The following is a 57,671-nucleotide window of genomic DNA, read 5'->3' as shown; positions in this document are numbered from 1 at the left end:
TGGGACCACGCGCCCAGGGCCAGAGCGATCGCGGTGGCCGTGCCGACCACCCGTCCGGCCCGGCGCAGCTTGGCGCGGCCGTTCAGGTCCCGCCAGGCCGGGCCCTCCCACGGATCGTCCGGCCGCCACAGGTCACCGACCGACTCGCTGCCGGTGTCCCACCGCGACGCGGCGGCGCCGGCACGCGGCGGCCGGGGCGATGCGCCGCGCGTGCGCTGCCGCGCGGAGGGCTCCCTGGGGGCGGTGGCCCGGATCGCGTGCTCGTTGTCGGTGAGGAATCGCTGCCAGACGTCCTCGGGCAGGGACGGCGTGCCGTCCCGATCCTCCGGGGTCCTGCCGTCGTCCGGTCCCTGCGCGCTCACGTCCGTTCATTTCCTCTCGTGCCCGGGAACCCGCCGACGGCCTCTCGGGCCGCTCGCACCGGGGTCCCGCCAGGATCATTGCACAGCGCAAAAACCGTAGAACAGGGGGCCGGGTTCCGTACGCCGACCCGACGGGCCGGACCCGACGGGATGCCGGACTCGATTGGATAAAGGTCCATTGCGGAGGGTGCGGCGCCCGGCCGACCTTTGCATAGGCTAAAAGTGGGGGAGGGGCGTCCGCGGAGGACGAGGGCGGCTCTCGAGTGCCCCCGGACACCGCTGGAGCAGACCATGACCCACAAGACATCGCCACCGGGCCAGCGGGTCCTGGCGTGGACGCCGATCGCGGTGATGGCGGTGATCGCGGTCGTCGACGTCATGGCGGGCCCGATGATCGGTCTGCTGCCGCTCGTGTCGCTCGGCCCCGCCTTCGCCGGACTGGTCGGCGGCTGGCGCCGCACGGCGGTCATCGGCGTACTGGCGCTGCTGCTCTGCGTCGGCCTGGGCCTGTACAACGGGCTGTTCGTGAAACCCCGCGGCTACACCGCGATGGCGTCGGTGGCCGGAGTGACCGGTGTCGGCATCGCCGCCGCCGTGGCCCGGTCGCGCCGGGAGGCGGAGCTGGCCGGCGTGCGGTCGATCGCGGAGGTCGCGCAGCGGGTGCTGCTGCGGCCGGTGCCGCTGACGGCCGGGCCCGTGCAGGCCGCGGTGTCCTACACCTCCGCCGTCGCCGAGGCCCGTATCGGCGGAGACCTGTACGAGGTGGTGGCCTCGCCGCACGGTGTCCGGGTCATCGTGGGCGATGTGCAGGGCAAGGGGCTGGACGCGGTGGAGACGGCCGCAGTGGTGCTCGGCGCCTTCCGGGAGGCCGCCCACGACGAGCCGGACCTGCTCGGACTCGGCCGGCGCGTCGAACGCAGCGTGTCGCGGGAGCTGGAGGGCGAACGCTTCGTCACCGCGATCCTCGCCGAGATCCGCGACGACCAGGAGGTGGTCCTCCTCAACTACGGCCATCCGCCTCCGATGCTCGTCCGCCGTGACGGCACGGCGGACTTCCCCGAGCCGCCGTCGTACGCGCTGCCGCTGGGCCTGTCCGCGCACGGGGCCGACGGCCCGGAACCGTTCCGGGTGCCGTTCGCACCGGGTGAGCAACTGCTGCTCCACACCGACGGGGTCACCGAGGCGCGCGACCGGGACGGCCGTTTCTACCCGCTGGGCGAGCGCACCCACCTGCTGAAGGAACCCGATGCCCACCGCGCCCTGGAGGCGCTGCGCGAGGACCTGGTCCAGCACACCGGAGGGCCGCCCGGCGACGACGCCGCGATGCTGCTGCTGCGCTACCACCGGCACCACGACGGCACGGACGCGCCACCGGGTGCGTGAGCGGCGCACACCGCGAGGTACAAAGGAAACATGCCGGAACAGGAGGGTCCCGCCGGGGCCGTGGACGATGTCGAGGCGGTCACCCGTGCGGTGCTGACCGCCTCGCGGCTGCTGGTGGCGGTCTCCGCGCGGTCCCTGGCGGCGGTCGAGGACCGGGTGACGCTGCCTCAGTTCCGGATGCTGGTGATGCTCTCCACGCGCGGCGCCACCAAGCTGGTCGCCCTCGCCGAGCTGCTGCAGGTCGCGCCGTCCACGGCGATGCGCATGGTGGACCGTCTGATCGCGGCCGGGCTCGCCGACCGGCAGACCAATCCGGCCAACCGCCGCGAGACCCTGCTGCGGCTCACCGACGAGGGCCGGCGCACGGTCGAGTACGTCACCGCGCGGCGCCGCGCCGAGATCGCCGCGATCGTCGAGCGGCTGGCGCCGCGTCAGCGGGCCGCGCTGGTCAAGGCGCTCACCGCGTTCAACGAGGCAGGCGGCGAGCCCTCCGCCCGCGACCCGGAACCGCTCCCGCTCGGCTGGGCGGCGGACGACGTCGCGCCGCACGGCCGCTGAGCGCACCGGCCGGCCCGCCGGTGAGCAGGGCCTGTCCCGTGCGGCGGACACCGGTCCGACTCGCCGGAGGTCTGCGCGGGCTGCCCGCCGTCGGGCGCGCACACGTCCCGCCCGGCGCGGGCCGCCGGGCGCATCCCACTCCCGCTCCCCGCTCCGAGGGAGCCCCGCGTTTGCCGAACCGGCAACAACCCTCGTCCCGCCCCGGCCGCCCCGACCATGCTCGGCCCACGGCCCACGGCCCACGGCCCACGGCCCATGGCCCTCGGCTTACGACCCACGGCTCTCGCTCCTCGGTCTAGCTGTGCTGTCCCGGGACGTTGGTGACACGCGTGCTGGGTGCTTGAACAGGTGAGGGCCTTCTGGGTTCGGTGTGGATTGCGACATCTACGCCCGACCGCAGGAGGCCCTCGTGTCCCACCGTAACGCCCCGCTGACTCCGACCGGACGGCTTCGCCTGGCCCGGTGTGTCGTGGACGAAGGCTGGCCGCTGCGGCGGGCCGCGGAACGCTTCCAGGTCAGCCACACCACCGCCGCACGCTGGGCGGGCCGCTACCGGCAACTGGGCCCGGCCGGGATGCTCGACCGCTCCAGCCGCCCCCACCACAGCCCGCGCCAGACGCCCGCCCCGGTCGAACAGCAGGTGGTGCGGCTGCGACGCGAACACCGGATCGGTCCGGTGCGGCTGGCCGCCCGTTGCGGCATCGCCGCTTCCACCGCCCACCGCGTCCTCGTCCGGCACGGCCTGCCCGCGCTCGCCGCCTGCGACCGGGCCACCGGCGAACCCGTCCGCCGCTACGAGCGTGCCCGGCCCGGCGAACTGGTCCACATCGACGTCAAGAAGCTCGGCCGCATCCCCGACGGCGGCGGCCACAAGGTCCTCGGCCGGGCAGCCGGCCGGGCCAACCAGGACCGCCGCAACGGCACCGGATACGCCTACCTGCACACCGCCCTGGACGACCACACCCGCCTCGCCTACACCGAGGACCTGCCCGATGAGAAGGCCGCCACCTGCGCAGCCTTCCTGCGACGGGCAACTGCCTGGTTCGCCCAGCAAGGCGTCACCGTCGAGCGCGTGCTGACCGACAACGCCTGGGCCTACACCAAGAACACCTGGCGCCAGACCTGCCACGAGCTGGGCATCAGCCCCCGCTGGACGAGGCCCTGGCGGCCGCAGACCAACGGCAAAGTCGAACGCTTCCACCGCACCCTGCTCGAGGAGTGGGCCTACCAGCGGCCCTACACCTCAGACCGCGAACGCCAGGCCACGTTTCCCGACTGGCTGGACTGGTACAACTACCACCGACCCCACACCGGCATCGACGGCCAGACACCCGCCAGCCGCGTCACCAACCTGTCCGGACAGCACATCTAGCCCCGGCGACCAGCGGCCCGTGGCCCGCCGTGCCACGAAACCCGCACCACCGAGCCGCCGAGCATCCGCACTACCGAGCCACCGCACCACCGCCCGACCCGCACGCCCATGGAGGTCCCCATGTCACAGCACCCGGTGAGCGCACCCACGCACCGGCTCGTCCCCCCGCCCGCGGGCCGGCTCCACGTGGTGGAGCAGGGCAGCGGGCCGCTGGTGCTGCTCGTCCACGGCTTCCCGGAGTCCTGGTACTCCTGGCGCCACCAACTGCCCGTCCTCGCCGCGGCCGGTTACCGCGCGGTGGCCGTCGACGTGCGCGGCTACGGCCGTTCCTCCCGGCCGGCCGCCACGGACGCCTACCGCATGACGGAACTGGTGGCGGACAACGTCGCGGTGGTGCACGCCCTCGGCGAACGGACCGCCGTCGTCGTCGGCCACGACTGGGGTTCGAACGTCGCCGCCACCTCGGCCCTGCTCCGGCCCGACGTCTTCCGCGCGGTGGGCATGCTCAGCGTGCCGTACGCCCCGCCCGGCGGTCCGAGGCCGAGCACGGTCTTCGCGTCGATGGGCGGCGACGAGGAGTTCTACGTCTCCTACTTCCAGGAGCCGGGCCGCGCCGAGGCCGAGATCGAGCCCGACGTACGCGGCTGGCTCGCCGGGTTCTACACGGCGCTGTCGGGCGACACCGAACCGGCGGCCGACGCACCCGACCCCCATTTCGTCACCCCGGGCGGCACCCTCCGCGACCGCTTCCCCGCCCACCGGCTGCCCGGCTGGCTGAGCGAGGCCGATCTCGACGTCTACGCCGGGGAGTTCGAGCGCACCGGCCTGACCGGGGCGCTGGCCCGTTACCGGAACATGGACCGCGACTGGGAGGACCTCTCCGGCCACGAAGGGGCGCCCGTCACCCAGCCGTCGCTGTTCGTCGGCGGCGCCCTCGACGCGTCCACCACCTGGATGGCCGACGCCATCGACGCCTTCCCCGTCACGCTCCCCGCCCTCGGCGGCCTGCACATCCTCGACGGCTGCGGCCACTGGCTCCAGCAGGAGCGCCCCGCCGAGACCAACCGCATCCTGACGGACTGGCTGGAAGGACTGCCCGGACCCGCGTGCTAGGTTCCCTTGCGCAGGGCCACGGCGGACGCGGCGCGTCCCATTCCAGCGGGCGGTGACACCGGATGACGTCGGAGGACGGCGACACGCGCGACGACGGTGCCCCACTGCCCCGCATCCTGTACGACACGAGCGCGTCGGCCGCGCCCGAGGACCTGTCCGCGGGCGCCCTGTGGCGGCTCGCCGAGTCCGGCCGGCAACTCGACGCCAACGTCGTGCACCTCCCGGCCGGGCACCGGGTCGACACCCACCGCGAGCCCGACCTCGACGTCCTGCTGCTCGTCCTCTCGGGCACCGGCACCCTCACCGCCGACGACGGCACCCATCCGCTGCCCACGGGCGTGCTGACCTGGCTCCCGCACGGTTCCGCGCGGAGCCTGGCCGCGGGGCCCGACGGCATGACGTACCTCACCGTCCACCGCCGCCGCCCCGGGATGCGCATCCAGCGCCGGGACCCTTCGGTCCACCGCATCTGACCCTTCCCGGCCGCCCGGCGACGCCCGCGCGCACGGCTCCCGGCCGTCCGCGCGGCCCCCTTCCACCAGCCGCAGTCGCGTCACGGGTCCACCAGCCGCAGTCGCGTCACGGGCCCTTCTCCGGATGCTGCTCCGCTCCCCTGACGGCTGCCGCTCCCGGCACTCGAACGATCGTTATGATGCTCGTATCGCTCAAACGAACATCAGGCGCGGGGAGGGGCTCATGCGGGAGCCGGTCGAACTCAGGAGGCAGCGGATCCTGGCCGCCGTCGCGGCGCGCGGTTCGGCGCGGGTGAGTGACCTCGCCGCCGAACTCGAGGTGTCGGTGGTGACGGTGCGGCGGGACGTGGAGGACCTTGCCCGCGAGGGCCGGCTGCGGCGCGGCCACGGCGTGGTGCGCTCCGCCCTCGCCGCACAGGACGTGCCGGCCCGGCCCGCGCCGGAGGGGGACACGGTCGCCGTCGTCGTCCCGGAGCGCCACTCGTATCTGTACGAGTCCCTGCACGGGGCCCGCGAGGTGCTGGAAGCCGCCGGCAAGCGCATCGCCCTGCACATCGCGCCGCAGGTGGCGGGCGCCGAGCGGCCACTGGCCGAGCGGGCCCTCGCGGACGGCGCCGAGGGCCTGCTGCTGGCCCCGCGCTGGCGCACCCGGGCCGAAGAGGAGGCCGACTACGCCTGGCTCGCCGCGCTGGACGTGCCCGCGGTGCTGATGGAGCGGCGGCCCTCGCCGGGCAGCGCCCTGCACGCGATGGACTCGGTCTGCTCCGACCACGGATACGGCGCCCACCTCGCCGTGGAGCACCTGGTGGAGCTGGGCCACCGGCGGATCGTGTTCGCCACCCGCGACGACAGCCCCACCGCGCGCACCCTGCGCTCCGCCTTCGCCCGGATCGCCGACGCGCATCCGCTGGTGGAGGAGTGGGCGTGGACGCTGAGCGCCCCGGAGTCCGGCCAGGACGGGCCGTACACGGACCAGGAGACGGCGGAGCTGTCCGTCCTGCTGGGCAAGGTGGGGGCCACGGCGGCGGTGCTGCACGGCGACGTGGACGCGCTCATGCTGGTCCAGCAGCTGACGGAGAGCGGTGTGCGGGTGCCCGAGGACTGCTCGGTCGTGGCCTACGACGACGTGGTGGCCGGGCTCGGGACGACACCGCTGACGGCCGTCGCCCCGCCCAAGGCGGACGTGGGCCGGGCCGCCGCGGAGCTGCTGCTGCGGCGGCTCGGCGCACCGCGGCACGGTCAGGGGCCGGTGCGGCGGGTCGAACTGTTGCCGGCGCTGAGCGTGCGCGGGTCGACCCGCGCACGGCTCGGCGGGACCCGGGACACCGAATGAGCGTTTGAACGTTTCATTTTCTTCTGATCGGTCTATTGACCGTTTGCCGATCGGGCGTCGAGTATTCCCGTGTCCCGAACAGCCGTGTCCCCGGACACGCAGGAGCCGCGGGAGGCACCATGCCCGGTCGACACCCCCGTCGATCCGTGCTCGCCGCGATGGCCGCCGTGCCGCTGACAGGAGCCCTCGGCGCCTGCAGCGAAGGCGCGGACACACCGTCGCGCGGCACGACACGCGCGGGCAAGGCAACACGCATCACCTTCTGGTCCGCCCTGCGCGGCAGCCAGGAAGTGGTCGACGCCTTCAACCGCACCCACGACCGCATCCAGGTCGACTTCCAGCAGATCCCCTCCGGAGGCCAGGGCGGCTACGCCAAGCTCAGCAACGCCGCCCGGGCCGGCAACGCGCCCGACGTCGCCACGATCGAGTACCCGCAGGTGCCGGGCTTCGCCATCGACGGCGTCGCCCTCGACATCACCGACCTCGTCGACGCCTCGCTGCGCCGGAAACTGCTGCCGCAGGCCTTCGACCTGACCACCTTCCAGGGACGCACCTACAGCGTCCCGCTCGACGTCGAGCCCATGGTCATGCACTACCGCACCGACCTCTTCGAGAGGTACCGGCTCGACGTGCCGCGCACCTGGGAGGAGTTCGCCGACCTCGCCGCCGCCGTGCGCCGCAAGGCCCGCGACCGGCGGCTGGTGCTGTTCCCCACCGACGGCGCCACCCAGTTCGCCGCCTACTCCTGGCAGGCCGGCGCCCAGTGGTTCGACATCCACGACGGCGCCTGGAACGTCTCCCTCGCCGACGCCCCGACCCGGCGCGTGGCCGGCTACTGGCAGGACCTCATCGACCGCGACGACATCTTCGTCAACGCCGTCGAGAGCCGGCAGTCCGACGCCCAGATCGGCAACGGCCTGGTCCTCACCCGGCTCAGCGGCGCCTGGGACGCGGGCGCCCAGATGAACGCCCGCCCCGGCCAGCGCAACCAGTGGCGCATCGCCCCGCTGCCCCAGTGGGACCCGGCCCGCCCCGCCGTCGGCACCCACGGCGGCTCCACGTTCGCCGTCACCAAGGACAGCCGCCACCCCGAGGCCGCCATGGAGTTCATCGCCTGGCAGGTCTCCCACCCCGACGCCCTGCGCGCCCGCCTCTCCAGCGGCACCAGCAGCCAGTACCCGGCCGCCTCCGACCTCGTCGCCGTGGGCCGGGACGCCTTCGACCGGTCGTACTACGGCGGCCAGGACATCTACGCCCTCTTCCGGCAGGAGGCGGAGAAGATCCGCGACGGCTGGGTGTGGGGTCCGCGGATGACCGCCACCGGCAAGGTCATGCAGGACTCCTTCGCCCGGGCCGGCGCCGGCCGCGGCACCCTCATCGACTCCGTGCGCGCCGCCGAGGACGGCACCATGCCCGACCTGAAGGCCCTCGGCCTGTCGACCAGCCGGCACAGCACCTGAGCCGCCCGAAAGGCAGGTGACACCCTCATGACCACCACCACCGAGCAGCCCGTGCGGGCCCCCGCACCGCACACCGCCGCCCCCGCCGACCGGGCCCGCAGGACCGCCCGACGCCGCCGGCTGGCCGCCTGCGGCGTGCTGATGACACCGTTCTTCCTCCTGCTGACCGCCGTCTTCCTCATCCCCGTCGGCACCGCCACGTACCTCAGCTTCTTCAGCGACGACCAGCCCGGCCTCGGCTTCGGCCCCGAACGCACCGTCTTCGTCGGCCTGCGCAGCTACGCCGCCGTACTCACCGACCCGACGTTCCTCGGCGGCCTCGGCACCGTCGCCCTGTACTGCCTGATCTACATCCCCCTCATGGTCACCGGCGCCCTCGTGCTCGCCCTGCTGCTGGACTCCGGAGTCGTCCGGCTGCGCGCCTGGGCCCAGCTCGGGCTGTTCCTGCCGCACGCGGTGCCCGGCATCATCGCCGCCCTGATCTGGCTGTACCTCTACACGCCCGGCATCAGCCCCGTCATCGACCTGTTCGCCCGCGCCGACATCACCATCGACTTCCTGGGCGTGCACACCGTCCTGCCGTCCATCGTGAACATCGCCCTGTGGAGCAACCTCGGCTACAACATGGTGGTCTTCTACGCCGCGCTCCAGGCCGTGCCCCGCGAGGTGATCGAGGCCGCCGTCGTCGACGGCGCCGGCCCCGTGCGCACCGCCCTGCGGGTCAAGACCCCGCTGGTGCGGGCCTCGATCGTGATGGTCGCGATGTTCACCCTGATCTGGGCGCTGCAACTGTTCACCGAGCCGATGCTGCTGAGCCAGTCCTCCCCGATGATCAACTCGCGGTTCTCGCCCAGCATGTACATCTACGACGCGGCCTTCACCCGCAACAACTACAGCCTGGCCGCGGCCGCCTCGGTCGTCCTGCTGCTGTTCACCATCGCCCTGTCCTACGGCGTCACCCGCTTCACCAGCCGCAACGCCGCCGCCGAGGAGACCCGATGAGCGCCACCGACAGCACCCTGCCGCGCCCCCGGACGCTGGGCCGCGCCACCGTCAACGCCGTCGTCGGCCTGTCCGTCCTCTACACCCTGCTGCCCGTGCTGTGGCTGCTGCTCGCCGCCGCCAAGAACCGGGACGCGCTGTTCGGCAGCGCCCTGCTGTCCCTGAGCGACTTCTCCTTCCTCACCAACCTCGGCGACCTGTTCGCCATGGAGGGCGGCCAGTACGGACGCTGGTACGTCAACAGCCTGCTGTACGCCGTGCTCGGCGCCGCCGTCGGCTCCCTGGTGAGCGTCGCCTGCGGCTACGCCTTCGACAAGTACCGCTTCCGGCACAAGGAGAAGCTGTTCGGCCTGGTCCTCGCCGCCGTCATGGTGCCGCAGACCGTCCTCGCCCTGCCGCTGTACCTGATGGCCTCCGAGGCCGGGATCGTCAACACCTTCTGGGCGGTGTTCGTCCCCGTCCTGTTCAACCCCTTCGGCGTCTACCTCGGCCGCATCTTCAGCCAGGGCTACGTGCCCGACGAGGTGCTGGAGGCCGCCCGCATCGACGGCGCGGGAGAGCTGACCATGTACGCCCGGGTGGCGCTGCGGATGCTCGGGCCCGGCCTGGTCACCGTCTTCCTGTTCCAGCTCACCGCCATCTGGAACAACTTCTTCCTGCCCATGGTGATGCTGTCCGACCAGGACCTGTATCCCGTCAGCCTCGGCCTGTACACGTGGAACAGCTCCGCGTCGGTCTCGCCGGAGTACTACCCGGTGGTGATCATGGGGTCACTGCTGGCCGTGCTGCCCCTCATCCTCGCCTTCGCCCTGCTCCAGCGCTTCTGGCGCAGCGGTCTGACCGCCGGCGCCGTGAAGTGACCCCGCTCGCACAAGGAGTTCCCCCACCACCATGACCGAGCTCACGCCCGGCCCCCGCCCCCGCGCCGCACTGGCGATGTCCCCGGACGTCGCCTCGGCCGTCCTCGACGACGAGTCGCTCGCCGCCCTCGCCGCCCTGTGCGACCTCGCACCCCTGCCGGTGCTGGACGACCTGACCACGGCCCGCGCCCGCACCGTGCTCGCCGGCGTCGACCTGCTGGTCACCGGCTGGGGCTGCCCGCCCCTGGACGCGGACGTGCTGCGGTCGGCACCGCGACTGCGGGCCGTCGTGCACACCGCGGGCAGCGTACGCGGCCATGTCACCGACGCCTGCTGGGACCGCGGCATCGAGGTCTCCTCCGCCGCCGCGGCCAACGCCCTGCCCGTCGCCGAATACACCCTCGCCATGATCCTGCTCACCGGGAAGCGGGCACTGGAGTCCGCACGCGACTACCGCGCCTCCCGCGTCCGCCCCGACTGGCTGCGCACGCCCCGCTCGGTCGGCAACCACCGCCGCACCGTCGGCATCCTGTCGGCGTCGCTCATCGGCCGCCGGGTCATCGACCTGCTCCGCCCGCACGACGTGGACGTCCTGCTGTACGACCCGTACGTCGACGACGCCGGGGCGAAGGAACTCGGCGTAAAACGCGTGCAGTTGCCCGAGCTGTTCCGGCGCAGCGACACCGTGAGCGTCCACACCCCGCTGCTGCCCGGCACCCGCGGACTGGTCGGCCGCGCACTCATCGACTCGATGCGCCCCGACGCCGTCCTCATCAACACCGCGCGCGGCGCGGTCGTCAACCAGGACGCGCTCACCGACGCCGCGCTGGCCGGACGCATCCGCGCCGTGCTCGACGTGACCGACCCCGAAGTCCTGCCGCCCGCACACCCGTTGTGGAGCTGCGACAACGTCCTGCTCACCCCGCACCTCGCCGGCTCCCAGGGCAACGAATGGCGCCGGCTGGCCGACCTCGCCGTCGCCGAGACCGCGCGCTGGGTCTCCGGCGAGGGCTTCCTCCACCCCGTACGACGCGAAAGGCTGGCCTTCCTGGCATGAGCATCCCGTTCGAACTGCCCGCCGACGACCACGACCTGAGCCCGTCCACCGGTTACACCCGGGCCCACTGGGAGGCCGTGGCCGACGGACTCCTGACGGCCACCCGGCGCTGGAGCACCCCCGGCTGCGCCCTGCTGGACCTGCCGGGCCGGCCCTCCCGTTCGGGAGTGCGCTCCGACGGCCTCGAAGGGTACGCCCGCACGTTCCTCGCCGCCGCCTTCCGGGTCGCGGGCGCGGGCGGCGACGACCCGCACGGCCACCTGGAGCGGTACGCGAGCGGACTCGCCGCCGGCACCCGCACCCCCGGCCGCGACGACACCGAGTCCTGGCCGCTGATCCTCGACCACGACGTGCAGGGCCAGCCCATGGTCGAGTCGGCGTCCGTGGCGCTCGGGCTGCGGCTGACCGCGCCCTGGCTGTGGAAGCACCTCGACGCCGGCGTGCAGGACCGCGCGGAGGAGTGGCTGCGGGGCGCGCTGCGCCACACTCCGGCACCCAACAACTGGTACCTCTTCCCGTACACGGTCGCCGGGTTCCTGGAGTCCGTCGGCCGCGGCGACGCCGAGACGGCGGCGGCCCGGCAGCGGGCGCTGGAACTGCTGGAGGGCTGGTACCGGGGCGAGGGCTGGTACGCCGACGGCGACGGGCGCGCCTTCGACCACTACAACGGCTGGGCGCTGCACCTGTACCCCGTGCTCGACGCCCATCTCGCGGGCGACGGCGAGGCACTGGCGCACCACGGCGCCCGGCTGCGCGCCCACCTCGAAGGGTTCTCGCTGATGTTCGGCGCGGACGGCGCGCCGCTGCACTTCGGCCGGTCGCTGACCTACCGCTTCGCCGCCACGGCCGCCCCCGCCCCCCCCGCGGCCCCCCCCCCCCGCCCCCCCCCCCCCCCCCCCCGCCCCCCCCCGCCGCATCGCCAGCGGCGGGCTGCGCCACTTCCTGGACCGGGGCGCGCTCACCGCCGACGGACTGCTGTCCCTGGGCTGGTACGGCCCGCACGAGGCGAGCCTGCAGAGCTACTCGGGCCCGGCGTCGCCGTACTGGGCGTCCAAGGCGTTCGTCGCCCTGCTCGCCCCACCCGGCCACGCCCTGTGGACCGACCGCGAGGAGCCGGCCCCGGTGGAGGAGGCCGACCGGGTGCTGGCGCTGCCCGCACCGGGACTGCTCCTCCAGGCCACCCGCGCCGACGGGATCGTACGGCTCCACAACCACGGCAGCGACCATGTGCGCCCGCACGAGGGCGAGACGGCGGCCGAGGACGACCCGCACTACGGACGCCAGGCCTACTCCACGCGCACCGGTCCCACCGCACCGGGCAACACCGCCGACAACCACCTGTCGGTGCACACCGGCGGCCGGCGCAGTGTGCGCCGCCGGGTGCACCCGCTGGGCGCCGGGCACGGCGACGGCTGGGGCTGGGCGGCCTCCTGGCACCGGCCCGTCTTCACCGGCGGCCCGCCGATGGTGCCGGGCCTGCGGGGGGAGAGCGTGACGGTGGTCCACGGACGGTACGAGCTGCGGGCGCACCGGGTCGTCGGAGCACCGGCGGGCGCCCGGCTCGGTCTCACCGGCTGGGCCACCGGCCCCGAGGAGTCCCTGACCTCCGCCCTGTACGGCCTGCACGGCTGGGACGACGCCTGTCCGGAGCTGGTCCGCGCCCCCCAGGGCACCGCCTGGACCCCGTGGGCCCGGCTGCCGCGCCTCACCGGCGGCTGCGGCGGCACCTCCGTGCACGTCGCGCTGGCGTCCCTCACCGCGGAGCCCGGCGCCGCGCCCCTGTCGGAAGCGGTGGCGGAGGTACTGGTGGACGGTGCGACCGTCGAGGTCACCTGGGCGGACACGGGCACCCGCACCCGGATCGCCTTCGACCCGGTGGGGGTGCGTCACACGGAACGGTGAGCTGATGGGCCGGCGTCAGGACGCCGCGCCGGCCTCACCGTCCGCGGTCCTCGGGGCGGCGTCGGGCGCGGTGTAGAAGACCGACGTGCCCTGCTTGGTGCGCTGGGCCTGGTTGCGGGCGACCAGGCCCTCCAGGGTGCTGCGCACCACCGTGGTCCTGATGGTGCGGTCGGGGTGCGCCTGGCCGAGGGCGGTGGCGACCTCCGCGGCGGAGCGGGGTTCGCGGTGCTCGGCGAGGTGCCCGCGCACGAGTTCCACCAGCTTGGGGCCCTCGGCCTTGGCCGGCTTGGCCGCCTTGGCCGCACGGGACGTCGGCCCGTCCGCCTTGACGACCCGCGACGTGGGCGCTTCCGCCTCCGCCTGAGTCTGCTGCTTCGTCTGCTTCTTCGTCTTCACCGCGGACGCCTTGGTCCCGGCCGACTTCGCCGAAGGCGCCTTCGCCGTCGGCGACTTGACCGCTGACGGCTTGGCCGCGGACTTGCCCGACGCGGTGCGCGGGCCCGTCGTCCTGCCCCGCTTCGGCTTGTCCGCGCCGGACTTGGCGCCGCGCCTCCGGCGCGGTGCCGGGACGGTCGCACCGCCCGCCGGAGCCTCGGACCCGGTCGTTGCCGCCGGCTCCGCCGCCTCCGACTCCTGTGCCGCCGCCGGTCGGGACGCCGCAGCCGGTTCGGACGGCGCCGCCGGTTCGGCGGGCGCCGCGGTGAGGCCCAGCGCCTGCTGCATGCTCACCAGAATGGCGTGGTCGTGCTGAAGCACGGTCAACTGCTCCCGCAGCGCCGCGATCTCCGCGGTGATCCGCTCCTGCTCCTTGACGTTGCGCTCCAGGTCGCCTGCGACCTGAGCGGTGTACTGCGACGTGAGGTCCGTGGCCGCGGTCGAGTTCTCGGACATGGCGGTGCCCCTTTCTTCCTCGTGGTTCCCCTGGTGGCCAGCCATGGTACGGCCGCGGGCGGTTGACCGTTTCTTCTGAGGGGCCCTCGGTTGACGTCCCGGCGCCGCACGGGAGACCCGGCCGCCTTCACGGGCGTTGTGTGCACGCCATTGACAAGTGAGGCGAGAGCCGGAAACTTCAATGCCGGAGCCGCAAGAAGCGAACGGAGCAACGCAAAACACGTACTGATGCCTGTTCAATCCATGGCAGAGATCTCGACGCTGCTCTGGTCCCGGCCACACCGCCCGCGCCCGCGAGCACTCCGCACCGCTCCGCCGCACGTCCCGCACACCGCCCCACCACGCCCCAGCACCCGCCGTGGAACGAGGACTTCATGAGACGGAAGCGATTCGGCCCGCGGACGATCACCGGCCTGCTCCTGGCCGCACTGATCGCCGTCGGTCTCCAGCCCGGCACCGCCCGAGCCGCCGCGGCAGCGGCACCCGGCCCCAACCTGGCGCTCGGCAGGAGCGTCACCGCCGGCGGCTCCCACGCCGGCCATCCCGCGACCAACGTGACCGACGGAAGCCAGCTGAGTTACTGGGAGGGCCCCGCCGGGGCCTTCCCGCAGTGGATCCGCGTCGACCTCGGCACCACCGTCGAGGCCGGCCGGGTCGTCCTGAAGCTGCCCACCGGCTGGGAGGCCCGCACCCAGACCCTCGCCGTCGAGGGCAGCACCGACGGCTCCGCCTTCACCGGCCTGTCCGGCTCCGCCACCCGCCGCTTCGATCCCGCCGGCGGCAACACCGTCACCGTGGACTTCACCGCCCGCCAGGTGCGCCACATCCAGGTCCGGGTGACCGCCAACTCCGGATGGAACGCCGCCCAGTTGTCGGAGATCGAGGTCTACGGCAACGACGACGGCGGCACCCCGCAACAACCCCCGGCCGACGGCGGCAATCTGTCACTCGGCAAGCCGATCGAGGCCTCCTCCACAATTCACTCGTTCGTGGCCACCCACGCCAACGACGGGAAGCGGGACACCTACTGGGAGTCCGGCGGCCACCCCGCCACCCTCACCGTCGACCTGGGCGCCGACGCCGACCTCACCGCCGTCGTCGTCCGGCTCAGTCCCGACCCCGCCTGGGCGAAGCGGACGCAGAGCATCGAGATCCTCGGCCGCGACCGGACGGGCGGCACCTTCACCTCGCTCAAGGCCCGCGCCGACTACACCTTCGACCCCGCCTCCCACGACAACACGGTCACCGTCCCGGTCTCCGGCCGCTACGCCGAGGTGCAGTTGCGGTTCACCCACAACTCCAGCGGATACGGCGCCCAGGTCGCCGAGTTGGAGGTGACCGGCACCGCGGCACCCAACCCGGACCTGGTCGTCCCGGACCTCACCTGGACCCCCGCGGCCCCCACCGAGTCGGACGCCGTCACCGTCCGCGCGACCGTCCGCAACGCCGGCACGGCCCCCTCCGCCGCCGCCACGGTCGACGTCAGCCTGGAGGGAACCGTCGCGGGCAGCGCGCCCGTCGGCGCCCTCGCCGCCGGTGCCTCGACGACCGTCGCCGTGGACGTAGGCCGGCGCGCCGCGGGCAGCTACACGGTGACCGCCGCGGTCGACCCCACGGACACCGTGCCCGAACAGGACGACACCAACAACAGCCGCACCGCGACCGGCAAACTGACCGTCGCCCGAGCCCCCGGACCCGACCTCGAGATCCGGAGCATCGGCACCGACCCGGACAGCCCCGCCACCGGTGCCTCGGTGAACTTCACCGTGTCCGTGCACAACCGGGGCACCTCGCCCGTCCCCGCCCGCACCGTGACCCGCCTCGCCGTGGGCGGCCGGACCCTCGACGGGACCACCGCCACCGTCGCCGCGGGCGCCACCGCGCAGGTCCGGGTGAGCGGCACCTGGACCGCCACCACCGGCCCCCACGTCCTCACCGCGACCGCGGACGCCATGGACACCGTCGAGGAGACCGACGAGAACAACAACGTCCTCACCCGCTCGATCGTGGTCGGACGCGGCGCCGCCGTGCCGTACACCGAGTACGAGGCGGAGGACGGCACGTACCGGGGCACGCTCCTGACCGCCGACGCCGAGCGGACCTTCGGGCACACCAACTTCGCCACCGAGTCCTCCGGACGGAAGTCGGTCCGCCTCGACTCCACCGGCCAGTACGTCCAGTTCACCTCCACCAACCCGACGAACTCGATCGTCGTCCGCAACTCCGTCCCGGACGCCCCGGGCGGCGGCGGCACCGAGGCCACGCTCAGCCTGTACGCGGACGGCGCGTTCGTGCAGAAGATCCGGCTCAGCTCCAAGCACAGCTGGCTGTACGGCGACACCGACGACCCCGAAGGGCTCACCAACACCCCGCAGGCGGACGCCCGCCGTCTCTTCGACGAGTCCCACGCGCTGCTCGCCAGGTCCTACCCGGCGGGCACCGTCTTCCGGCTCCAGCGCGACACCGACGACACCGCCGCCTTCCACGTCGTGGACCTGATCGACCTGGAACAGGTGGCCCCGCCCGCCGACAGGCCCGCCGGGTGCGTCTCCATCACCGAGTACGGAGCGGTCCCCAACGACGGCATCGACGACACCGACGCCCTCCAGCGCGCCGTGACCGCCGACCAGAACGGGCAGATCGACTGCGTGTGGATCCCTCCGGGCCAGTGGCGCCAGGAGCAGAAGATCCTCACCGACGACCCGCTGAACCGCGGCCAGTACAACCAGGTCGGCATCCGGGACGTCACCATCCGCGGCGCCGGCATGTGGCACTCGCAGCTCCACACGCTGACACCGCCGCACCAGGCGGGCGGCATCAACCATCCGCACGAGGGCAACTTCGGCTTCGACATCGACGACAACACCCGGATCTCCGACATCGCGATCTTCGGCTCGGGCACGATCCGCGGCGGCGACGGGGGAGCCGAGGGAGGGGTCGGCCTCAACGGCCGGTTCGGCAAGAACACCAGGATCAGCAATGTGTGGATCGAGCACGCCAACGTCGGCGTCTGGGTGGGCCGCGACTACAGCAACATTCCCGAACTCTGGGGCCCGGCCGACGGACTGGAGTTCAGCGGCATGCGCATCCGCGACACCTATGCGGACGGCATCAACTTCGCCAACGGAACACGCAACTCCGTGGTGCAGAACTCGTCGTTCCGCAACACCGGCGACGACGCGCTCGCGGTGTGGGCCAGCAAGTACGTCAAGGACCCCGCCGTCGACATCGGCCACGACAACCACTTCCGCAACAACACCGTCCAACTGCCCTGGCGCGCCAACGGCATCGCCATCTACGGCGGCCACGGCAACACGATCGAGAGCAACCTGATCCACGACACGATGAACTACCCGGGCATCATGCTGGCGACCGACCACGATCCCCTGCCCTTCTCCGGACAGACCCTCGTCGCCGACAACGGCCTGTACCGCACCGGCGGTGCCTTCTGGAACGAGGACCAGGAGTTCGGCGCCATCACCGTGTTCGCCCAGGGCCCGGACATCCCGGGCGTGGTGATCCGTGACACCGACATCCACGACTCGACCTACGACGGCATCCAGTTCAAGTCGGGCGGGGGAGCGGTGCCGGACGCCCGGATCACCGGTGTCACCATCAGCAGGTCGAACAACGGCGCGGGCATCCTCGCCATGGGCGGCGCCCGCGGCAGCGCCACCCTGACGGACGTCACCATCACCGGTTCGGCCGAAGGGGACGTGGTGATCGAACCCGGCTCGCAGTTCGTGATCAACCGGTAGGCGTCACCCGCGCGCGGTACTCCGTCCGGCGGGCCCGTACTCCACCCGGAGTGCGGGCCCGTCACCCGAAAGGGCGCCGGGCAGCGGCGCGCCGGGCCCGCACGGAACCGTTCCGGGGTGGGCAGATGGGGGGACTTGGCCGGACTCGCGCGGTGCGCCGAGGCGAATTCCGGAAGTCGAAGTCAGGCTGAGGGCATGGCTTCATCGATCGACTGCCCGCACCGTCCGTGTCCCCGCACCCCGTCCCGGGACGGCGCGCGGACCGCCGCTGCCGTGCGGGGGCACGGCCGCGTGGCGGCGTACGCCGTCGTTCTCGTCGTGCTGGCGGCACTGACCGGCTGCGGAGCGGTCACCGGCACCGCACCGCGTAACGCCCCATCGGCCACCACGCCGACCCCCGGCGACCCCGCCACCGCGGCGGCGCCGGGCCCGCCCGGCGGCGCGGACACCGCCCGCCCGGCCGGTCCGCCCGGCGGCGGGCAGACCGCGCAGGGCCGGGCGGGCGCCGAACCCCGGCCGCCCGCCCTCATTCCGGGCCTCGGGCCGCGCACCCTGGCGTGGATCCCGGACAACGCCCGCCAGGTCCTCGTCGTCACCGGCAGGGGCAGGGACGCCAACCGTTCCGAGGCCGTACTCCACACGCACACCGGCTCCGGCTGGCAGGCGGGCCCCAGCTGGCCCGCCCGCAACGCCCTCAAGGGCTGGACCGACGACCACCGCGCCGGTGACCTGCGCTCACCCGTCGGCGTGTTCACCCTCGGAGACGCCGGGGGCCTGCTGCCCGACCCCGGCACCGAGCTGCCGTACGACCGCTCGGACGGGTTCGCCGTCAGCGGCACGGGCTTCGCGGGAGAGCCGCTGGCCGGGTCCTTCGACTACGTCGTCGCCATCGACTACAACCGTGTGCCGGGCACCTCCCCGCTGGACCTGACCCGCCCCCTCGGTGCCGACAAGGGCGGCGGCATCTGGCTGCACGTCGACCACGACGGGCCCACCCAGGGCTGCGTGAGCCTGGCGGAACGCCACATGCGAGACCTCCTGCGGGCCCTCGACCCCGACCTGCACCCGGTGATCGTCATGGGTGACGCCGGATCACTGAGCAGGTGAGGTGCCGAGGGACCGCCCGCCGGTCAGGGCGCGATGCCCACGCCCTCCACACGGCTCCAGGACCTCTCCTGCACCGCCGTCATGGCCGGCCAGTCCGTACCGCCCGGACGCGGCCTGACGCGTGAGGCGTACGAGGACGGCCGGTAGCCGGGCTCGTAGAAGCACCCGGTGCCGTAGGTGCGGTCGAAGGCGGCGCAGGACGCGGCGACCGAGCGCGGCGTGGGCCTGTCCCCGGTGCGCGCCCAACGGTCCAGCGCCGCCAGGGAGGTGGCGTACTCGGCATCGCTGAGCGCGCTGTGCTCGTGCTCGCGGGTGAACGTCTGCACCAGGTGCCGGTCCCGGTGGGCGCCCTCCAGCGTGTCGCGGTAGGCAGCCTCGTGCTCGACGAACGCCGTGGGATCGCCGACGGCGTGCAGCGTCAGGACCGGGATGCTCACCTTGCCGGTGAGGTCGCTGTCGTAGGACAGGTCGCGCACGGCCGTCGGATCGGCGGTGAACCGCTCCACGCCGGCGTTGAGCGCCTGGTCGTCGTGCGAACCGGTGTAGCGCACCCCCTCGTTGGTGAACGGGTTCCGGCCGCCCAGCCGCTCGTGCACGATGTCGCGGAACGTGAAGACCGAGAACCGCAGGTGCGACTCCAGGGTGCGCTCCGGGATTCCGGTGACGGCGAGGATGTCGTCCAGGTTGCGCTGCTGCGGCGCGGTGCGCTCCTCGGCGGGGGAGGCGTAGCCCGTGCACTCCTGGAGCCGGGCGCGCAGCCCGGCCGTGGTCAGTGTCGAGGTGGCCCGCAGGCCCTGCCACAGCGGGTACTGCGGCTCGTCGGGACGCGGCAGGTTCCGGCAGTAGTACTGGTAGACCACGCGCAGGTCGACCCGGTGGTCGTAGCCGCGGGAGCCGCCGCCGAGGACTCCGTTGGTGAGCAGCGCGCCGTCGTAGGGTCCGCTCGGACCGCCGTACGCCTCCACGACCTTGGCGGCCACGTTGCCGCCCCAGGACTGGCCGTGGACGTAGGTGCGCTGCGGCCGGCCGAACTCCTCGGTGAACAGGCGGCGCAGGTTCTCGGTGTCGGCGGCCGCCATCCGGGTGCCGTAGCCGCCCCGGCGGTAGGACGAGCCGGCCCAGGCGTACCCCTGGTCCACCACGACCTGCCACCGCTCCAGGTCGCCGGTGCTGCGTTCCGGGTCGGAGACCTCGCCCAGGTCGGGGCCGCCGTGCGCGTGGACGACGAGCGACCGGTTCCAGTCGTCGGGGACCGCGATCGCGTAGTGGGCGCCGTTGTCGTCCCGGCCGGTGTAGCAGGTGGCCTTGTCCGCCAGGCCGGCGGGACAGGCGGCGGGCGCCGGCTCGGTACCCTCGGCGCCCACGGCCGGCGCCTGGGTCAGCGCGCCGACGGCGGCACCGGCGAGACACAGCCCCACCGCGCGCCGGCGGTCCCGGCGGGAACGGAAGAAGCGGGGGAGGCGGGGGACGTGACGGGATCTGTTCAAGGCACGGCTCCTGGTGTCGGCGGCGCGTTCTCGCGCATGCGCCGGGATGCTAGGAAGGCCGGACCGTGAGGGCCATGGGATCGGCGGTTGCGTTCATACTGTTCGGCCGCGGTCGCCGGCCCGCCGTTCCGGCAGGCGGGGGTGCGGGGCGTCCGCGCGGATACCGCGGCCGGGGACGCCGGTCCCGCGACCCGCCCGCCTCTCGACGGTCCGGCCGGTGCGCTGCCGGGCCCAGGTCACCCGCGCGTGTCCCGGCGTCCGCCGCCCTCCTCCCTCGACGGCCGGCCGGGCGGGGGTTCACCGGCCGTCAGATGCTCCAGGACCTCCACCAGTTCCTGACAGGCGCGCTCCACGGAGCGTCTGGTGTTGTGCTGTTCGGTGATCACCGCGGACAGCAGCAGGGCGGTCAGGGCCATCGCCCCGTTGAACGCCTGCAGGTTGATCATGATCTCCACGTCGGACAGGTGCTCGAACGGCCCGACGCGGTCGGTCGCCGCGAGCGTGGCCAGCACGGAGGCGTACAGCGCGCAGACCATGCTTCCGGCGAGCTCGAACCGCAGCGCCGACCAGATCAGCAGCGGATAGACGGAGAACAGCACACTGGCCGGGCTGTGCGTGGCCAGGGGCACCAGGACGGCCGTGGTCACCGTCAGCCCCAGTACCTCCTTCCACCGCGACAAGCGCACCGGGGCACGGACGGTGCGCAGCACGAGCAGCAGCGGCGTGACCAGCAGGACCCCCATCGCGTCACCCACCCACCAGGCCAGCCACACCCCCCAGAAGTCCTCGCCCGGCAGGTCACCGGTGGCGACGAGGAGGCCCGCGCCGATGGACGAGCTGATCAGCATGGCCGCGAAGGCGCCGAGGAACACCAGGGCCAGGCAGTCCCGTAATCGGCCGAGGTCGGTGCGGAAACCCACCCTGCGCAGCAGCAGGTATCCGCACACGGGCGCGGCGGTGTTGCCCACCAGGACGCCCAGCGAGGACAGCCGCAGCGTGGTGAGGTGCACCAGGACGAACAGCGCGCCCAGCGCGATCCCGGCCCAGCAGCGCAGCCCGAGGATCAGCAGGCAGGCGACGGCCACTCCCGTGGGCGGCCAGACGGGGGAGACCACCGCACCGCCGACGCTCATATGGCGCAGCAGGCCCAGCCGGCCGCCCGCGTAGTAGCACGCGGCGACCGCCAGCGTCTCCAGGGCGAAGACGGCCGGCGTGCGCAGATCCCGGCTGGCCACCACACACGCCATCAGACACCGCGGCCGCGGTGTCGGCGAGGCGGGACGGGTGCGCCCTCGGCCCTATGGCTGAGTGCGCAGCCCGTCGTGACCGATCACCAGAACCGCCGCGTCGTCCTCGTGCCCCACCCGCTCCGCCACCTTGATGACCGCGGCGGCGAGCGAGTCGGTGTCCATGCGCGCCACCGCGGCGACGCCGGCGAGCCGCACCACCTGGTCCAGTCCCTCGTCGAGCGACATGGACGGGCCTTCCACGACCCCGTCGGTGAGCAGCACGAACACCCCGCCGGTGTCGAGCCGGTACCGGGTGACGGGGTAGTGCACCCCGGACTGGATGCCCAGCGGAGGTCCTCCCTCGTCCTCGGTCACGCCGGCCCGTCCGTCGGCCGTGGCCCACACGCACGGCAGATGCCCGGCCCGTGCGCTCTCCAGCAGCCGGGTGGCCGGGTCGAGCCGCATGAACGTGCAGGTGGCGAAGAGGTCCGGGCTCAGCGACAGCAGCAGTTCGTTGGTGCGGGCGAGCAGTTCCCCCGGGTCGCTGTCGACGGAGGCGAGCGCCCTCAGCCCCACCCGCACCTGCCCCATGAAGGCGGCCGCCTCGATGTTGTGCCCCTGCACGTCGCCGATGGACAGGCCTATGCGGCCGTCGGGCATGGTGAACGCGTCGTACCAGTCGCCGCCCACGTTGAGTCCCTGGTAGGCGGGCGCGTACCGCACGGCCAGCCGCACTCCGTCGCCGACCGGAAGTCCCCTCGGCAGCATGCCCCGTTGCAGGGCGACGGCCAGTTCGACCCGGGAGCGCTGCACCTCCGCCTGGGCGCGCGCCTGGGCCGTCAGCGTCCCGAGCCTGACCAGAAGCTCGTCGCCGTCGTCCGTGGAACCGGTGCGGGACATGGATCACTCACTCGGGCGAGGCCGCGCACGGTCGGTGCCCGCCCTCAGGGACAAAACGCTCATTCATATATGAAAAGGATGATAGGCGGAACGGGGACGGCCGGGCCAGTCGCGGTCCGCGGTCCCGGCCCCGGCCCGCGCGCCCGGGACGGTGCGGCCCGGAGGCGTCTACGCTGTCCGCATGGAGCAGCGGGAGATCATGCAGCGGAGCGTCGGCATCCTCACCGAGGCCCTCGAGATGCGGCGCCGGCTCCGGGAGGACCCGGACGCCGACGTCACCCGCAACGGTGCCGTCGCCACGCTCCTGGAGGAAATGCTGCCGCACATCCAGCTGCCCGCCGACGCGAGCGTGCGGGAGGTGGCGGACATCGTCACCGCGGAGCTGGGGCCCGCCATCGTGCAGATCACCTCCGCGCTCACCTACGCCTTCGTCCAGCTCGCCGAGATCCACGACGAGGGCCGTACCGACGTCTCCTCCGCCGACGTCCTGCGCTCCATCTCCCTGCACTACGAGAGCGGCGGCCGGCGCTAGGGGCGGAGGCCGACTCCGGGTAACGGCGCCTTCCTGCCGAGTGGTCCCGGCAGGATCCGAACGGGCGCCCCCGGCGGTACTCCCGGGCTCCTGCGGCGGCCGACGCCTGCCCTCTTTTCGCGCCCGGCACCGTCCCGCGCGCGGACGGACGGACGGGCAGGCGGCTTTCCGCCGGATCCGGTCCGGGGTCTCCCACGCCCTTGACGGCGTGCGTGCCAGTGGCGATCCTCGGCCCAGAACTTGCGCCGGTCATGACAATTTCGTACCGCTTCGTACCACTCCGTCGACGGAGGGACGTGCGCAATGGCCCCCACGTACCGCGGACGGCGTCGACTCGCCGTTCTGTCCCTGCTGCTCCTCGTGCTCGCCGCGGCCCTCGGCCCCACGCCCAGTTCGGCGGCCGGCAGCGCATGGTGGGAGCCGTCCGCCCGGCCCGAGCCGGACTCCCGGATCGGCGTCACCGGTGAGCCGTTCACCGGCACGAACGCCGCCGGCGAGGTGCGCGGGTTCGTCGACGCGCACAACCACGTCCTGTCCAACGAGGCCTTCGGCGGCCGGCTCATCTGCGGCAAGGCGTTCTCCCACCAGGGCATCGCCGACGCGCTGAAGGACTGCCCGGAGCACTACCCCGACGGCTCGCTCGCCGTGTTCGACTTCATCACCAACGGCGGCGACGGCCGGCACGACCCGGTCGGCTGGCCCACGTTCCGGGACTGGCCCGCCCACGACTCGCTCACCCACCAGCAGAACTACTACGCCTGGATCGAACGGGCCTGGCGCGGCGGCCAGCGCGTGCTGGTCAACGACCTCGTCACCAACGGCGTGATCTGCTCCGTCTACTTCTTCAAGGACCGCGGCTGCGACGAGATGACGTCCATCCGGCTCCAGGCGAGGCTGACGTACGAGATGCAGGCCTACGTCGACGCCATGTACGGCGGGCCGGGCAGGGGCTGGTTCCGGATCGTCACCGACAGCGCGCAGGCCCGCGAGGTGATCGAGCAGGGCAGGCTCGCGGTCGTCCTCGGCGTCGAGACCTCCGAACCGTTCGGGTGCAAGCAGATCCTCGGCATCCCGCAGTGCGACCGGACCGACATCGACGCCGGACTGGACGAGCTGTACGCGCTGGGCGTGCGCAGCATGTTCCTGTGCCACAAGTTCGACAACGCGCTGTGCGGGGTGCGCTTCGACGAGGGTGCGCTCGGCACCGCGATCAACGTCGGGCAGTTCCTGTCCACCGGCACCTTCTGGCGCACGGAGAAGTGCTCCGGCCCGCAGCACGACAACCCCATCGGCCTCGCCTCCGCGTCCGGCGCGGAGCGCCTGCTGCCGAAGGGCGTCGCGCTCCCCTCCTACGACGCGGACGCGCGCTGCAACGTACGGGGGCTGACCGGTCTCGGTGAGTACGCGGTGCGCGGCATGATGCGCCGCGGCATGATGCTGGAGATCGACCACATGAGCGTCAAGGCCACCGGCCGGGTGCTCGACGTCTTCGAGTCCGAGGCGTACCCCGGCGTGCTGTCCTCGCACAGCTGGATGGACCTGAACTGGACCGAACGCGTCTACGGGCTCGGCGGGTTCGTCGCCCAGTACATGCACGGCTCGAAGGACTTCGTCGCCGAGGCGGAGCGCACCGAGGCGCTGCGCGACGCCCACGGTGCGGGCTACGGCTACGGCACGGACATGAACGGCGTCGGCGGCTGGCCGGCCCCGCGCGGCGCGGACGCCCCGGACCCGGTCACCTACCCCTTCCGCAGCGCCGACGGCGGCTCCGTCCTCGACCGGCAGACCACCGGCGAGCGCACCTGGGACCTGAACACCGACGGCGCCGCGCACTACGGCCTCGTCCCCGACTGGATCGAGGACATCCGGCGCGTCGGCGGGCAGGACGTGGTCGACGACCTGTTCCGGGGCGCCGAGTCCTACCTCGACACCTGGGGCGCGACCGAACGGCACCGGCAGGGGTGACTCAGACGCCCCGGGGCAGTGCCCCGTCGAGGAGGGCGCGGACCGCGTCCAGCGCCGCCGCCCGGTCGGCGGGGACGAGTCCGATGCGGGTGCGGCGGTCCAGCAGGTCCGCCTCGTCCAGTGCGCCCTCGTGGCGCAGCGACCACAGCAGTTCGGCGCCGGTGACCGGATGGCCGGGCAGCACCGGCTCGGCGAGCCGGGGGTCCCGCGCGGCGAGCGCCAGCACCGCCGGTGCCTCCGTGCCGTGGCGCCGCACCAGGCGGCGCGGTGCGGGCAGGCCGTCCAGCACGTGCGGCGGCGCGGCACCGACGAGGGGGAGCGCGGCCGTGGGCGAGGGGCCGGCTGGCAGCCGGCGCAGGCGCACGGCGGTGTCCACGGCGTCCTCGGCCATGCGCCGGTAGGTGGTGAGCTTGCCGCCGACGACGGTGACGACGCCCTCGCCGGAGGTGAGGACCGCGTGCCGCCGCGACAGGTCGGCGGTCCTGGGCGCCGTGCCCGGGCCCTCCGGTGCGGTGTCCAGCAGGGGGCGCAGTCCGGCGAAGGCGCCGACGACGTCCGCACGGCGCACCGGCGCCCCGAGGACGGAGCACAGCACGTCGAGGAGGAAACCGATGTCGGTCTCCGGCGCCTGCGGGACGTCGGGGATGTCGCCGTCCACGGGTTCGTCGGTGAGGCCGACGTAGACCCGGCCGTCGTCCTGGGGGAGGACCAGGACGAAACGGTTGGTCTCCCCGGGGATCGGGATGTGCATGCCCGCCGGCAGCGGGCCGAGGCTCTCGGGGCGCAGGACCAGGTGGGTGCCACGGGAGGGGCGTATGCGGACGCCGTCGACGAGCCCGCCCGCCCAGACACCGGCGGCGTTGATCACCGCGCGGGACCGGATCTCGCCCTCCTCGCCGGTGACCTCGTCCCGGACCCGGGCGCCGGCCGGGCCGAGGGACAGGGCCCTGACCCGGGTCAGGACACGCGCGCCGCGGCCGGCGGCCGTACGGGCGAGGGCGGTCACCAGGCGGGCGTCGTCGCTGAGTTGTCCGTCCCAGGACAGCAGTCCGCCGCGCAGTCCGTCGCCGCGCAGGGCGGGCGCGAGACGGCGCGTCTCCACCGCAGTGAGCCGGCGCGGCGGGGGCAGGGTGGCGCGGGCCGTGCGGGCGGCCAGGCGCAGCGTGTCCCCGGCCCGGAACCCGGCACGGGCCAGGGCGGCCTGGCTCCGGGAGACCAGCGGGGTGAGGGGCAGCACGAACGGCTGGGCGTGCACGAGGTGCGGTGCGGTGCGCTCCATCAGCACGCCCCGCTCCACCGCGCTCTCGTGGGCGACGCCGAGTGCACCGGAGGCGAGGTAGCGCAGCCCGCCGTGGACGAGCTTGCTGCTGAAGCGGGAGGTGCCGAACGCCAGGTCGTGGGCGTCGACGGCGACCACGCTCAGTCCGCGCGCCGCGGCGTCCAGGGCCACGCCCGCGCCGGTGACGCCGAGGCCGACGACCAGCACGTCGACGGTGCGGCCGCCCACGGAGTCGGTCAGTTCACGCGCCCGCCGGGCGGCGGACAGGGAGGAGCCGGGGGCGGGGCCGCTGGAGGCGTTCATGGCGTGAGGGTCCTTTCCAGGATGTCGCGCAGCTCGCCGAGGAAGGCCTCCGGGGCGAGTTCGGGGTCGTCCTCGTCGGTCATGGTCTGCAGGGACAGGGTGAAGGACTGCACGATCAGCAGGACCGAACGGGCCTGCCGCACGGGATGGCCGCGCCGCACCGAGCCGTCGGCGTGGCCCTCGCGCAGGGCGTCGGCCAGCAGCTCCAGCAGGGCGTCCTGGCTCGCTCCGCGGCGGTCCAGCACGTAGGGCAGGAGCAGTTCGGGATCGACGTCGAGGATCTTGCGGAAGAGCGGATGGGCGCCGAAGGCGCGGACGGCGGCCACCAGCCCCTCGGTGAGCGTGTCGCGTCCCGTCGTCCCGGGCCGGCGCTCGGGAATGGCGCCGGTGGCCACGGCGATCCACTCCCGGGTCATCAAGTCGCCCACCAGGGAGCGGACATCGGGCCAGCGTCGGTACAGCGTCATCCGGGACAGCCCGGCGCGGCGGGCCACGTCGGTGAGCGTGGTGCGGCGCACGCCGACGGCCAGGACGCAGTCCCGGACCGCGTCCAGCACCGCGTCGTTGTCCGAACCGCCGGAGGAACCGCCGGAGCCGCCGGGCGTGCCCGACGGGGAACCGCTGGCGGAGGAACCGTTGTGACGAATAGGCGTCATGTGTCACAGTGTAACGCCCGTGAGGCCGTCGGACGACGGCATCCCCGTTTCCGACCCGTGAGGACGTCAGCCATGGACATGCTGTGGAACGGCTGGGGCGACCCGGCCCGGGCCACGTCGCTGCCCGACACGGTGACCGGCCTGTTGCGCGACCTGCTCGGCGTCAGGCCGCCCGAGGCCGAGCCGCTCGCCCTGGAGGACATCGACGTCCCCGCCCACCCGCTGGCGCCCGCCGCGCACCGCGCCCTCGCCGCGGCCCTGGGCGACGCGGCCCATGTGCGCACCGACGCCGAGACCCGCGTCCGGCACACCCGCGGCAAGTCCACCCCCGACCTGCTGCGCATCCGCGAGGGCGACGTCAGCGCCGTACCGGCCGCCGTGCTCCTGCCCGCCGGGCACGACGAGGTGCTCGCCGTGCTCCGGGTGTGCGCCGAGCACGGCCTGCCCGTGGTGCCGTTCGGCGGCGGCACCTCCGTCGTCGGCGGCCTCGCGCCCGCACGGCACGGTGCCTTCGTCGCGCTGGACCTGCGCCGCATGGACCGCCTGCTCGACCTCGACCCCGTCTCCCGCACCGCCACCCTGCAGCCCGGCCTGCGCGCCCCGCGTGCGGAGGCGCTGCTCGCCGAACACGGCTTCACCCTCGGCCACTTCCCGCAGTCCTACGAATGGGCCACCATCGGCGGCTTCGCCGCCACCCGCTCCAGCGGCCAGGCGTCGGCCGGTTACGGCCGCTTCGACGAGATGGTGCTGTCCCTCACGCTCGCCACCCCCGAGGGCACCCTCGACACCGGGCGCGCCCCGCGCTCGGCCGCCGGGCCCGACCTGCGCCAGCTCGTCCTCGGCTCGGAGGGCGCCTTCGGCGTCATCACGTCCGTGACCGTGCGCGTGCGCCCCGTCCCGTGCACCCGCGTCTACGAGGGATGGAACTTCCCCTCCTTCGCGCAGGGCGCCACCGCGCTGCGCCGGCTGGCCCAGGACGGGCCCCGGCCGACCGTGCTGCGCCTGTCCGACGAGACCGAGACGCTGATCGGGCTGGCGCAGCCCGACGCGATCGGCTCCGGAACGCCGCAGTCGGCGGGCTGCACGGCCGTCGCCGGGTACGAGGGCACGGAGGAGGACACCGCGTACCGCAGGGAACACGCCGCGGCCGTGCTGCGCGAGTGCGGCGGCACGCCCCTGGGCGAGGAGCCGGGCCGGCGCTGGGCCGACGGCCGCTACTCGGCGCCGTACCTGCGCGACGCGCTGCTCGACGCCGGGGCCTTCGTGGAGACGCTGGAGACGGCGACCTTCTGGTCCCGCGTGCCCGAGCTGTACGCCGCCGTCCGTGACGCGCTCACCGCCACCCTCACCGAAGCCGGCACCCCGCCCCTGGTCATGTGCCACATCTCGCACGTCTACGAGAACGGCGCCTCGCTGTACTTCACCGTCGTCTCCGCGCAGGGCGAGGACGCCGTGGCGCACTGGACGCGCGCCAAGCACGCCGCCAACGAGGCGATCCTGGCGGCCGGCGGCACCATCAGCCACCACCACGGGGTGGGCACCGACCACCGCGACTGGTACGTCCGCGAGGCCGGCCCGCTGGGCATCGACGCCCTGCGCGCCGTGAAGCGGCGGCTGGACCCGGCGGGCCTGCTCAACCCAGGCGTCCTGCTGCCCGCCGACTGACCCCGCGCCCCGTCCGTCACCGACCCTTCCCGTCCCCTCGGCCGTACCGGAGGCACCCATGCGCCAGTTCACCGCCGTCGTCAACCCCACGGCCGGCGCGGCCGGCGCGGCCGCCGCGCTGCTCGCCCTGGCCCGGCACCTGCGCGTGGCGGGGGCCGACCTGCGGACCGAGTACAGCCGCAGCCTGGACCACGCCCGCGAACTGGCCCGTGAGGCGGGCCGGGACGGACGGGTCGTCCTCGCCGTCGGCGGGGACGGCATCGCGGGCGGCATCGGCGGCGCCCTCAGCGGAACCGGCGCCACGCTCGGCCTGGTCCCGGCCGGCCGCGGCAACGACTTCGCCCGCGCCCTGGGGCTGCCCCGGGACCCGGCGGCCCTGGCCCGCGTCCTGCTGCACGGCGAACCGCGGCCGGTCGACACCATCGAGGTCCGTTCCGCCGTCCACGACCGCACCGTCGTCCTGGGCAGCGTGTACGCCGGGGTGGACGCGCTCGCCAACCGGCACGCCAACCGCTCCCGGCTGCTCAAGGGCTCCGCGTCCTACTACGCGGGCGGCCTGCGCGCCGTCACCACCTGGCGCCCGGCCCGCTTCCGGGTCACCGTCGACGGCGAGGAGTACCCGCACACCGGCTACACGGTGGTGGCCGCCAACTCCGGCTTCTACGGCTCGGGACGGAACATCGCCCCCGGCGCCCGGGTGGACGACGGCCTGCTGGACGTCGTCATGATCCGGCACGCGCCCCGGCGGCTGTTCTTCGCCCTGATGAACGAACTCGGGACCGGTGCGCACGTCGACCGGCCCCAGGTGCGGATCCTGCGCGGCGCGCAGGTCCGCATCGAGGCCGACCGGGAGGTCCCCTACGGCGCCGACGGGGAGGTCGACGCGGTCCTCCCGGTGACCGCCCGCGTCCTGCCGGGGGCGCTGCGCGTGCTGTACTGACCGGCGGTCAGGAGCGCGCGTCGCCGTGCCGGCCGCGGGCCAGCAGGGCCAGCGCCACCGCGGCGAGCAGCAGCCCGAAGTCGCGCAGCGCGATGTCGTAGTACCCGGGGATCGTGAGCAGGTTGACGATGATGCCCGCGAGCCAGCCGGCGACCAGCCAGCCGCCGAAGCGCGGGGCGACGGCCACGACGACACCGGCCACGATCTCGATCACTCCGACCGCGTACATGGCCGCCTGGGCGCTGCCCGGGACGACGTCGTCGATCCACGGTGCGAGGTAGCCGGGCCAGTCGACGAGGACGTTGGCGAACTTGTCGAGGCCGAACAGGACCGGCGCCACGGTGAACGCCGTGCGCAGGACGAGGAACGCCTGGTACCCCGGGTCGGAGAGCCGGGCCCGCCGAGGGGGCGCCGAGGTGTCACCGGTGGTTGTGGAGGTCATGACTGTGCCCTTTCCGCTGGAGCCGCTCTAAAAACAACTTCCATTAACGATAGAATCTCGGTTCCGCTCTTTAGTCAATGGCTGCTGCTTTTACACTGGTGTTCGTGGACGACACGGAAGACGTACGCGACCAGGACATCTCCGCCATCGCCGCGCTCGACGAGCCCACGCGCCGACGGCTGTACGACTACGTGGTGGCCCGCCGGCAGCCGGTCGGCCGCGACGAGGCGGCCGAGGCCCTCGGACTGGCCCGGCAGACGGCCGCCTTCCACCTGGACCGGCTGGCCGCGGAGAACCTGCTCGACGTGCTCCACGTACGGCGCAGCGGCCGCACCGGCCCCGGCGCCGGCCGGCCCGCCAAGCTCTACCGCCGCTCGGCGGCACAGATCGCCGTCAGCCTCCCGGACCGGCGCTACGAACTCGCCGGCCGGCTGCTCGCCCAGGCCGTGGAGGAGTCCGACGCCACCGGCGAAGGCGTCCGCGAGGTACTGCACCGCAGGTCGCGGGAGTTGGGCGTACGACTGGCCGAGGAGAGCGGCGCCGAGGAGGTCGGACGCCTGCTGGAACGCCACGGCTTCGAGCCGCGGCCCGACGGCGAGTCCGTCGTCCTGGGCAACTGCCCCTTCCACGCGCTGGCCCGCACCCACACACGAACGGTGTGCGGCATGAACCTCCACCTGATGCGCGGAGTGCTCGAAGGGCTCGGCGAGCACCGACTCCAGGCCCACCTCGACCCCGAACCGGGCCGCTGCTGCGTCCGCCTGGACCCGGCGGCCTGAACCGGCGACGAGGAGACGTCCCGTGACCCCGCCCGAGCTGTCGACCTTCGGTCACGGCACCGCGGGCCGGGACGCGCTGGCCGCACTGCTGCACGACGCCGGGATCACCGCCGTCGTGGACATCCGGACCGCGCCGGGCAGCCGCCGCGACCCCGACCTGGCGCGGCACCGCCTCGCCCAGTGGCTGCCCGAGAAGCGCATCGCCTACCGCTGGGAACGGGACCTGGGCGGCTTCCGCACCCTGCCGCCCGACTCGCCCGACACGGTCTGGCGCAACGCCTCCTTCCGCGGCTACGCCGCCCACGCCCGCACACCCGAGTTCGTCACCGCCATGGACGCCCTGCTGGAGCAGGCCGCCCGGGAGCCGACCGCGGTGATGTGCGGCGAGTCCGTGTGGTGGCGGTGCCACCGGCGGATCGTCGCCGACTTCGCCGTCCTGGCCCGCGGCGTGCCCGTACGCCACCTGATGCACGACGGACGGCACACGCTCCACACCCCCACGCCGGGCGCCCGGCTGCGCGACGACGGACTGATCGTCTACGACGACACCGCCGCCGCGTCGCGCTAGCGGACCGGGCGGGACCGCCGCGACGCCCCGACTGCCGGAGCCGCGAAACCACCGACGGCGGTGCGCAACGCGGGAGTCACCCCCTGTTATCGGACACGGCCCAAGACTGGACCGGTTCGTTCTCTGGAATTATTCGTGTCTGGAGTTATAGGTTCGCCCCATGACCGCATCCCGGATCCCGACCGCGGCCGAGGAGCTGCGAGGTGCCGGCCTGCGCGTGACCGCCGCGCGCGTCGCGCTGCTCGAAACCGTCCGGGCCGGCGACCACCTCGGCGTCGAGGCCATCGCCGGCGGGGTGCGCGAGCGCGTCGGCCATGTCTCGCTGCAGGCGGTGTACGAGGGCCTGCACGCCCTCACCGCGGCGGGGCTGGTACGCCGTATCGAACCGGCCGGCAGTCCGGCCCGGTACGAGGGGCGTGTCGGCGACAACCACCACCACGTCGTGTGCCGCTCGTGCGGATTCGTCGCGGACGTCGACTGCGGGGCCGGCGAGGCGCCCTGCCTGACCGCGTCCGACGACCACGGCTTCACCCTCGACGAGGCCGAGGTCATCTACTGGGGCCTGTGCCCCGGCTGTTCCACCGCCCGCAGTGCCCGAGCACTGTGATCCACCTAGTTCCGGAAGGTTTCCCATGGCTGAGAACCCCGATGCGATCGTCACCGACGCGAAGACCGAGGGCACGGGTGGCTGCCCCGTCGCGCACGATCGCGCCGCGCACCCCACGCAGGGCGGCGGCAACCGTCAGTGGTGGCCGGAACGGCTCAACCTGAAGATCCTCGCCAAGAACCCCGTCGTGGCGAACCCGCTCGGCGAGGAGTTCGACTACGCCGAGGCGTTCAAGGCCCTCGACCTGGACGCCGTGAAGCGGGACATCGCCGAGGTGCTGACCACCTCGCAGGACTGGTGGCCCGCCGACTTCGGCCACTACGGACCGCTGATGATCCGCATGGCCTGGCACAGCGCGGGCACCTACCGCATCAGCGACGGCCGCGGCGGCGCCGGCGCCGGCCAGCAGCGCTTCGCCCCGCTCAACAGCTGGCCGGACAACGGCAACCTCGACAAGGCGCGCCGCCTGCTGTGGCCGGTCAAGAAGAAGTACGGCCAGAGCATCTCCTGGGCCGACCTACTGATCCTCACCGGCAACGTCGCCCTGGAGCAGATGGGCTTCGAGACCTTCGGCTTCGGCGGCGGCCGCGAGGACGTCTGGGAGGCCGAGGAGGACGTCTACTGGGGTCCCGAGACCACCTGGCTGGACGACCGGCGCTACTCCGGCGACCGCGAGCTGGAGAACCCGCTCGGCGCCGTCCAGATGGGCCTGATCTACGTCAACCCGGAGGGCCCCAACGGCAACCCGGACCCGGTCGCCGCCGCCCGCGACATCCGTGAGACGTTCCGTCGCATGGCGATGAACGACGAGGAGACCGTCGCCCTCATCGCCGGCGGCCACACCTTCGGCAAGACCCACGGCGCGGGCCCGGCGGACGCCGTCGGCGAGGCCCCGGAGGGCGCCCCGATGGAGCAGATGGGCCTCGGCTGGAAGAGCACCCACGGCACCGGCACCGGCAAGGACGCCATCACCAGCGGCCTCGAGGTCACCTGGACCAGCACCCCGACCCGCTGGAGCAACGGGTTCTTCAAGAACCTCCTCGAGTACGAGTACGAGCTCACCAAGAGCCCGGCCGGCGCCCACCAGTGGGTGGCCAAGGACGCCCCGGAGATCATCCCCGACGCGCACGACCCGTCGAAGAAGCACCGCCCGACGATGCTCACCACCGACCTGTCGCTGCGCTTCGACCCGGTCTACGAGCAGATCTCCCGCCGCTTCTACGAGAACCCGGAGGAGTTCGCGGACGCCTTCGCCCGCGCCTGGTACAAGCTGACCCACCGCGACATGGGCCCGAAGTCGCTGTACCTCGGCCCGGAGGTCCCGGAGGAGACCATGCTGTGGCAGGACCCGCTGCCCGAGGCCGAGGGCGAGGCCATCGACGCCGCCGACGTCACGGCGCTGAAGGCGAAGATCCTCGACTCCGGCCTGACCGTCCCGCAGCTGGTCTCCACCGCCTGGGCGTCCGCCGCCACCTTCCGCGGCAGCGACAAGCGCGGTGGCGCCAACGGCGCCCGGATCCGCCTGCAGCCGCAGAGCGGCTGGGAGGTCAACAACCCCGACCAGCTCGCGCAGGTCCTGCGCACCCTGGAGGCCGTCCGGGCCGAGTTCAACACCGGCGCCAAGAAGGTCTCCCTGGCCGACCTCATCGTCCTCGGCGGCGTGGCGGCCGTGGAGAAGGCCGCCAGGGACGCCGGTGTCGACGTCGAGGTGCCCTTCACGCCGGGACGTGTCGACGCGACGGACGAGCACACCGACGCCGAGTCGTTCGCGGCGCTGGAGCCGACGTACGACGGCTTCCGCAACTACGTCGGCAAGGGCAACCGGCTGCCGGCCGAGTACCTGCTGCTGGACCGCGCCAACCTGCTCACCCTGAGCGCCCCCGAGATGACCGTCCTGGTCGGCGGCCTGCGGGTGCTGGACGCCAACCACAACGGCTCCCGGCACGGTGTCCTGACCGAGACGCCGGGCACGCTGACGAACGACTTCTTCGTCAACCTGCTCGACCTGGGCACGACCTGGACGTCCACGTCGGAGGACCAGACCACGTTCGAGGGCCGTGACGCGGCCACCGGCGAGGTCAAGTGGACCGGCACGCGCGCCGACCTCGTCTTCGGCTCGAACTCCGAGCTGCGCGCGCTCGCGGAGGTCTACGCGAGCGACGACGCCAAGGAGAAGTTCGTGCAGGACTTCGTCAAGGCGTGGGACAAGGTCATGAACCTCGACCGGTTCGACCTCGTCTGATCCGTCCGCACCACTGAGCACCGTCCGGGCCGGCCCTCTTCGGGGCCGGCCCGGACGCGTCCTTCGCCCCCGGGATGCGCATCGGCCGCCCACCCGCGAGGGTGGAAGCGAGCCGATCGCGGACCGGAGGAGGTGCCTGGGATGAGCAAGGGAAAACGCCGCGGCAAGGACTTCCGCAAGGGCGACGAGGTCGCGTGGAGCAGCCACGGCAGCGAGACGACGGGCAAGGTCGAGAAGAAGATCACCGAGCGCACCGAGGCGGCCGGACGCACGGTCGCCGCCTCGCCGGAGGAGCCGCAGTACGAGGTGCGCAGCGACAGCTCCGGCAGGTCCGCGGTCCACAAGCCCTCCGCGCTCGAGCGGAAGAAGAAGTGAGCGCCGTGGACCGCGAACGCGAGGACGAGACCTGGAAGGAGTTCCAGGAACTGGTGAACATGAAGCCGGCCGAACTCCAGCAGTGGCTCCAGACGCCGGAGTCCGAAAGCGCCGGCCAGCACCCCGACGGCGGCGAGTCGACCGGCCACGCGTCCGGCCGCCGCATCGTCGGCATCCTCCGCACCCGGCGCGCGGACCTCTCCGACGACGACTACGCCCACATGCGCAAGGTCGTCGGCTATATCCGCCGCCACCTCGCCCAGCGCCCGTCCGGCGACGTACGCGACACCCGCTGGCGCCACTCCCTCATGAACTGGGGCCACGACCCGGTCGCCGACGGACACCGGGACGAGCCGAACGACCGGCCCTAGGAGGACCTCCGGGAGCGACCGTCGGTGTCCTTCACGCACGCGGGCGTTCCGGTGCGGCGCGAACGGCCGCCCCTGGGCCCGAGACGCCCGGGGACGGCCGTGGGGCAGGGACGCCAGCCGTCGGGGACGGCCGTGCGGGTCAGGGACGCCAGCCGTCGGGGACGGTGCCCTGCCGCACCTGGTAGGTGCCACTGCACCGCCCGTTGTCGGGATCGCCCCGGATCTTGATGGTGTCGACGTCGTTCGCCCAGGTGGTGCCGTTGGGGTGGGCGTAGTTGCCGAGGTTCACGGCGGTGTTCCGCGGGATGCAGAGGTACGCGTCGGGCGAGTGAGTGGTGTCGACGGGAAGCGGCGCACACGCACACGCGCGGGTACGAGCAGCCGTGCAAACGCGGGCGTGCGCGCCACTGCGGCCTCCCGGACCCGCCGCCTCCGCCCACGCCCGGTCCGGCCGGCCTTGCCGCAGCCGATCACACACGCTTCAATGCACCTCACCCCCACAGGAGGAACGCCCCACCCACACCCAGCAAAGGGGTTCTTCTTGACCGCCATACGCGCCACCGCCGTCGCCGCCGCGGCCTGCGCCACCGTCCTCGCCGTCGCGACCCACTCGTCGGCGATCAACTCCTACAACGCGACACCCGCCCCGGAACGCACCGAGGTCGGCGCCCTCGTGGCCACCTGGGACAACGACGGGGATCCGGCGACCCCGGACCGGGTCGACTGGGTCTGCTCCGGCACCATGATCGACGCGGACACCTTCCTCACGGCGGCCCACTGCACCACCGACTGGCCGGACAACGTGCGTTTCCACGTCTCGCTCGACCAGGACGTGCAGGCCGGACTGGACGCCGCCGCGAAGAAGTACCCCGGCGACCCCGCAGCCCAGGCACGCGCCGTCGCCGTCGAGGGCACCGCCCACAGCCACCCCGGCTACCCGGGCCCCGCCGCCGACACCCACGACATCGCCGTCGTCGAAGTGCCCGCGCGGAAGATGGCCTCCCGCTGGTCCTTCACCCCCGCCACCCTGCCGACCGCCGGCCTGCTCGGCGAGCTCGGGACGCGGCAGCTCGACTCCGCCGACTGGGTCGTGGCCGGATACGGCACCCAGGAGGCCGTGAACGGCCCCGGCGGCCAGACCCACCCGGGCGGTGGCGTCCGCATGAAGGCGCCGGTGACCTTCGACGCCCTCAACGACGCCTGGGTGCGCCTCGCGATGACCGCTCCGCAGGGCAACGGCGGGGCCTGCTACGGCGACTCCGGCGGCCCCAACTTCGCCGTCCTGGACGGCCGCAGGGTCCTCGCGGCGACGACCATCACCGGCGACAGCCCCTGCTACGCCACGAACGTCACCTACCGGCTGGACACTCCGGGGGCGCGCTCCTTCCTGTCCCCGTTCGTCGACCTGCCGTAGGCGGCGGTCCACGGCGGCTTCCGGCCGCCGCGCCCGGTGCGTGTGCCCGGGCGCGGCCGCCCGGCCGACGGGTTCAGGATCCGGTGCAGGTGAAGGTGTGCGGTGCCGTCGGGGAACCGCCGGTGACCGTGAAGCCGAAGGACGCCGAGGCGCCCGGTGGCACGGCACCGTTCCACGACGCGTTGCGCACCGTAACCGTCTGGCCGGTCCCGGTCGCCACGCCGTTCCAGACGCTGCCGAGGGACTGGCCCGCCGCGAGCGTCATGCCGACCGACCAGCCGTCCAGGGCGCCGGTGCCGTCGTTGCGCACGGTCACCTCGCCCTGGAGACCGCCGGACCAGCTGTTGACCGTGCGGTAGGAGGCCGTGCATCCGTCGCCCGGCGTGCCGGGACCGCCGCCCGTCGCACCACCGCTGTCCCCGCCCGTGGAGCCACCGGTGCCACCCGTGGAGCCACCGGTGCCACCCGTGGTCGTGCCGGTGCCGGTGAGGTCCGGGGTCTGCCAGTCCCTCCAGGCCGACAGGTCACCGGACTTGGCCGGTGAGACCCGGAACACCCCGGACGAACCGCCGGACCGCAGCAGGAACTTCTGGATGTTCTGCTGCAACGGCGTCCGCCATTCCGGGCGGGCCGCGCAGTGCGTGCCGTCCCGTACGTCGGACCAGTAGCTGATGTTCCCGCCCGCGCCGAGCGCCTTGTACACCTCCGCCCCGCCCAGTGCGGCCACGCTGCCCGAGCGGGCGCCCAGCCAGTCGATGTGCGGGTTCTCCATGACCAACAGCCCGCGCGGGGCGACCATGCCGACGATCTCGTGGGTGTCCACGGGCAGCGCGGCGGGATTGCCGGTGAAGGAGCCGAACGCGTCGCCCAGCCACGGCTGTTCGGAGTAGGCGCTGCTCAGCGGCTGGGCACCGCTCTCGCCGGGGATCCCGCGGAAGATGCCGGTTCCGCCGCTGCCCGACTCGATCGGCATGGTCAGCGCGATGCGCTGGTCGAACGCGCCGGCCACGAACGCGCCCTTGCCGAACCGCGAGCATCCGGTGACCCCGGTGGCGTCCGCCCGGAGCACACCGCCGTCGGACTGTTCGATGACGTCGATGACCCGGCTCACCCCCCAGGACCAGGCCATGAGCAGACCGGTGCTGCTGGAGGAACCGTAGAGGCTGTAGAACGCGCCCTGCTTGGTGCCGCGCGGCGCGCCCTCCTTCCCCAGCGCGTAGGGGTCGAGGGAGATGACGGCCGCGCCGGAGTTCTTGATGGTGGCGGTGTCCGCTCCCATCCCGCCCAACACCACCACGGCCGGGAACGGCCCGGTGCCGGCGGGCAGTTCGAGGCCCGCGGAAAAGCTCGCGCTCCGTCCCTGGTGCGTCACCCGCACCGTGATGCCGGTGCGCGACACGGAGCCCGTGACGCTGTCGGGCCTGGCCGGCTTCTGCCCGTAGACGTGCCGCTCCGCCAGCTCCCGGATCTCCGCCCGGCGGCAGCGCCAGTCGGCGGCGGTGGAGATCCGCGTGCCGTCCAGCTTCCTGAAGGGGTCGGGGAGCCGGGATTCGGATGCCGGGGAGCCGGTGTCGGCCACGGCGCAGTCGGCGCCGTCGTCCTCCACGCCGGGCCCCGCCTCGGCCGCGGGGACGAGGGTGTCGGACGGGCCGGCGTGGGGCAGTTGGGCGGCGGCGAGCGGGACGGCGGCGAGCGCGAGGACCGCCGCTGCCCAGGCCCGGGCCCGGTGTCGGAAGCGCATCAGTACCTCCAGAGGGGTCGGAGCGCTCCCAGGCTAGGAATGGCATCAGGAACATGACAACAACAAGGACGCGTGCGCCTGAGGTTGGCGCTTTCGGTCCCCTGTCGAAAACCCGAAACCACCCATGATCTGCCCGGACTTGGAAGTCATGGGTGCCGAAACCCCACGTGGGGACGGGGGATGGAGCCGAAACTTTCGAGCGTGCGGTGACGCGTTCCGGCTCGCAGGCGGGATCGGGGTGCGAATCCGGTCAGGCCACGCGCGCGCGTTGCCGCGCCGGGCTCACCGGCTCGGGCCGGGTGCGTGCGGCCGGAGCGGTCCCCTGGGCCGGCGCGGCGAGCGGGGCCGACTGGGCGCGGGGCGCCGACTGGGCACGGGCGGCCGGGCGGACGCGGTACGTCGTCCGGTTCGGGTCGACCACCGGCTCACCCAGCGTGATGCGCCCGGCCGCGTGCAGCTCGTCGCAGGCGGCGGTCGGCAGCGCGGCGTAGCAGCCGCCGGTGCCGGTGGTGGAGTCCAGCGGGCGCCAGTAGCTGTATCTGCGGCGGCCGTCCGCGTACACGGTGACGTACGTGGGACTGCGGGGGTCGGATATGACGCGCAGCACCTCGGCGTGGGTGCCGCCCGGGCCCGGCGGGCGTGGCCGGGAGCGGTCGGCCGGGAACTCGGTCGTCACCGGGCGTCCGCGGCGCGCGGTCGGCAGGACGGCGACGGTGTTGGTGCGGTTGACGGTGAAGAGCATCTGCATGACCTTTCCGGTGCCGGGATACGAGACCGTCTACCCAGCTCGGCGCCGGAGTTGATCTCCTTTTAAGATCATTGTGCAGCCTCCCACCGACAACGCGGGAGCAGTACACGCCATTCCCGCACCGGTTTCCTTTCCGATATCCCACCGTCACACCCCTTGTAGCGCCTCGCGCGGCGTCCATAGGATCGCTGAAGAGCGCCAATGAAACGTTTCAACCGTCGTGATCGAGACGAGTGAGGGACGCACATGATGGCCGAAAATTGGAAGCGCAGATCCTTCCTGAGGGGAACCGCCGCCGCCGGAGCGGGACTTGGCGGGTTCGCCGCCGCCGCGCCGGCGGATGCCGCGCCCGCGTCCGGACCCGGGGAGAGCGGTCTGCGCATCGTGCGCACCCGTGTGGAGTACGCCGAGACGCTGCTCGGCACGGACGTCGAACGCCCGCGGCTGTCCTGGGAGTTGGCGGCGCCCGGGCAGGGTGTCCGGCAGAGCGCCTACCGGGTCCAGGTGGTCCGGGACCGGGCCCGCTGGGACGGGCGGACGGTGTGGGACTCCGGGAAGGTCGCCTCGGACCGGACGGTGGGCGTCGCCTACGACGGCCCTGCCCTGCGCCCTCGCACCCGCTACTTCTGGCGCGTCCGGGTCTGGGACGGCGACGGCCGGGCGTCCCGCTGGAGCGAGCCCCGCTGGTGGGAGACAACGTTGTCCGACCAGGACTGGCGGGCCGGCTGGATCGGCGCCGACGCACCGCCGCAGCCACCGTCCCTCGACGGCGCCTCCTGGATCTGGTCGCCGGGCGCCACCTCCTCCGACGCGCCCGAGGGCAGCCGCTGGTTCCGGGCACGGCTGGAACTGCCGGCGACGGCCGGAATCCGGCGCGCCGTACTGGTCGCCACCGCGGACGACGACTTCACGCTGTACGCGGACGGGGAACGCGCGCTGCACGCACCGCGGGAGCAGGACGGCTGGCGCACCGGGCAGGTCGCGGACGTCACCGCCATCCTCCGCGCCGGGCGACCGGACGGCGGCGGAGGGGAGGTGGTCATCGCCGCCGTCGCCACCAACCGGGGCGGCGCCGCCGTCAATCCGGGCGGACTGCTGGTCCGGCTGCTCGTGGACACCGCCGACGGACGGCAGCACGAACTGGTCACCGGCGCCGGGTGGCGCAGCGCGGAGACGGAACAGACCGGCTGGCAGCGGCCGGACTTCGACGACGCCGGCTGGGCAGAGGCCGCCGTCCTCGCACCGTACGGCCAGGGGCCCTGGGGTGCGGGGGTGTCGGTCGCCGCGCCGGAGCAGCCCGCACCGCTGCTGCGCAGGGCCTTCACCGTGCGCAAGGAGATCTCCGCGGCGCGCCTGTACATCAGCGGACTCGCCTACTACGAGGCGCACCTCAACGGCCGCCGCGTCGGACGGCAGGTCCTCGACCCCGGGTTCACCGACTACGACGAGACCGTGCTGTACGCCGTGCACGACGTGACCGGCCTGCTGGAACGCGGCGAGAACGCCCTCGGCGTCACCCTCGGCCGCGGCTTCTACGGCATGACCACCCCGAACGTGTGGAACTGGCACCGCCCGCCCTGGCACGGCGAGCCCCGGCTCCTCGCCCAGCTGGAGATCGACCACCCCGACGGGTCGCGCACCACCGTCGTCACGGACGGCGACTGGCGGCTCACCGAGGGCCCGACCCGCTCCAACTCCCTGTACGCCGGCGAGACCTTCGACGCCCGTCTGGTGCCCGCCGGCTGGACCCGCCCCGGATTCGACGACAGCGCGTGGCGCCCGGCCGGAGTGCAGCCGGCGCCGGCCGGAACGCTGCGCGCCCAGCCGCACGACCCGATCGAGGTCGTCGACACGGTGCGGCCGCGGGAGATCGCCGAACTGCGGCCCGGCGTGTACGTGGTGGACATGGGCCGCACCATGGCGGGCTGGACGCGGCTGACCGTACGGGACGCCGCCGAGGGCACGGTCGTGCGGCTGGTGCACGGCGAGAAGCTGAACGACGACGGCAGCGTGCACGCCGAGACGGGCCATGTGCCCGGCCGTTTCCAGACGGACGAGTACGTGTGCGCCGGCGGCGGACAGGAGGTGTGGGAGCCGTCGTTCTCGTACAAGGGCTTCCGCTATGTGCAGGTCAGCGGGCTGCCCGGGCGGCCGGAACCGGACGACGTGCTCGGCCGGCTGGTGCACACCGGGGTGGAGGAGGTCGGTTCCTTCGCCTGCTCGGAGCCGTTCTACGAGTGGCTGGAGCAGGCGATGCGCCGCACCGTGCTGAACAACCTGCACGGCATCCCGACCGACACCCCGATGTACGAGAAGAACGGCTGGACCGGCGACGCGCAGCTCGGGGCGCCCGTGATGGCGTACGCCTTCGGGGTGCACCGCCTGCTGTCCAAGTGGCTCGGCGACCTGGCGGACAGTCAGACGGAGGCGGGGCAGCTGCCGGTGATCGTGCCGAGCGGCGGCTGGGGCTACGGCGATCTGGGTCCCTCGCCCGAGTGGACGACGGTCTACCCGTTCGTGGTGCGCGAGATGTACCGCGTGTACGGCGACGAGCGCGCCGCCCGTGAGCACTGGGCGCCGCTGGTGCGCTACCTCGACTGGGAGCTGTCGCGGCTGCGGGACGGGCTGGCGGTCACGGCGCTCGGCGACTACCTGCCGCCGGGCTACGGCGGCAACCCGCCCGAGGACACCCGGCTCACCGCGACGGCGTATCTGCACCGGGCCCTGCTGCACACCGCCGAACTGGGCGATCTGCTGGGCGAGGAGGAGACCGCGGACCGCTACCGGCAGGCCGCCGGGACGCTGCGGGACGCGTTCAACGCGGCGTTCCTCGGCCCGGAGGGCCACTACCGGACGGCCAAGGACCCGGGATACCGGCAGACGTCCAACGCCGTGCCGCTCGCCTTCGGCCTGGTGCCCGCGGGCGCCCGTGCCACCGTGCTGGACAGCCTGGTGCGGGACATCGAGGAGCGCGGCAACCACCTCAACACCGGCGCGCTGGGCACCAGTGTGCTGCTGAGGGTGCTGTGCGCGCACGGCCGCCCCGACGTGGCGCACGCCGTGGCCACCCGACGGACGTATCCGAGCTGGGGGTTCTGGTACGAGCACGGTGCCGACACCATGTGGGAGATGTGGCCGCTGGACTCCCGTTCCCGCGACCACTACTTCCAGGGCACCGTCGTCCAGTGGCTGTACGAGAACGTGGCCGGGCTGCGGCCCGGCGACGCCGGCTACCGCACCTTCGTGGTGCGTCCCGACGCCCGTACGGGGGTGGACTGGGCGCGCACCTCGATCCGCACGGTGCGCGGCCCGGCGGCCGCGTCCTGGTCGCGGATCGACGGCCGGACCCGGCTCACGGTCGAGGTCCCCGTGGGCTCGGCCGCCGACGTCCATGTGCCGGCCGGCGACGCCTCCCGCGTCGACGCGCCGCGCGGCGCCCGGTTCCTGCGCGCGGAGCCGGAGTTCGTCGTCTACCGGGTGCCGCACGGGCGATGGGAGTTCACCGGCCGGGACTGAACCGTCGCCGGTGCGGGCCGTGGGCCCGGCCCGGGACGCGCGACGCCCCGGCTCCCGCGGGTGGCGCGGGGGCCGGGGCGTGGGTCGTCGCCGTGCCGGTGAGGAGACCGGTCAGGCGATGGACGCCGAGATGACGGCGGAGACGGCCAGGTTGCAGGACGCCGTCACCCAGACCGCCGGGTGCGGTTCGGGATCGACCAGCGTCGCCCCGAGCCGCCCCGGCGTGATGAGGTCCACCACGAGGAACGCCACGGCCATCATCACCAGGCCCAGCACTCCGAACGTCGCCGTGGAGACCAGCCCCTTGCCGAAGTCCTCGTACGTCGTCCAGATCGAGGTGAACACGATGCCGCCGATGCCGAGCAGCGAGGAGCTGAGTACCACGGACGCGTTGCGGTTGCGTTCCTCCCAGATCTGCCGGCCGAGCTTCCCCGGGGTCAGCACGTCGACGAGGACGATGCCGAGGACGAGCAGGACCAGTCCGAGTGCGCCGTAGGCGGTGGCCCGGCCGAGTCCGTTGACGATGTCGCTCATGAGGTTGCCGGCTCCGTAGCGTGAAAGATCGTGATTGATCGCGGGCAAGGGCGAGCAAAATGTAGCGCACCCGTTCGGTCGCCCCGACGCGGTGCCCCGCCCGGCCCGGAGCGGCCGGCAACTCGGCCGCGCTTCCCAGGAGATGGGAACGGGCGGGTGCCGGGAGTCATGCCCGGCCGGATCCGGGGCATCAGGACTGCGTCCGACGTCGACGGAACGCGGGCGGCGACCGGCCGGCCCGTGCCCCGACGGCACGCGAAGGAGAACCCGCCATGAGCAGGGGCGGCCGCGCACTCGTCGTCCTGTACGTCGCCGTCGCCCTCTGGCTGGCCTTCTGCACCGTGCGCACCTGGGGCGCGGTGCCCGCCTGGACCACCCTCGCCATGGCGGCCGCCGCCCTCGCTCCCGTCGTGGGCGTCGTCCGCGAGACCGTCATCGCCGGCGAACGGCGTACCGTCGCCGCCCTGCGGCAGCGGGAGGCCAGGCGGTCGGCCTGGCGGGACACGGCCGCGGCGGCGCTCGCGCGGGCCGAGGTCGACACCGCCTGCTGCGAACGCTGGTGGACCTCGTGCGCGACCCGGCACGACCCGGGCTGCGCGCACCGCACCTCATGGGGCACCACGACGTGAACGAGGGCCGGGACGGTCCGGCACTGTGAACGGAAGGTCCGTACCAGGGCCTTGACGCCCTCTTATCTCACTCCTTGAATCAAGTCGTTGCACCTTTCCCCCCACAACCTCGGTCGGCGGCCCGAGCGCACGGGCCGCCGTACGGAAAGGAGAGCCATGTCCTCTCCGCGTACACGCCGCACCTGGCTGGTCGCGGCCCTGTCGACCGCGCTGCTCGCCTCCGGCGTGGTCGGGACCGCACGGGCGGCGGAGGCGCCCGACGCCGCCGCCGTGGCGTTCTCGGACACCTTCGACGGTCCCGCGGGCGCGGCGGTCGACGGCTCCAAGTGGCAGCTGGAGACCGGCGACAACGTCAACAACCACGAGCGGCAGTACTACACGTCCGGCACCGCGAACGCCGCGCTGGACGGTCAGGGCCACCTGGTCATCACCGCCCGCAAGGAGAACCCGGCCGACTACCAGTGCTGGTACGGCAGGTGCGAGTACACCTCGGCCCGGCTGAACACCTCCGGGAAGTTCACCGCCCAGTACGGGCACATCGAGGCGCGGATGAAGATCCCGCGCGGTCAGGGCATGTGGCCGGCGTTCTGGATGCTGGGCACTCCGGTCAACTGGCCGGACTCCGGCGAGATCGACATCATGGAGAACGTCGGCTTCGAGCCCTCCACGGTGCACGGCACCATCCACGGCCCCGGCTACTCCGGCTCCGGCGGCATCGGCGCCGGCTACACCCTGCCGGGCGGCCGGGCCTTCGCGGACGACTTCCACACCTTCGCCGTCGACTGGGCGCCCGACTCGATCACCTGGTCCGTGGACGGCAACGTCTACCAGCGGCGCACCCCCGCCGACCTGGGCGGCCGGACCTGGGTGTTCAACAAGCCGTTCTTCCTCATCCTCAACCTCGCGGTGGGCGGCTACTGGCCCGGCGACCCGGACGGCTCCACCGTCTTCCCGCAGCAACTGGTCGTGGACCACGTGACGGTGACCACCGGGTGAGAGCGCCCGCGCGGTTTCCCCGCTCGCCGTCCGGCTGGACCATGGCCGTGTTCGGTGTGCTCGCCGCCGCGCTCGGCGCGGTGGGCCTGGTCGCGCCGGCCGCGCAGCTGTCCCTGCTCGGCCTCGCCGTGCCCGGCGAGCGGGGCGCCGGCGACCACACGTCGGCCTTCGTGACGGCGTCGTCGACGGCGGCGCTCAACATGGGCGTGTACTACGTGCTGGCCGCGCTCGCCGACTGGCGGGCCTTCTTCCGCTGGACGGTGCCGTTCCGGCTGCTGACGTGCGCGGTGTTCACGGCCGCCGCCGTCGGCGGAAGGCGCCGGAGGTGTTCATCGGCGTCGGGGTCTGGGAGGGCCTCGGCGCCGTCGCGACCGGCGTGGCGCTCCGGTACGAGCGGAGCGCCACCACCACGGAAAACGCCCGGCGCCGTCGCCGGTGACGGTGCCCTTGCCGGTGCCGGTCTGGTTCGCCGTGACGTTCGTGTCCGCGTGTGCCGTGCCCGGCGGGACCGGTCCGACGCCGCGCCCGGCGCCAGTGCGTCGGGTGTCGCCGAGCACGGCGGGTCCCGGGCGGTCGCCGATGGTTTCAGGACCGGGATTCAGGGGCCGTGGCGTCGAAAGTTTCGATCGGCTTCCGAACGGTTTTTGCCCTTCTTTTGCCCTGCGGGAACATGGTCGCGGGCGCGTCCGTTGACCGGACGTACCGAAGATCCGGGACCGGTACCGGGACCGGACGGACAGCAACAGAAGCCGAGGTGGCACCAAGTGGCGATGTGGGACCGGCTGAAGGACCAGGCCAGGACTCTCCAGCAGGGCCAGAGCGGGCGGGGAGGCGGACAGCACACGCCCGGGCACGGCTCGTCCTCCGGCGGTGGCTCCAAGGCCCAGCTGATGGGGCTGTTCAAGTCGCAGCTCGCGTCGGCCAAGGCCGAACTGAAGAGCGGCGCCTACCGGGACGCCAGCATGGCGATGTGCGCGCTGGTCGCCGCGGCCGACGGGCGTGTCGAGCCGGCGGAGCGGCAGCGGGTGGAGGAGCTGATCGTCTCCAACGAGGTGTTGCAGAACTTCCCCGCCGACCAGCTCCGCACCCGGTTCAACGAGCACGTGGACCGGCTCACGGCCAACTTCGAACTGGGCAAGGCACGGGCGCTGGAGGACATCGCGAAGGCGGCGAAGAAGCCGGCCGAGGCCCGAGCGGTGGTCCAGACGGGCATGGTCGTCGCCGGTGCCGACGGCCACTTCGAGGCGTCCGAGCAGTACGCCATCCGTGACGCCTGCTCGGCCCTCGGACTCTCACCCGCGGAGTTCGGTATCTGACCTCCGTTCCGGGTCAGCGGTGCCCGTCGGCACGTCGACGGTGCGGCCGAGCAGATGCAGCGGCGCCGCCGTGATCCCGGCGCTTTCCACGGCGTCCCAGTGGGCGCGCGCCGTCGCCGCGTCCACCAGGCCGTGCACCGGCGGCAGCGGGTGACCCGCCGCGTGCAGCAGGGACTCGGTGCGGCAGGAGGCCAGGGTGCCGTCGATCCAGGGCTGGGCCAGATGGCCGGCCGCCGCGGCGGCCGGGAGGTCGGCGGCGACCTCCCGGTCGGTTCGGCCGACGTCCAGCAGTCCGCCGCCCAGCACCAGCACGTCGCCGTGTTCCCGCATGCGGGCCAGCGCCCGCGCCGTGTCGAAGCAGTGCGGGAAGGAGTCGTCGACCACGACGGCACCGGGCCGCAGCCGGTCCACGTCGAGCACGGTGGCCGCACCGCTGACCGCCGTCACCAGCAGGTCCGCGCCGTGCACCGCGTCCGGCAGCATCCGGCCCGACTCGACGACCTCCACCTCGCCCGCCGCGCCGCACGCACGCAGCCGGCGTCCGAGTGCCCGCAGTCGCGGGCCGCTGCCCGGCACGTCGCACAGCAGCAGACGCCGAGGCGGCCGGGCCGCGAGCGCCAGCAGCAGCTCCAGTGAGGAGGCGCCGATCGAACCCAGACCGGCGAACGCCACCTCGAGGTCGCCCAGATCCCGGCCCGTGGCGTCGAGCGCCGCGTGCACGGTCTTGACCACCGACACCACCGTCGCCGCGTGCCCCGTCGTCACCGCCGACGCGTACCGCCGGAACCGCAGCACGTCGAAGCCGTAACCGGTCAGCGAAGGGATCATCCCCGCGAGGGACACGCAGCGCGCACCCAGCGAACCGGCCAGCGACACCGCACGCGCGGTGTGCGCCACCAGCCCGTCGTCGCCGCCGAGTTCGTCGGCGAAGAGCGGCACGCAGACGAAACCCGACCGGCCGAGCGGTGTCCGCACCGTCTCCAGCAGCCGCGGGGCACCGTCGGGGAACAGCAGGGCACGCACCTCCTCCCGCGGCAGCGACCGTTCGGGCAGGCCCGCCAGCCGGGCGAGATGCTCCGGCGCCGGCAGATAGCCGACGAGCGCCGCGTCCATCGTCTCCCGCCGCTTCCCCGACGGGACCGCAGCGGCTGTCCCACCTCCGGCCGCCCGCACCAGACGGCCGTGCAGCGAGCGGGCGAAACCGTTGAGAGCCGCCGCCGGGAACGCGGCGGCCGAGCCGCGGAGTGCGACCCGCAGACCGTCACCGTCCGGCCGGACCGCCAGGAACAGGTCCGTCGCGGACGACGGCGGCAGGAAGGTGCTCTCTCCGCCGTCCCACGACACCCGCAGCACGCCGCCGTCCCGGGGCGCCAGTGCCGCGAAGTCGAGGTAGGTGAAGAAGAACTGCGCGGTCACGGGCAGTCCGTCGGCGTGCCGGGGCACGACGTCCTCGTCGTCCCCGTACTCCCGTGCCGCCTCCGCCTCCGCCGCGATCCGCCGCACCGCGGCACCGAAGTCCCCTTCGGTCAGCGGAGAGTCCGCGGCGCCGGCCGGCCGTACGGGCACGGCCGTGGCGAACGGCCCGAAGACCCGGTGCGCGTCCGGCGGCGCCGCCCGGTCCCGGCCGCTGACCGCCAGGCCCACGACGAGGTCCGCGCGGCCCGTCACCGCCGCCAACTCCTGGTAGTACGCCGTCAGCAGCGGCGCGTACAGCGTGCTTCCCGCATCCGCGGCGACCTTGCGCAGCGCGGTCGTCGAGGACGCGTCGAGCGTGAACTCCGCCGCGCCGAAACCGGCTTCGGCCACTGCTGCAACGGCGCGCAGCACCGGAGGCCGGTACGGCATGCCGAGCCGCCCGGCCCGGGCCCGGAGCCCGGCCTGCGCCGCCGGTGCGCCGCCTGCGCCCGTCCGCGCCAGGACATGGTCCCGGAAGGTGGTCCGGAGCGGGGCCGGTGCGGGCGTGTCACCGCCGGCCAACCGGTCGTAGGCGTCGGTGAGTTCCCGCATCAGCAGCGCGGCGCTGTATCCGTCGCCGATGAGGTGGTGCGCGTGGACCAGCAGGACGTGCTCCAGCGGGTCCAGGGTGAGCAGCCGAAGCCGCAGCAGCGGCCACGCCCAGGGTTCCAGGCGCCGTTCCGCCTCCGCAGCGGCGCGCTCCTCGACCTCCAACGGGCCGTCGACCGTCTCGAAGACGACCGGGAGGCGCAGCGACCGCGGCAGCTCCTGCTGGACGGGCGGCCGGGCACCGGCCGGGAAGACGGTGCGCAGCATGCCGTGACGCTCCACCAGCACGTCCACCGCCCGCTGGAACAGCTCCGGATCCAGCGGCCCGGACAGCCGGAGCCGGGCCAGCCACGTCCCGTCGCCCGGCGTGAGCGCGTCGGCGAGCAGGAACCCGCGCTGCCCGGGGGTGACGGGGAACGGGGACGTGGCGTCGTCGCCGGCCGGAGCGACCTGGGCTACCGGAACGGCCGGATCGGCGGGATCGGCCGGATCGGCGGCATGGGCCGTATCGGCGGTATCGGCCGGATCGGCGGCATGGGCCGTATCGGCGGTATCGGCCGGATCGGCGGCATGGGCCGTATCGGCGGTATCGGCCGGATCGGCGGCATGGGCCGTATCGGCGGTATCGGCCGGATCGGCCGGATCAGCGGTATCGGCGGTATCGGCCGGAGTGGCCGGAACAGCAGGGCGGGCCGGATCGGAGAGAGAGGCCGGGGCGGTGGACGGTGCCGGGGTCCGCTGTCCGGCGGCGGCGTCCACGGCCCGGGCCAGCGCGGCCAGGGTGCGGTGCCGGTAGACCACGGTCGGCCGCGGCAGCGGCCCTTCGTGCTCCGCGAGCCGCGCGAACACCTGGAGCACCAGCAGCGAGTCACCGCCCAGCGCGAAGAAGTCGTCCTCGCGGCACACCCCGGTCACTCCCAGGAGCTCGGACCAGACCGCGGCCAGCCTCCGTTCGGTCGCCGTGACCGGAGCGGTCCTCCCGTCGCCGTCGCCGTTCTCGTGCCGTGAGTCGCCGCCGTCCAGGACGGCCCCGGTGACCGCCGTCAGCGCCGACCGGTCGACCTTGCCCGTGCCGGTCAGCGGCAGCGCGTCGACCACCGTGATCCGCGCCGGGAGCATGTACGACGGCAGCAGCCCGGCCAGATGCCGGCGCACGCCGACGGCAGTCGGCCGCCCGGCACCGGCCCGCGCGGTGACGAACGCGAGCAGCCGCCCCTCATGGGCGGTCACCGCCGCCAGCGCCACCCCGGGACACGTCTGCAGCGCCGCCTCGACTTCGCCCGGCTCCACCCGGTTCCCGCGGATCTTCACCTGCGCGTCGATCCGGCCCAGGAACTCCAGGACCCCGTCGGCCGACCGGCGCACCCGGTCCCCGCTGCGGTACCAGCGCCGGCCCGCGCGGAACGTGAACGCCCGCGCGGTCAGCTCCGGTTCGCCCAGGTAGCCGGGGCTCAGGCCGGTGCCCGCGATCAGCAGTTCCCCGGCCTCGCCCGCCCCGCAGACGGCACCGTCGTCGTCGACCACCTCCAGCAGGGCCCCGGCCGCGGCCCGCCCGATCGGCACCTGCCGCGCCCCGTCGTCCGGCCGGGCATCGACGATGTGGCAGGCGGCGTTGATCGTGGTCTCGGTGGGCCCGTAGAGGTTCGCGATCCGTGCGCCCTCGCCGAACAGGTCGAACCAGCGGCGCACATGCCCGACGGGCAGGGCCTCACCGCCGACGTGCACCCAGCGCAGCGCGGACAGGTCCACCGCTGCGTGCCGTGCCCGTGCCTCGGCGGCGGACAGCAGCTGCTCCCACAGCGTCGGCACGGAACTCCACACGGTCACCCGGGCCCGTTCCACGTGCGCCAGCAGCAGTTCCGGATCGCGCAGCAGGTGCCGCGGCACGCCCACCACGGTCCCGCCCACCAGCAGCGGCGCGAGCAACTGGCGTACGGAGGCGTCGAAGCACGGCGACGCCGTCTGCGCGAGACGGTCCCCGGGCCCGTAACCGAAGGTGTCCACGGCCCAGTCGAGGTAGTTCTCCATCGCCCGGTGGGTGACCGGAACCGCCTTGGGACGGCCGGTCGAACCGGAGGTGAAAATGACGTACGCGATCGCGTCGGGGTCGGGCGGGGTGACGGCGGCGTCCGCAGGTTCCTCCGGCGGGCCGTCGGCCGGCACCGTCCGTACGCCGGTCAGCGCGTCGGCGACGGCCCGGGTGGGGGAGTGGCACACCACTGTGGTGGCTCCCGTGCGGGCCAGTTGGTCGGCGAGCCGCGCGCGGGGGTGCTCCGGGTCCAGCGGGACCCAGCCGGCTCCCGCCCGCAGGATGCCGACGACCCCCACCACCGTGTCCGCGCCCGGCTCGGTGAGCAGTCCGACCAGCTCGCCCCGGCGCACGCCGAGCGCGCGCAGCCGCGCCGCGAGTGCGGCCGAAGCCCGGTCGAGCGCCGCGTAGGTCAAGGACGCCTCGCCCGCGTCGACGGCCGTCGACGCGGCATGCGTGCGGAACCGGTCGAGCAGCCGGACGGCCAGCGGCGGACTCGCCTCGGTCCGCGCGGGCGGGTGCGGCTCGGCGCGGGTGACGGGGGTGTGCGCGGCCGCGGCGAGTTCCGCGCGGAACTCACGGTCCAGACGCGCCACGGTCGCCCGCTCGAACAGTGGCGCCGGGAAGTTCCACGACAGCCGCAGCACCGGGCCGTCCGACCAGCACAGCAGGGACAGCCGGGTGGTGGCCGAACCGGTGCCGGCTCCGGTCGCCCGCACCTGCACCGGACTTCCCGTGACCGTCGCCGCCGGGAAACGGGCGAAGCTGAAGCCCGCCGGGCTGACCGTGCGCGGACCGGCACCGGCGCCCGGCAGCAGTCCGGCGAGGTCGAGGCTGCTCGGGCCCGCGTGCCGCTCGCTCTCCAGCCACGCGCGGCGCACCCGCCGCGCCAGCGCGGTGACCGGTTCGCCGTCGGCCACCTCGCACAGCAGCGGCAGGGTGTCGGCGAGCGGACCGACGAGCCGCTCCACGCCGTCGAAGCGGTCCTCGCGTCCGGCCCTGGCCACGTTCACGGCGACGTCCCGGCGGCCCGACCACCGGGCGAGGCAGCGCACATAGGCGGCCAGGAGCAGGTGGAACAGGGACACGTCGTGCGCGGCGGCCAGCCGTTCCAGCCCGGCGACCTCCTCCGGGCCGATCTCGCCGGGATGCTGCGCGATCGGGCCGGTCACGGGCGCGTCCGGATCGCCGTCGTAGGGGAGCCGCAGCGGCTCACCGCGCGCAGCGAGACGCTCCGCCCAGTGGCGCCGGACGGATTCGCCGACCCCGGAGCCCTCGTTCCGGGCCGCGTACCGGGCGAAGTCGGGCGCCCGCGGTGCCGGCGGCGGACGTTCCCCGTGGCTCAACGCGGCGTAGGCCGACCACAGTTCCTCCGCGAGGACGTTCAGGCTGTACCCGTCGGCCGCCGCATGGTGCACCACCAGCAGCAGGTGGGCGCGTTCCGGCCCCTCGCGCAGCAGCACGGCCCGCACCGGCGGACGCGCCGCCAGGTCGAAGGGCCGGTTGCACACGTCCGCCTCGATGCCGGGTACGTCCTCGGCGGCGCAGTCGATCACCTCGTACCAGTCCGCCACCGCCACCGGCGGCGCCACCCGTTGCACCGGCCGCGGTCCCGAGCCGTCGACGCGCAGCCGCAGCATGCCGTGCCGCTCGGCCAGCGTCGCGAGCGCCCGGCCGAGGAGTCCGGTGTCGAGCGGTCCGCGGACCGTCAGCCGCAGATGGCCGCGGGCCGGCACCTCCGGATGGAGCAGGCTGCTGGTGTACAGCGCCCGTTGGACGGGCGTCAACGGGAACGGCTCGCCCTCCGCGGGCTCCGGGGCCCGATCACCGAGGTGGGCGGCGAGTTCACGCACCGTCCGGTGCTCGAAGAAGAGCGTGGTGGGCAGGTCCCGGCCCAGCCTCCGCTCCAGCCGCTTGACGAGGTCGACGGCGCCCAGCGAGTCCAGGCCGAGGGCCAGGAACGGGGTGTCGTCGTCGACGTCCGACGCCGCGACGCCGAGGGCCTGCGCCAGCAACTCCCGCAGCACACCGGCCGTGTCGCCGGTCGTGTCACCGGACGTGCTGTCGGACGTGGCTGCGGCCGTGTCACCGGACGTGGCTGCGGTCGTGTCGCCGTTCGTGCCGTCGGACGTGGCTGCGGTCGTGTCGCCGTTCGTGCTGTCGGACGCGGCTGCGGCCGTGTCACCGGACGTGCCGTCGGACGTGGCTGCGGCCCGGGCCGTCGTCCTCTCGTTCCGCTCGACGGTCCGGCGCGCCACGGGGGCGGCACCGAGGTCGGCGAGGACCAGCTGCGCCGCGTCTGTGCCACACGCCGACCGCAGGGCCGCCAGCGCGGGCGCCGTCGCCAGCGGCCGTCCCGCGGCACCCGCCGGCGCCGCGCCGGCAGCGGCGGCGAGGCCCGTCTCGCGGAACGGGCCGAGATTCACCGACAGCCACGGGCGGCCCGCCGCGCGCTCGGCACCGGCGAAGGCGTCGAGGAAGGCGTTGCCCGCCGCGTAGGCGCCCAGCGCGCCGGCCAGCCCGGGCCGTACGGACGACACCGAGGAGAACGCGACGCACACGCCGGGGCGTTGACCATGACGCCGCAGCGCCTCGGCGAGCAGGACGGTGCCGGTCGTCTTCGCGCCCAGCGCCTCGACCGTCTCCCGCACCGGTGTGCCGCGCAGGCTGCCGGGCCGGGCGGTGCCGGCCGCGTGGAACACGGCGTCCAGCGGCGGCAGTTGCGCGACGAGCCGCTCCACGTCCCCGGGCACGGTGACGTCGGCCGCGACGTAGCGGGCGTCCGCGCCGAGCGCGGTGAGTTCCTCCACCAGGCCGCGCGGCGCGCGGGCGGAGCGTCCGGCCAGCACCAGGACCGGCCGCCCGCGGCCCGCGAGGTCCCGGGCCAGCGCGGACCCGATGCCTCCGCCGCCACCCGTGATCAGGTAGGCGCCGTCCGCGGGCAGCGGCTCCACGCCGGCCGCCGCGCTCCCGCACAGGGGCTCGGCGGCGCGTCCGGCGGGCCCCGGCTCCGTGTTGCCCGGGTCGCTCCCGCCCACGGCCTCGGCGGGCTGTCCGCAGGCCGCCGGTTCCGCGTCGGCCGACCGGTCGCCGGTCGTCGGAACCACGGCCCGTACCGAGCGGCGGCCGCCGCGCCAGGCGACCGCACCGTCCGCCTGCGGTGCCGCCGCCTCGGCGGCCAGCGCCCGCAGCCACCGCTCCTCGTCGTCGTGGGCGGACAGGTCCACCCAGTTCGCCACCACCCCCGCCGACTCCTCGGGCACGGCCAGGGCCAGCCCGCCGAGGACGGCCTGCGCCGGATCGGGCCGTTCCGCGCCCTCACCGGTGACATGCGCGTCCCGCGTCACCACCAGCAGCCGGCGCGCACCGGTCCGGTCCAGCAGAGCCAGCGCCTCGCGCAGAGCCGTGACCGCCTGCCCCTGCTCCCGTTCGAGTGCGGCCGCCGCCGTGGGCCGGTCCGTTCCACCGAGCAGGATCACGGTGTCCGCCGCGTCGACGTCCCCGGTCGCCGGGACCGCGGCCACGCCCCGCGCGGCGAGCCCGTCGGCCAGTCGCCGTACCGCCGCGCCGTCCGCACCGCTCACCACGACCCGCCCGGCCGCCCCGTCGCCGGACAGCGGAGCGGGCCGCCACACGACGGCGTGCAGCAACCCGTGCGGCACCGGCTCGGGCCAGTACCTGCGCCGCCGGTACGGAGCGGGCGGCAGCGGCACCCGTCCGCCTCCCGCGTCGAGCACCGTACGGTCCACGGGTACGCCCCGCACCCACAGCCGGGCCACCGTCTGCAGCAACTCGCGCGCACCGCCCGGCGCCTCGCCGTCGCCCCGCGGCGCGACGGGTGCCGACACCACGGCGACCGCGCCGCCCGCCGCCGCCCGTATCGGACCGGAGAGGTTCCCGCCCGCGCCGAGCTCCACGAACGTGTCGTAGCCCTCCTCCGCCAGGCGCGCCACGGCCGGTCCGAACCGCACCGGCCGAAGCGCGTGGTCGCGCAGGTACGCGGAATCCATCCGGGGCTGCCAGGCCGCGGTGAGCGTGCTCATCAGCGGCACGGCGGGCTCCGCCGGGGCCAGTTCGCGCGCCGCGTCCGCGAGGGCCTGCGCGACCGGCTCCATCAGCGGCGAGTGGAAGGCGCGCGTCACCCGCAGCGGACGCACGGTCGCACCCTGCCCGGTGAGCCGCGCGGACGCCCGGCGGACCGCCTCCGGCGTGCCGGAGATCACCAGTCGGCCGGGCCCGTTGTCCGCGGCGACGGCCAGCGCACCGGGGTCGGCGTCGACCAGGGCGGCCACCTTTCGTTCCTCGGCGCCCAGTACGGCGGCCATGGCGCCCGGCGCGGTCGACCCGCCCATCAGACGGCCCCGCCGCGCCGCGAAACCCACCGCCTCGCGCAGCGAGAGCACTCCTGCCACGCACGCGGCCGCCAGCTCGCCGACGCTGTGCCCGACGACCGCGTCCGCGCGCACCCCCCATGCCGCCAGCTGCCGGGCCAGGCCGACACCGTGGGCGACCAGCAGCGGCTGCGCCACCTCCGTCGAGGCCAGGTCCTCGGCGGCCGCACCGCCGTCGACGCACCAGTGCGCCAACTCCCGCCCCCGCACTGCTCCGACCAGCGCCGACGCCTCGTCCAGCGTGGCGCGGTACACCGGTGCCGTGGCGTACAGCGCCCGGCCCGGGCCGGGCCGCAGCGCACCCTGCCCGGGAAGGACGAAGACCGTGCGGGGCCGGCGTGCCACCGTCCCGGTGACCACGTCCCGCCGCGCCGGCCCTCCGTCCGCGCACGCCGCCACGAGCCGATCGCGCAGGTCCCCGTCGGCCACCAGCGCGAGGCGGTGGGGCCGTTCGTCCCGTGCCGCACCGACCGCACGGCAGACGTCGGCCTCGTCGAGGTCCGGGTGGTCGCGCAGGTGCTGCCCGAGACGGGACGCCCACGCCCGCAGAGTTTCGGCGCTGCCGGCCGAGAGGGTCAGCAGGTGCGGGCCGCCGACGCTGGGGCGCGGGGCGCGCGGCGGGGCGGGCGGGGCCTCTTCGAGGACGGCGTGGGCGTTCGTACCGCCGAAGCCGAAGGCGTTGATGCCGGCCCTGCGCGGGCCCGGCGAGTCCCACACGGTCGGCTCGGTCACCAGCGCGAACCCGGACCGTTCCACCGCGGGCAGCGGAGCGGCGTGGTGCAGGGAGGCGGGCAGCCGGCCGTGGCCGAGGGCCAGGACGACCTTCACCAACGACGGCAGCGCTGCCGCGTTCAGCAGATGCCCGACATTGGTTTTCACCGAGCCGAGCAGCCGGGGCCGGCCGTCCGGCCGGGGCGGGAAGGCGTGCGCCAGGGACCGCAGCTCGATCGGATCGCCGACGGCGGTGCCCGTGCCGTGCGCCTCGACGTACGTCACCGACGCGGGGTCGACGCCGCAGTCACGGTGGGCCCGCTCGATCACCTCGTGCTGGCGCAGCGGGTTCGGCGCCAGCAGACTCAGGGACGTACCGTCGTTGTTGACGGCGGTGCCGCGTACGACGGCCAGCACCTCGTCCTCGTCGCGCCGGGCCTGTGCGAGCCGCCGCACCACCAGCGCCGCGCCGCCCTCGCCCGGGACGAACCCGTCCGCCGCCGAGCTGAAGGCACGGCTGCGCCCGGTCGGCGACAACGCCTGCGCCGCCTCGAGAGCCTGGTGCGCTGCGGGCGTCAGATGCAGGTTGACCCCTCCCACGACCGCGAGGTCGCACTCGCCGTCCGCGAGGCTGCGCCGCGCCAGGTGCAGCGCCACCAGGCCCGAGGAGCACGCCGTGTCCACGGCGAGCGCCGGACCGTCCAGGTCGAGGCAGTGCGCCACCCGGGCGGCGACCAGGTTGGGCAGGTTGCCGGTGAGGGCGGCCGCGGCGGCCGGCGCGCCGTCGGGAGCGGCGTCGGCGAGGACCTGCCGGTAGCCGCTGTCGCCCACCGCGGCGAAGACGCCGATCCGCAGGCCCCGGCGGCGGGGCCCGGCGTATCCGGCGCGTTCCAGGGCCTCGTGGGCGAGTTCGAGGAAGATCCGGGCCTGCGGGTCGAGGGCGCGTGCCTCCTCGGCACCGATGCCGAAGTGGTCGGCGTCGAAGGCGGCGGGGTCGTCGAGGAAGGCGCCCCAGCGTTCCCGCTCGTCCGCCCGGGACCGCCCGCCGCTGTCCCAGCGGCCGGCGGGCACCGCGGTCACGGCGTCGCGGCCGGCCATCAGCAGCTCCCAGAACTCCTCCGGACTGCCGGCGCCGGGGAACCGGCACGCCAGCCCCACCACGGCGGTGACGGCGTCCCGCTCCCGCCCACCGTCCGCCGCCGGCCGCTCCTGCCCACCGTCCGCCGCCGGCCGCTCCTGCCCACCGTCCGTCGCCGGCCGCTCCTGCCCACCGTGCGCCGTCGGCCGCTCCCGCTCACCGTGCGCCGCCGGCCGCTGCGGTGCCTGCCGGTCGGAGTTCCGGTCGGAGAGCACGTCCAGCAACTGGTCGGTGAGCGCGGCGACCGTGTCGTTGCGCATCACCGCCGGACCGAGGGTGATGTCCAGGGCCTGTTCGAGTGCGGCGAGTGCCTCCATCGCCTTCAGCGAGCCGCCGCCCAGCCCGGCGAACCGGTCCGTGTCCGCGAACGACGCCTCCGGCAGTCCCAGCACCTTCGCCCACACTTCCCGCACCACGCGCCGCACCTCCGCGCGAGAACGGGGCATCGGCGCCGGTACGGACCGCGAACTCACCGCCGCTGTCCGGCCGACGCGCCGCGCTCCCGCGTCTGGGTCCTCTGTGGTCGGCCGCGCTCCCGCGTCTGGGTCCTCTGTGGTCGGCCGCGCTCCCGCGTCCGGGCCCTCCGCGGTCGGCCGCGCACTCCCGTCCGGGCTCTCCGTGGCCGGCGGTGTCCGATCGTCCGGGCCTTCGGCGTCGGCCCGCTGCGGCGCCTCCGCCGCCCCGGCGGTCCGCCCCGCCGTCCGGCCGCCCGTCGCTCCCGTCCCGGTGCCGGAAGCCGCCACCGGCCGATACGCGCCTTCCTCGAACCGTGTCCGCATCCGCTGCCGGCGCACCTTGCCGCTCGTCGTGCGCGGGAACGCGGACGGCGGCAGCGCGAGCACCCGCACGTCGTCGTGGCCCAGCGCGCCCCGGACCCGTTCCGCCACCCGGTCCAGCACCCCGGCCGCGGTGCGCGGCGGCCGCGCCCAGGCGACGAACACCACCACCCGCTCCCCGCCGGTCACCGGATCGGTCGACCCGACCACCACCGTCGTACCGGCCGGCACGCCGGGCGTGCCGGCCGCGACCTCCTCCAGGTCCGGGGCGTGGAAGGTGCGGCCGTTGACGAACAGCACGTCCTTGTGCCGGCCGCTGACGCACAGCCGGCCGTCGCGGAGGAAGCCCAGGTCACCGGTGCGCAGCCAGCCGTCGCCGAAGGTGGCCGACGTCGCGTCGGGCAGACCGTGGTAGCCGCGGGCGACCTGCGGACCGCGCACCTCGACGTGCCCCACCCGCCGGTCCCCGAGCGGCCGGCCGCCGTCGTCGGTGACGCGCACCGCGCACCCCGGCACCGGCAGCCCGACGTCCATCAACTCCACGGCCCCGTCGCCCGGTTCCCGCTCCACCACCCGCCCCCGGCCCAGCGCGGCACGCTCCACCACCACGGGCACGGCCACCTCGCCGGGCGGCGGGAAGGTCACCGCCAGCGTCGCCTCGGCCAGCCCGTACACGGGCGTCGCCGCCCTCGGATCCAGTCCGGCCGGGCGGGTCCTCGCGGCGAACTCCCGCCACACCACCGGTGAGATCGGCTCC

Annotated in this window: 38 protein-coding genes and 4 pseudogenes (1 of these 42 running past the window's edge); 29 read left to right on the top strand and 13 right to left on the bottom strand. The window is 74.0% G+C overall.

Translation table 11 applies throughout. The features are described from left to right. A protein-coding gene (locus FGW31_RS01720) for a hypothetical protein (protein WP_142191485.1) crosses the window boundary here: on the bottom strand, window positions 1-362 show its 5' portion. 154 nt of this gene lie to the left of the window's left edge; 362 of the gene's 516 nt are visible here — the first part of the coding sequence; the start codon lies at window positions 360-362; the stop codon falls past the left edge of the window. A gap of 291 nt (window positions 363-653) precedes the next feature. On the opposite strand from FGW31_RS01720, the gene FGW31_RS01715 reads away from it, so the two are divergent. The 11 genes and pseudogenes from FGW31_RS01715 (at window position 654) to FGW31_RS01665 (ending at window position 12,875) form a co-directional block, all read left to right on the top strand. Then, window positions 654-1,745, top strand: coding sequence for a PP2C family protein-serine/threonine phosphatase (locus tag FGW31_RS01715; protein ID WP_142191484.1), 1,092 nt, complete (start codon window positions 654-656; stop codon window positions 1,743-1,745). A 30-nt stretch (window positions 1,746-1,775) separates the two neighbouring features. Continuing rightward, window positions 1,776-2,303 (top strand): MarR family winged helix-turn-helix transcriptional regulator, encoded by a 528-nt coding sequence (locus FGW31_RS01710; protein WP_142191483.1) that lies wholly within the window; start codon window positions 1,776-1,778, stop codon window positions 2,301-2,303. 409 nt (window positions 2,304-2,712) lie between these two features. Then, window positions 2,713-3,675 (top strand): IS481 family transposase, encoded by a 963-nt coding sequence (locus tag FGW31_RS01705; protein ID WP_142191482.1) that lies wholly within the window; start codon window positions 2,713-2,715, stop codon window positions 3,673-3,675. Between the two features lie 120 nt (window positions 3,676-3,795). Next, window positions 3,796-4,788: an alpha/beta fold hydrolase gene (locus FGW31_RS01700; RefSeq protein ID WP_142191481.1), complete on the top strand. Its 993-nt coding sequence runs from the start codon at window positions 3,796-3,798 to the stop codon at window positions 4,786-4,788. 62 nt (window positions 4,789-4,850) lie between these two features. Further along, window positions 4,851-5,261 (top strand): AraC family ligand binding domain-containing protein, encoded by a 411-nt coding sequence (locus FGW31_RS01695; protein ID WP_142191480.1) that lies wholly within the window; start codon window positions 4,851-4,853, stop codon window positions 5,259-5,261. A 223-nt stretch (window positions 5,262-5,484) separates the two neighbouring features. Next, entirely contained in the window at window positions 5,485-6,594 is a 1,110-nt protein-coding gene (locus tag FGW31_RS01690; RefSeq protein ID WP_142191479.1) for a substrate-binding domain-containing protein, read from the top strand. Window positions 6,595-6,713: 119 nt separating this feature from the next. Beyond that, a complete protein-coding gene (locus FGW31_RS01685; RefSeq protein WP_142191478.1) occupies window positions 6,714-8,054 on the top strand; it encodes an ABC transporter substrate-binding protein in 1,341 nt (446 codons plus the stop codon). A 27-nt stretch (window positions 8,055-8,081) separates the two neighbouring features. After that, complete coding sequence (locus FGW31_RS01680; protein WP_142191477.1) at window positions 8,082-9,056, top strand: carbohydrate ABC transporter permease; 975 nt, start codon at window positions 8,082-8,084, stop codon at window positions 9,054-9,056. Beyond that, window positions 9,053-9,916, top strand: a complete 864-nt coding sequence (locus tag FGW31_RS01675) for a carbohydrate ABC transporter permease (protein ID WP_142191476.1) — start codon at window positions 9,053-9,055, stop codon at window positions 9,914-9,916. Before FGW31_RS01680 ends, FGW31_RS01675 begins: the two co-directional genes overlap by 4 nt. 31 nt (window positions 9,917-9,947) lie before the next feature. Continuing rightward, complete coding sequence (locus FGW31_RS01670; protein WP_142191475.1) at window positions 9,948-10,973, top strand: hydroxyacid dehydrogenase; 1,026 nt, start codon at window positions 9,948-9,950, stop codon at window positions 10,971-10,973. After that, a pseudogene (locus FGW31_RS01665) lies at window positions 10,970-12,875 on the top strand (DUF2264 domain-containing protein). Before FGW31_RS01670 ends, FGW31_RS01665 begins: the two are co-directional and overlap by 4 nt. A 15-nt stretch (window positions 12,876-12,890) precedes the next feature. Here FGW31_RS01665 and FGW31_RS01660 read toward each other — a convergent pair. Further along, entirely contained in the window at window positions 12,891-13,766 is an 876-nt protein-coding gene (locus FGW31_RS01660) for a hypothetical protein (protein ID WP_142191474.1), read from the bottom strand. A gap of 374 nt (window positions 13,767-14,140) precedes the next feature. Here FGW31_RS01660 and FGW31_RS01655 point away from each other — a divergent pair, with 374 nt between their 5' ends. Continuing rightward, window positions 14,141-17,524 carry a CARDB domain-containing protein gene (locus tag FGW31_RS01655; RefSeq protein WP_142191473.1) on the top strand — a complete coding sequence of 1,128 codons (3,384 nt, stop codon included), beginning with the start codon at window positions 14,141-14,143 and terminating at the stop codon, window positions 17,522-17,524. Window positions 17,525-17,719: 195 nt separating this feature from the next. Then, window positions 17,720-18,631 carry a hypothetical protein gene (locus tag FGW31_RS01650; RefSeq protein WP_233288496.1) on the top strand — a complete coding sequence of 304 codons (912 nt, stop codon included), beginning with the start codon at window positions 17,720-17,722 and terminating at the stop codon, window positions 18,629-18,631. 23 nt (window positions 18,632-18,654) lie between these two features. On the opposite strand, the gene FGW31_RS01645 is transcribed toward FGW31_RS01650, so the two are convergent. The 3 genes from FGW31_RS01645 to FGW31_RS01635 form a co-directional block, all read right to left on the bottom strand. Continuing rightward, window positions 18,655-20,118, bottom strand: coding sequence for an alpha/beta hydrolase (locus FGW31_RS01645; protein ID WP_182674785.1), 1,464 nt, complete (start codon window positions 20,116-20,118; stop codon window positions 18,655-18,657). 236 nt (window positions 20,119-20,354) lie between these two features. Further along, complete coding sequence (locus tag FGW31_RS01640; RefSeq protein ID WP_142191472.1) at window positions 20,355-21,365, bottom strand: MASE1 domain-containing protein; 1,011 nt, start codon at window positions 21,363-21,365, stop codon at window positions 20,355-20,357. A gap of 51 nt (window positions 21,366-21,416) precedes the next feature. Continuing rightward, window positions 21,417-22,247, bottom strand: a complete 831-nt coding sequence (locus FGW31_RS01635) for a PP2C family protein-serine/threonine phosphatase (RefSeq protein ID WP_142191471.1) — start codon at window positions 22,245-22,247, stop codon at window positions 21,417-21,419. Between the two features lie 181 nt (window positions 22,248-22,428). On the opposite strand from FGW31_RS01635, the gene FGW31_RS01630 reads away from it, so the two are divergent. Together FGW31_RS01630 and FGW31_RS01625 are read left to right on the top strand one after the other, a co-directional pair. Further along, on the top strand, window positions 22,429-22,779 hold the full coding sequence (locus tag FGW31_RS01630; RefSeq protein ID WP_142191470.1) for a hypothetical protein: 351 nt from the start codon (window positions 22,429-22,431) through the stop codon (window positions 22,777-22,779). Between the two features lie 303 nt (window positions 22,780-23,082). After that, a pseudogene (locus FGW31_RS01625) lies at window positions 23,083-24,735 on the top strand (amidohydrolase family protein); the annotation flags it as partial. A gap of 10 nt (window positions 24,736-24,745) precedes the next feature. On the opposite strand, the gene FGW31_RS01620 reads toward FGW31_RS01625, so the two are convergent. After that, the gene (locus tag FGW31_RS01620) at window positions 24,746-26,326 is read right to left on the bottom strand and encodes a glycerol-3-phosphate dehydrogenase/oxidase (protein WP_142191469.1); all 1,581 of its coding nucleotides are present in this window, start codon (window positions 26,324-26,326) and stop codon (window positions 24,746-24,748) included. Beyond that, window positions 26,323-26,982 carry a TetR/AcrR family transcriptional regulator gene (locus FGW31_RS01615; protein ID WP_142191468.1) on the bottom strand — a complete coding sequence of 220 codons (660 nt, stop codon included), beginning with the start codon at window positions 26,980-26,982 and terminating at the stop codon, window positions 26,323-26,325. Before FGW31_RS01615 ends, FGW31_RS01620 begins: the two co-directional genes overlap by 4 nt. A gap of 72 nt (window positions 26,983-27,054) precedes the next feature. Here FGW31_RS01615 and FGW31_RS01610 point away from each other — a divergent pair, with 72 nt between their 5' ends. Together FGW31_RS01610 and FGW31_RS01605 are read left to right on the top strand one after the other, a co-directional pair. Beyond that, window positions 27,055-28,647: an FAD-binding oxidoreductase gene (locus FGW31_RS01610; protein WP_161173629.1), complete on the top strand. Its 1,593-nt coding sequence runs from the start codon at window positions 27,055-27,057 to the stop codon at window positions 28,645-28,647. Window positions 28,648-28,705: 58 nt separating this feature from the next. Next, window positions 28,706-29,587, top strand: a complete 882-nt coding sequence (locus FGW31_RS01605) for a YegS/Rv2252/BmrU family lipid kinase (protein ID WP_142191467.1) — start codon at window positions 28,706-28,708, stop codon at window positions 29,585-29,587. Window positions 29,588-29,594: 7 nt separating this feature from the next. Here the strand turns inward: FGW31_RS01605 and FGW31_RS01600 are convergent, their stop codons facing one another. Then, a complete protein-coding gene (locus FGW31_RS01600; RefSeq protein WP_142191466.1) occupies window positions 29,595-30,029 on the bottom strand; it encodes a hypothetical protein in 435 nt (144 codons plus the stop codon). 77 nt (window positions 30,030-30,106) lie between these two features. Between FGW31_RS01600 and FGW31_RS01595 the strand changes: the two genes are divergently transcribed. The 6 genes from FGW31_RS01595 (at window position 30,107) to FGW31_RS01570 (ending at window position 34,971) form a co-directional block, all read left to right on the top strand. Next, the gene (locus FGW31_RS01595) at window positions 30,107-30,808 is read left to right on the top strand and encodes a helix-turn-helix transcriptional regulator (RefSeq protein ID WP_220510959.1); all 702 of its coding nucleotides are present in this window, start codon (window positions 30,107-30,109) and stop codon (window positions 30,806-30,808) included. Window positions 30,809-30,830: 22 nt separating this feature from the next. Further along, window positions 30,831-31,376 carry a DUF488 domain-containing protein gene (locus FGW31_RS01590; RefSeq protein WP_142191465.1) on the top strand — a complete coding sequence of 182 codons (546 nt, stop codon included), beginning with the start codon at window positions 30,831-30,833 and terminating at the stop codon, window positions 31,374-31,376. 160 nt (window positions 31,377-31,536) lie between these two features. Continuing rightward, window positions 31,537-31,983 carry a Fur family transcriptional regulator gene (locus tag FGW31_RS01585; RefSeq protein WP_142191464.1) on the top strand — a complete coding sequence of 149 codons (447 nt, stop codon included), beginning with the start codon at window positions 31,537-31,539 and terminating at the stop codon, window positions 31,981-31,983. Window positions 31,984-32,008: 25 nt separating this feature from the next. Then, window positions 32,009-34,225 (top strand): catalase/peroxidase HPI, encoded by a 2,217-nt coding sequence (gene katG, locus FGW31_RS01580; RefSeq protein ID WP_142191463.1) that lies wholly within the window; start codon window positions 32,009-32,011, stop codon window positions 34,223-34,225. A 141-nt stretch (window positions 34,226-34,366) separates the two neighbouring features. Then, a complete protein-coding gene (locus FGW31_RS01575) occupies window positions 34,367-34,600 on the top strand; it encodes a hypervirulence associated TUDOR domain-containing protein (RefSeq protein ID WP_142191462.1) in 234 nt (77 codons plus the stop codon). After that, on the top strand, window positions 34,597-34,971 hold the full coding sequence (locus tag FGW31_RS01570; RefSeq protein WP_373303392.1) for a DUF3140 domain-containing protein: 375 nt from the start codon (window positions 34,597-34,599) through the stop codon (window positions 34,969-34,971). The genes FGW31_RS01575 and FGW31_RS01570 overlap by 4 nt, the downstream gene beginning before the upstream one ends. A gap of 139 nt (window positions 34,972-35,110) precedes the next feature. Here FGW31_RS01570 and FGW31_RS01565 read toward each other — a convergent pair whose 3' ends face one another. Next, window positions 35,111-35,260 (bottom strand): hypothetical protein, encoded by a 150-nt coding sequence (locus FGW31_RS01565; RefSeq protein ID WP_233452344.1) that lies wholly within the window; start codon window positions 35,258-35,260, stop codon window positions 35,111-35,113. Window positions 35,261-35,512: 252 nt separating this feature from the next. On the opposite strand from FGW31_RS01565, the gene FGW31_RS01560 reads away from it, so the two are divergent. Next, complete coding sequence (locus FGW31_RS01560) at window positions 35,513-36,385, top strand: trypsin-like serine protease (protein ID WP_220450340.1); 873 nt, start codon at window positions 35,513-35,515, stop codon at window positions 36,383-36,385. A gap of 73 nt (window positions 36,386-36,458) precedes the next feature. On the opposite strand, the gene FGW31_RS01555 is transcribed toward FGW31_RS01560, so the two are convergent. Both FGW31_RS01555 and FGW31_RS01550 read right to left on the bottom strand, forming a co-directional pair. Beyond that, entirely contained in the window at window positions 36,459-38,126 is a 1,668-nt protein-coding gene (locus tag FGW31_RS01555) for a cellulose-binding domain-containing protein (RefSeq protein ID WP_142191460.1), read from the bottom strand. A gap of 250 nt (window positions 38,127-38,376) precedes the next feature. After that, window positions 38,377-38,874 carry a hypothetical protein gene (locus FGW31_RS01550; RefSeq protein WP_373303393.1) on the bottom strand — a complete coding sequence of 166 codons (498 nt, stop codon included), beginning with the start codon at window positions 38,872-38,874 and terminating at the stop codon, window positions 38,377-38,379. A 246-nt stretch (window positions 38,875-39,120) separates the two neighbouring features. On the opposite strand from FGW31_RS01550, the gene FGW31_RS01545 reads away from it, so the two are divergent. Further along, complete coding sequence (locus FGW31_RS01545) at window positions 39,121-42,390, top strand: family 78 glycoside hydrolase catalytic domain (protein ID WP_220450341.1); 3,270 nt, start codon at window positions 39,121-39,123, stop codon at window positions 42,388-42,390. A 111-nt stretch (window positions 42,391-42,501) separates the two neighbouring features. Here FGW31_RS01545 and FGW31_RS01540 read toward each other — a convergent pair whose 3' ends face one another. After that, window positions 42,502-42,924 carry a DUF350 domain-containing protein gene (locus tag FGW31_RS01540; RefSeq protein WP_142191459.1) on the bottom strand — a complete coding sequence of 141 codons (423 nt, stop codon included), beginning with the start codon at window positions 42,922-42,924 and terminating at the stop codon, window positions 42,502-42,504. A gap of 272 nt (window positions 42,925-43,196) precedes the next feature. Between FGW31_RS01540 and FGW31_RS01535 the strand changes: the two genes are divergently transcribed. The 4 genes and pseudogenes from FGW31_RS01535 (at window position 43,197) to FGW31_RS01520 (ending at window position 45,865) form a co-directional block, all read left to right on the top strand. Next, window positions 43,197-43,553, top strand: a complete 357-nt coding sequence (locus FGW31_RS01535) for a hypothetical protein (protein WP_142191458.1) — start codon at window positions 43,197-43,199, stop codon at window positions 43,551-43,553. A 156-nt stretch (window positions 43,554-43,709) separates the two neighbouring features. Next, window positions 43,710-44,546, top strand: a pseudogene (locus FGW31_RS01530) (glycoside hydrolase family 16 protein); the annotation flags it as partial. A gap of 44 nt (window positions 44,547-44,590) precedes the next feature. Further along, a pseudogene (locus tag FGW31_RS35445) lies at window positions 44,591-44,988 on the top strand (hypothetical protein). Window positions 44,989-45,313: 325 nt separating this feature from the next. Beyond that, on the top strand, window positions 45,314-45,865 hold the full coding sequence (locus FGW31_RS01520; RefSeq protein WP_142191456.1) for a tellurite resistance TerB family protein: 552 nt from the start codon (window positions 45,314-45,316) through the stop codon (window positions 45,863-45,865). Here the strand turns inward: FGW31_RS01520 and FGW31_RS01515 are convergent. Further along, a partial coding sequence (locus tag FGW31_RS01515; protein ID WP_142191455.1) for a non-ribosomal peptide synthetase/type I polyketide synthase occupies window positions 45,842-57,671 on the bottom strand: 11,830 nt, incomplete at its 5' end. The genes FGW31_RS01520 and FGW31_RS01515 overlap by 24 nt on opposite strands.

Origin of the sequence: Streptomyces calvus (genome assembly GCF_006782915.1) — a bacterium.
Lineage (GTDB): Bacteria > Actinomycetota > Actinomycetes > Streptomycetales > Streptomycetaceae > Streptomyces > Streptomyces calvus.
This window is presented reverse-complemented; position numbering and strand designations above follow the sequence as displayed.

What these genes read in the sequence shown, in the direction of transcription:
- FGW31_RS01610 (WP_161173629.1), top strand. Translation starts at nt 27,055, where the DNA reads ATGGACATGCTGTGGAACGGCTGGGGCGACCCGGCCCGGGCCACGTCG.
- FGW31_RS01695 (WP_142191480.1), top strand. Translation starts at nt 4,851, where the DNA reads ATGACGTCGGAGGACGGCGACACGCGCGACGACGGTGCCCCACTGCCC.
- katG (WP_142191463.1), top strand. Translation starts at nt 32,009, where the DNA reads ATGGCTGAGAACCCCGATGCGATCGTCACCGACGCGAAGACCGAGGGC.
- FGW31_RS01535 (WP_142191458.1), top strand. Translation starts at nt 43,197, where the DNA reads ATGAGCAGGGGCGGCCGCGCACTCGTCGTCCTGTACGTCGCCGTCGCC.
- FGW31_RS01615 (WP_142191468.1), bottom strand. Translation starts at nt 26,982, where the DNA reads ATGACGCCTATTCGTCACAACGGTTCCTCCGCCAGCGGTTCCCCGTCG.
- FGW31_RS01690 (WP_142191479.1), top strand. Translation starts at nt 5,485, where the DNA reads ATGCGGGAGCCGGTCGAACTCAGGAGGCAGCGGATCCTGGCCGCCGTC.
- FGW31_RS01585 (WP_142191464.1), top strand. Translation starts at nt 31,537, where the DNA reads ATGACCGCATCCCGGATCCCGACCGCGGCCGAGGAGCTGCGAGGTGCC.
- FGW31_RS01650 (WP_233288496.1), top strand. Translation starts at nt 17,720, where the DNA reads ATGGCTTCATCGATCGACTGCCCGCACCGTCCGTGTCCCCGCACCCCG.
- FGW31_RS01540 (WP_142191459.1), bottom strand. Translation starts at nt 42,924, where the DNA reads ATGAGCGACATCGTCAACGGACTCGGCCGGGCCACCGCCTACGGCGCA.
- FGW31_RS01620 (WP_142191469.1), bottom strand. Translation starts at nt 26,326, where the DNA reads ATGAACGCCTCCAGCGGCCCCGCCCCCGGCTCCTCCCTGTCCGCCGCC.
- FGW31_RS01700 (WP_142191481.1), top strand. Translation starts at nt 3,796, where the DNA reads ATGTCACAGCACCCGGTGAGCGCACCCACGCACCGGCTCGTCCCCCCG.
- FGW31_RS01685 (WP_142191478.1), top strand. Translation starts at nt 6,714, where the DNA reads ATGCCCGGTCGACACCCCCGTCGATCCGTGCTCGCCGCGATGGCCGCC.
- FGW31_RS01545 (WP_220450341.1), top strand. Translation starts at nt 39,121, where the DNA reads ATGATGGCCGAAAATTGGAAGCGCAGATCCTTCCTGAGGGGAACCGCC.
- FGW31_RS01640 (WP_142191472.1), bottom strand. Translation starts at nt 21,365, where the DNA reads ATGGCGTGTGTGGTGGCCAGCCGGGATCTGCGCACGCCGGCCGTCTTC.
- FGW31_RS01575 (WP_142191462.1), top strand. Translation starts at nt 34,367, where the DNA reads ATGAGCAAGGGAAAACGCCGCGGCAAGGACTTCCGCAAGGGCGACGAG.
- FGW31_RS01605 (WP_142191467.1), top strand. Translation starts at nt 28,706, where the DNA reads ATGCGCCAGTTCACCGCCGTCGTCAACCCCACGGCCGGCGCGGCCGGC.
- FGW31_RS01635 (WP_142191471.1), bottom strand. Translation starts at nt 22,247, where the DNA reads ATGTCCCGCACCGGTTCCACGGACGACGGCGACGAGCTTCTGGTCAGG.
- FGW31_RS01630 (WP_142191470.1), top strand. Translation starts at nt 22,429, where the DNA reads ATGGAGCAGCGGGAGATCATGCAGCGGAGCGTCGGCATCCTCACCGAG.
- FGW31_RS01600 (WP_142191466.1), bottom strand. Translation starts at nt 30,029, where the DNA reads ATGACCTCCACAACCACCGGTGACACCTCGGCGCCCCCTCGGCGGGCC.
- FGW31_RS01715 (WP_142191484.1), top strand. Translation starts at nt 654, where the DNA reads ATGACCCACAAGACATCGCCACCGGGCCAGCGGGTCCTGGCGTGGACG.
- FGW31_RS01660 (WP_142191474.1), bottom strand. Translation starts at nt 13,766, where the DNA reads ATGTCCGAGAACTCGACCGCGGCCACGGACCTCACGTCGCAGTACACC.
- FGW31_RS01555 (WP_142191460.1), bottom strand. Translation starts at nt 38,126, where the DNA reads ATGCGCTTCCGACACCGGGCCCGGGCCTGGGCAGCGGCGGTCCTCGCG.
- FGW31_RS01680 (WP_142191477.1), top strand. Translation starts at nt 8,082, where the DNA reads ATGACCACCACCACCGAGCAGCCCGTGCGGGCCCCCGCACCGCACACC.
- FGW31_RS01675 (WP_142191476.1), top strand. Translation starts at nt 9,053, where the DNA reads ATGAGCGCCACCGACAGCACCCTGCCGCGCCCCCGGACGCTGGGCCGC.
- FGW31_RS01710 (WP_142191483.1), top strand. Translation starts at nt 1,776, where the DNA reads ATGCCGGAACAGGAGGGTCCCGCCGGGGCCGTGGACGATGTCGAGGCG.
- FGW31_RS01595 (WP_220510959.1), top strand. Translation starts at nt 30,107, where the DNA reads ATGGCTGCTGCTTTTACACTGGTGTTCGTGGACGACACGGAAGACGTA.
- FGW31_RS01670 (WP_142191475.1), top strand. Translation starts at nt 9,948, where the DNA reads ATGACCGAGCTCACGCCCGGCCCCCGCCCCCGCGCCGCACTGGCGATG.
- FGW31_RS01550 (WP_373303393.1), bottom strand. Translation starts at nt 38,874, where the DNA reads ATGCAGATGCTCTTCACCGTCAACCGCACCAACACCGTCGCCGTCCTG.
- FGW31_RS01655 (WP_142191473.1), top strand. Translation starts at nt 14,141, where the DNA reads ATGAGACGGAAGCGATTCGGCCCGCGGACGATCACCGGCCTGCTCCTG.